Source organism: Embleya sp. NPDC025285 (assembly GCF_055558835.1).
Genome location: NZ_JBVHLU010000041.1, coordinates 1 through 57,053 on the forward strand (window position 1 = coordinate 1; position 57,053 = coordinate 57,053).

A 57,053-nucleotide genomic window follows, 5' to 3' on the forward strand; every position below is an offset into this window, starting at 1 on the left:
CAGGACGGCCTCCAGCAGCCCGTTCACCCGATCCCGGGTCGCGCGGACCACCTCCACGTGCGCCTGGAGCTCGTCCAGCAGCTCGTCCAGGCGCAACCGCGGCAGTGCCGGTCGCTCGTCCGACGCCACAACCACTCCCACGGTCGTCGATATTTGTCGAAACCCTTCTCCGGCCATCGTGTCAAAGCACGCCCCGCGCGTCTTGTCTTCGCCGGATGGACACCATCGGGATTCCGGTTGCCGACGGGCCCTCGCGGGCCCAACGGCCCTGAGGAAAGGCTCCCGACAGGGCCGGGAGACTCTGTGCGGATCCGGCGGGGGAGAGCAGGGTGAGGGCGTACCTCTCACCGAGGAGGAAACGATGGACACGCGCCCGCCGCGGGCCGCCCCTGCGCACGTCGTGGTCGGGATCGACCTCGATCCCTCGATCAACCGCAGGTCCGTGCGCTGGGCCGCCCGCGAGGCGGCCCTGCGCGGGGCCGCACTGCACCTGGTGTACGCCTGGGAGCCGGCTCTCGCGCACCGCGCGTTCTACGCGCCGATGCACACCCTCGTCGATCCCGCCGTGGAGCGTGGGCGGGTTCGCGAGTTGCTGGACGCGGCCGAGCAGGTCGCGCACCACGTCAGGCCCGACGTCAGGGTCGTTCGGCGGCCGATCGAGGGGCCGGTCGTGCCGGCTTTGCTCGGTGCGGCGGGTGAGGCCGAACTGCTGGTCCTGGGCGGTCGTCCGCGCCACGCGGATTCGCGTCCGCTCGGCCCGGTCACCCGAGGATGCCTGCGCGGCGCCCCGTGCCCGGTGGTCACCGTCGGTTCCGTGCCCGTCGAGGAGGATCGCCACCCGATACCGCTTGCGACACACACGACAGGAGCAACGCCATGACCGACACCACGCAGACCGTCGAGCAGACCAGCGCTCGGATCCCGACCGTGCGCGAGGTGATGCACGGCCCGGTCGTCTCGGTGACCACCGGGGACACCCTGTGGGCGGTGATGGACAAGATGATCGCCACCCACATGCACCACGTCGGCGTCGTCGACGGCGAGCGGGCGCTGGGGCTCATCAGCGACCGCGACCTCGCCGCCGTGTGGGCCCTGGACCCGCTGGGCCTCAAACGGCACACCGCCGGACACGCCCTCGTCGGGACCGAGACGACGTTCGTCGCCCCCGACACCGACGTGGTCACGGCCGGGGAGGAGTTGCTCAGGCACCGCCGCGACGCCCTCCTGGTGGTCGACGTCGACGGCAGCGCGCTCGGGGTCCTGACCGACCGCGATCTGTTGACCGTTCTCCTGGGGCTGCACCGCCCGATACGGTGACAGGCGCGGGCGTCTCCGACGTTCGAGAATGAAGGTACGACCGACTTCGGAGGAGGGCCGTGTCGACATCGCCCATCCGCGTGTTCCTGCTCGACGACCACGAGGTGGTCCGCAGGGGCCTCGCCGACCTGCTCGGCGGCGAACCCGACATCGAGATCGTGGGCGAGTCGGGTTCCGCCGCCGAGGCCACGCGGCGCATCCCGGCGCTGCGCCCGGACGTCGCGATCCTGGACGGGCGACTTCCCGACGGCAGCGGTATCGACGTGTGCCGCGAGGTGCGTTCCCGCTTTCCCGAGATCAACGCGCTGATCCTGACCTCCTACGACGACGAGGACGCGCTGTTCGCGGCGATCATGGCGGGCGCGGCCGGCTACGTGCTCAAGCAGGTCCGCGGACAGGACCTGATCGCGGCCGTGCGTGCGGTGGCCGCCGGCCAATCCCTGCTCGACCCCGCGGTGACCACCCGCGTTCTGGAACGCGTACGCAAGGGGCCGGCGGCCGAGCCGGGTCCGCCCGGACTCAGCGAACGCGAGCAGCAGGTGCTGGAGCACATCGCGCAGGGCCAGACGAACCGCGAGATCGCCGAAAGCCTGGGCCTGGCGGAGAAGACCGTCAAGAACTACGTATCCGCGGTGCTGAACAAGCTCGGCCTGGAGCGTCGTGTCCAGGCCGCCGTCTACGCGACCGAACTGCACCAGGGCACTGATCGGCACCAGACCTGAGGGCATGACGGGTCTGGTCGACCCGACGTACACCGGTGTCCCCCGGGCTGATCGTCGGCCCGGGGGACACCGACGGTTCAGTGCGCATGCTCCTCTCGTTCTTCCGTGGTGTCCCGGCTCGCCCGGGCGGATGCGGCGTCCTGGGGGGCGCGGGGGTGAGTGAGAAGAGCGTGGGCGACCTCCTCGACGCCGTCGACGGCGGCGCACAGCCGCACCATGATGTCGACGTGGGTGGGATGGTCGACCTCGCCGGCAAGGTGTACGACGCCGTCGCGGACCTCGACCGTGATCGTCCCGGGCTCCAGGCACAAAGCCTCGCCCAGGACGTCGTGCTCGATCTCCGCGCGAATCTCCGCGTCCGACCGCAGGAGGACGCCGAGCAGGTCACAACGACTGACGATGCCCACCAGCCGCCCGGAGTGGTCCACCACCGGCAGGCGCTTGACGTGATGACGGTCCATCAGCCGAGCCGCCCACACGGTGCCGGCCGTCGGAGCCACGGTGATCACGGGGGACGTCATCAAGCCGCGGGCGGTGGCCTCCTCGTCGGGCGGCATCGTGTCGGGCACCCGATACGGACCCGACCCGGCCCACCGCGCCTCGGCGTTCGCCACCCGCGCGTGCAGCAGATCGGCCTCCGAGACAATGCCGAGCACCCGGTGGCCGTCGTCGACCACCGGCAGCGCGCTGACCTGCCAGATCTCCAGAACACCCGCGATGTCACGGAACCGGGCGTCGGATCCGACGGTGGCGACGTCATGCGTCATCACGTCTCCGACCCTGCTGTGCGTCATGTCGTGCCTCCCGAAGTCGGTGCGCCGGCGGCGAGTTCGCCGGCGATCGTGTCGGCCCACGTCTCGATCTCGGACCGGTTCCGGAAGTCGCCGTAGCGACTCCGCGCCAGTCGGAAGAACAGACGACCGAAGAAGGAGAGATCATCACGGGCGATGGCTCCCGCGAATCGGTGGTGGCCGGGTACCTTCGCGATGGCGGAGATCTTCGCATCGCCTTCGGGTGTGGGGGCGTGACTTTCGAAGCCGCCGGCGAGTGCACGGGCGAGGCCCACGTCGAACAACCGGACCGGGCGGTCCGCGAGGTCGACGCGCTGTTCGTCGGCGAACGCGGCGGCGGTCGGCAGCCAGGACCCGCCGTGGATCGCGCTGTCGAGAACGCAGGTGTCGAATCGCGACAGGTCCTCGCCCTCGCGCAACGGGCCGATTTGGGCGTGCAGACCGCGCATGCGCAGGCGTTCACCGATCCGGTGGGCGCTCTCCCGGGTGCCGCCGTGCGCGCTTACGTATGTGACGAGGACGTTCACGGTGTCACCTCCCGGGCGGACATCCCCAGCGTGCCACCGCCGTCGCAGGCGCGTCAGGGCCGCGCTACCCGGGGCGCAGGGCCGTTCGGCCCGGGTAGTGCGGGCGCGTGAAGCGGCGTTTCGGGAACCGCACATCGACGCGTGCACACCGGGAGGGAGCCGTCGGATTCGCCCGCCGTCGCGTGACGTCGACACGTGTACACGCCGCCGACTGCCCGGCATGGCACGAAGCAGGGCGTCTTCGCGTCCGACTGTACGAAGCCCCGCGACTTCTCCGGTCGTCGATCCCGCCTGGCAGCCACCCCGTTTCTCACCGGGCCTGCGGCGTTGACCACGCCGACGAACACCGGCGCGACCGGGTAGGCGCGCGGCTGGCGCGACTTGTGCGCTGACGCCCGACGACGGGCCCGCAGGCGGATCGGTCACTGCGCAACCCACTCCCCGGCAGGTGCGCCCTTTGATCCCGGCATGATCCCGGCACCGCCCCGACGCGCCGTGCGCCTGGAGGCCCGGGAGTGCGCCGGCGGCGACAACCGGGGTTGGAGCGCACGTGGCAGGACCATCCGTCGTCCGCGATCTGTCCGGCACGTGCGTGGACGCGGGCGGGACCGGACCACCCCGGGGCGGAAGAGCCGGCCCCCCGAGTGTTCCGGGAGCACTGCCCAGGTTCGGACCGTGGGCGGCCCGGCGGATGATCCGCTGCGCGACGACGAGCGTGAGTGTCCGCTCGGGGCGGCCGGGTCTGTAACGCGGCGTGGGCCCCCGTCACCGAGGTCGGCTGCGACGCGGAACGCGGACCGCGAACCCCGCACCGCCTGACCGCAGGCGGTGCGGGGACGCCCGGAGCGGATCCAGGTCAGCTGTACACCGTCTGCCAGCGCCGGAACTGGTCCGTCCAGGGACCGACTTCCTCCAGCTGGAGGACTGCATTCCCCTGTTGACAACTTTGGCGGGTATTGACCACCAAGTCGTCAGCCCCGAACGGCCTGATCACGAAGTCCGCCTGGGCGCTGTCCATCGAGGAGGAGTGCCGCGCCCGACTGCTCCTGCACGAAGTGGGCCGGGTAGCGCCCGCGATGACTCCGGAGCCGTTCGTGTTGTTGGTCGACTACGGGCCCGACCGGCTCTCTCTCACGGGCCGTTGGACCCTGTTCGGCCCGGCGGCCCGCGACCAGCGTGGGAGGTGAGCAGACCCGGCCGATCGAGCCAACCGAAGGGCCATCATGACCACCATCGACGTCGCGTCCGATCCACAGGCCGACCACACGCCCTGGCGGGACTTTTGCCCCGGGACGTGGAACGACACCATCGACGTCCGCGACTTCATCCAGACCAACTACACGCCGTACACCGGCGAGGCGGGCTTCCTGTGCGCGGCCACGGAGCGCACCCGCGCGGTGTGGACCAAGGTCTCCGCGCTGTTCCCCGAGGAGCGCCGCATGGGCGTGCTGGACGTGGACACCGCGACGCCCTCCACGATCACCTCGCACGCCCCCGGCTGGATCGACCGCGACCGGGAGCTGATCGTCGGCCTGCAGACCGACGCCCCGCTCAAGCGGGCGATCATGCCGGGCGGCGGGCTGCGCATGGTCGAGGCCGGCCTGCGCGCATACGGCCACGAGATGGACCCGTTCGTACGCGCGGTGTTCGGCACCTACCGCAAGACCCACAACGACGCGGTCTTCGACGCCTACACCCCCGAGATCCTGCGGGCCCGCCGGGCCGGACTGATCACCGGGCTCCCGGACGCCTACGGCCGCGGCCGCATCATCGGCGACTACCGCCGCGTGGCCCTGTACGGCGTGGACCGCCTGATCCAGGCCAGGCACGCCGACCGCGGCGCCCTGGATGGTCTGCCCGCCACCGTCGAGGTGATCCGCGACCGTGAGGAACTGGCAGAGCAGACGAGGGCCTTGGGTGAACTCAAGGTGATGGCCGCGACCTACGGCTGCGACGTCGGGCGGCCGGCGGCCACCGCGCACGAGGCCGTGCAGTGGCTGTACCTGGCCTATCTGGCCGCGACCAAGGAACAGAACGGCGCCGCGATGTCGCTCGGGCGCACCTCCACGTTCCTGGACGTCTACCTGGAGCGGGATCTGCGCGAGGGCCGGATCGACGAGAGCCGCGCGCAGGAGTTGATCGACGACTTCGTGATCAAGCTGCGGATCATCCGCTTCCTGCGCACCCCCGAGTACGACGCGCTGTTCTCCGGCGACCCGACCTGGGTCACCGAAGCCCTTGGCGGCGTCGGCACCGACGGGCGGCCGCTGGTCACCCGCACCTCCTTCCGCTACCTGCGCACCCTGTACAACCTCGGACCCGCTCCGGAACCGAACCTGACCGTGCTGTGGTCGCCCCGACTGCCGCCTGGCTTCAAGCGGTACTGCGCCCAAGTCTCGATCGACACCAGCTCGATCCAGTACGAGTCCGACGACCTGATGCGCCCGCGCACCGGTGACGACACCGCGATCGCGTGCTGCGTCTCGGCGATGGCCGTCGGCAAGGACATGCAGTTCTTCGGCGCCCGGGTCAACCTCGCCAAGGCCCTGCTGTACGCGATCAACGGCGGCCGGGACGAGGTCAGCGGCGAACAGGTGGGCCCGAAAGCCCTTCCACTGACCGGGGATCGGCTCGACGCGGCGGAACTGGACGCGGCGTTCGACAACGTCCTGGACTGGTTGGCGGGCACCTACGTGAACGCGCTCAACATCATCCACCACATGCACGACAAGTACGCCTACGAGCGTCTGGAGATGGCGCTGCACGATCACCCCGTGCACCGCACCATGGCCTGCGGCATCGCCGGACTCTCCGTGGTCACCGACAGTCTCTCGGCTGTCCGGCACGCGGGCGTCGAGGTGATCCGCGACCCCGACACGCAACTGGCGGTCGACTACCGCGTCCTGGGCGAGTACCCCGCGTTCGGCAACAACGACGACCGAGCCGATGCGATCGCCGTCGACCTGGTGCGTTCGTTCCTGGCCAAACTGCGCCGGCACCCCACCTACCGCGACGCCGAACACACGCTGTCGGTGCTGACCATCACCTCCAACGTGGTCTACGGCAAACACACCGGCAACACCCCCGACGGCCGCCGCGCCGGCACGCCGTTCGCCCCCGGCGCCAACCCGATGAACGGCCGCGACCGGCACGGCATGGCCGCCTCCGCCCTGTCGGTCGCCAAACTCCCCTACGACCTGGCCCGCGACGGCATCTCGTTGACCTCGACGGTGACCCCGGAAGGACTCGGTCACGACCCGAGCGAACGCGCCGACAACCTGGTCGGCCTCCTCGATGGCTACATCGCGTCCGGCGGCTTCCACATGAACGTCAACGTGCTCGATCGGGCCACACTGGCGGACGCCATGGAGCACCCGGACCGCTACCCGGACCTGACCATCCGTGTCTCCGGCTACGCGGTGCGCTTCGTCCGCCTCACCCGCGAACAGCAACTCGACGTGATCAGCCGCACCTTCCACGAAACCCGGTGAGCACGATGCGGTCACCCCGACCCCTTGCGCGGCACAGCCGCGCGCACGGCGACGGCGAGATCGGGCGGGTGCACTCGTGGGACATGTCCACGGGCGTGGACGGTCCCGGAACCCGCTTCGTGCTCTTCCTGAACGGCTGCCCGCTGCGCTGCCTGTACTGCTCCAACCCCGACACCTGGCACCTGCGCGACGGCCAGCGGACGAGCGCCGACGAGGTGATGGACAAGATCACCGCCTGCCGCGACTTCCTCCTCGCGGCCGGCGGAGGCGTGACGATCACCGGAGGCGAACCCCTGCTCCAGGCGCCCTTCGTCGAAACGGTGCTGGGCCGCTGCCGCGAACTGGGCCTGCACACGGCACTGGACACCTCCGGCTTCCTCGGCGCCCGGGCCGGCGATCGACTGTTGTCGGTGACCGACCTGGTCCTGCTCGACATCAAGTCCTTCGACCCGGATGCCTACCGCGATCTCACCGGCCGCGAGCTCGCGCCCACCCTCGCGTTCGCCCGCCGGCTCGCCGCGGCAGAGATCCCGGTGTGGCTGCGCTTCGTCCTGGTTCCGAACGTGACCGAGGACGCAGCGATGATCGACGAGTTGGCGGCGTTCGCCGCCGGGCTGGGCAACGTCGAACGCGTCGACGTGCTGCCCTTCCACAAACTCGGTGCCGCCAAGTACGACAACCTCGGCATCGTCTTCCCGCTGCGGGACACACCGTCGCCCACGGCCGAGCTCGTCGCTCGCGTCAGTGCGCAGTTCCGAGCACACGGACTGCGGGCCCACTGAGCGGCGGTGTGACCGCGCACGACGACCTGCGTGAGCGTGACAGATACCGCGCGAACGCCGCATCGGGAGAGGAATGGCTGCGTCCGAGGTCATCATCGCCAGGATCACCGCGGACGGCGCGCTCGCCGGCACCCCCGCGAGGCGGCGGCGGGCCGCTTCGGGGCTCGGGCGACGGTACGTGCGTGGACGCCCGGCCTCGGCCGAACCCGTACCGCGCCGCTGCGACCTCCTCCCGGGCGTCGCGGCGGGCCGGGCGGCTCGGCCACCAGGGGCAGTCGGCCCTGGTGGATGCCCGGTCGCAGCGGGACGGTGGGGATGAGGCTCCACCGATCCTCGCGAATGGAGATGCGACATGGACCGGACACCGCTCGTGGTCGCGGCGACCGACGGGTCACCAGCCTCGACCGACGCCTTGATCGAGGCCGCCGACGAGACGGCCCGCCGGGACGCGGAACTGGAGATCGTCTTCGTCTGGGAGTGGCCGGCACACGAGCGGCACGCGGGGTACGGCGTCGCGTTGCGCGACCGCGTGGAACGGATCCGCCGCGACGCCGTGAGGACGGCGCGGGCCCGGCAACCCGGGATCGGGATCCGCTGCTCGGTTGTGCACGACACCCCCGTGGCAGGCCTGATGGAGGTGGCCAAGCGCGCCGATCTGCTGGTCGTGGGCAGTCGGGGGCAGGGCGGGTTCACCGGGATGCTCGCGGGATCGGTGAGCCTGGGCCTGGCCGGCCGGGCGAGCTGCCCCGTCCTGGTGGTCCGCAGCCGGGTGCCGGCCGATCTTCCGGTGCTGGTGGGTGTCGCCGGAGAGGACAGCCGGCCTGCCGTGGAACGCGCCTGTACCGAGGCCGAATCGCGCCGGGTGGGGCTGATCGCGCTGCACGCCTGGGACTTCCCGGAGATCCCGTTCTCACTCCTGGAGACGCAGGGAGCGGAGTCCCCCTATCACCGGGCCCAGGAGTTCGCGCGGCACGTGCTCGCGGCCGCGGTGTCGCCGATCCGTGAACGACACCCGCAGGTACCGGTGGAGGAACGTGTGGTGCGCGCCGGGCCCGGCGCGGCACTGGTCGAGGCATCGAGGGACGCGGGCCTGGTGGTCCTGGGGCGGCATCGGTCGCCGCACCACTTCGGCCCTCGATTGGGGCACGTACCGATCGCGTTGCTGCATCACGCGCACGCGCCACTGCTGGTCCTGCCGCCCGACTGAGCACGTCCGCTTCGCGCCGGAAACCGCCGCGTGGCCGGCACCCCGCGGTTTCCGGCCGCGGCGCGTCGGGGCGGGTCGGTCGATGGGCACGAGCAGTCCTCGGAGCGTTCGTGTGCCGCGCGCGGACGACGAGAATCGGGCAGCGCGCGAAGGCGGCGACGGACAGCAGACGGAGCCCGGCGGCAGGCCCGCGAACCGGCCCAGGCCGCGACCGGGCGCGGCCTTCGTCGCCCGCACGCGAGCGCGCCGCAGGCCCCGGGGGACGCCGAGAGCACGTCGACCGGAGCCTGCCGGGTGTCAGTTCCGCGAGGAGTCGTCCTCCGCCGAGGCGTGTGGTCCGTACAGGTCCAGCAACCGAAGCCGGCTCGCCTGGAGTCGGGCGGCGATCACCTGTGCGCACGCGAGGGTGATCGCGCGGCCGAAGTCGGGGTCGCGTTCGCATTCGGCACGGACGGCCGCGGCGTCGAATTCCAGGGCGCGGACGGTTCCGATGGCCTGCGCGCCCAGGTGCCACCGGTAGGGCGGGAACAGCCAACTCCATCCGATGAGTTCGCCGCTGCCCAGAGTCTCCACGGCTGCCGCGTGGCGGCCGGGGACGTGTACGTCCAGACAGACGGAGCCGCCTTCGACGAGCCAGAAGTTGCGGGCCGGGTGGCCTTCCTCGAACAGGCGGGAGCCCGATTCGAACGTGACCGGCCGGCCGAAGGCCAAGAGTCGGTCCAGGTGTTCTTTGGGGATGCGGCCGATCCGGCCGGTGGCGTGGAACACGGGATCCTCCTCAGCGGCCGGGCGTGCGGCGGGCGAAGTGCGCCGGGCCGGGCCTGACGTGACTGTCGTCGAAGTCGAAGGTGAGGGTGTGGGTCACGTTTTCCACGCCGTCGACGGCCCGGCACAGGCGAAGCACGATGTCGATCAGACTGCGGTTGTCGACGTTTCCGGACAGGCATACGACGGCGTCGCGCACGTCCACCTCGATCGTTCCGGGCTCGAGCCACAGCGCGGTGCGCAGCACGTCGTGCTCGATCTCGGCGCGGATCTCGGTGTCCGGGCGCAGGAAGGTACGGAGCAGGTCGCAGCGGCTGACGATGCCCACCAGGCGACCGTCGCCGTCCGTCACGGGGAGGCGCTTGACGTGGTGGCGGTCCATCAGACGCGCGCCGCGCAGCGTGCTCGACGTGGGGTCCACGCTCACCACGGGAGTGGTCATCAGGTCGCGCGCGGTGTGTCCCTCGCCCTTGGTGTGGCGGTTCGTCAGCCGGCGCAGGCCGGGCAGGAGGTGGGCGTCCTGGGCCTGCTCCACCTGGGCGCGCAGCAGGTCGGCCTCCGAGACGATGCCCAGGATTCGCCGCTCGTCGTCGACGACCGGCACGGCGCTGATCCGGTGGGTGTCCAGTACTGCGACGATGTCCTGGAACTCGGCGTCGGGACCGACGGCGAAGACCTCGCGGGTCATGACGTCCTCGATCTTCCGGTGCAACATGCGAACCCCCTGGCTGATGTGCGACGAATCGCCGAGGCGTCGACGACGTCTTCGGTCGGACACCACGAGCGTCTCGCCGATTCGGGCGGTATGACAGGGCCGCGTTGCCCGGCGGGCAGGGGCCGTTCGACCCGGTCCGGCAGAGGTACGTCGCCGGGGCGTGCCCTACGCCCCCGGAAGGCTCGGTGACCATCGGCGCCGCCGCCCGGCTCTACTGGCTGCTCACGCACGCTCGCCAGGCGAGCCGGGGCCGCTTCGTCCGCGACGTGACGGCTTCCGGAACCGCCTGGCGTTCTCCTATCGGTCGATCCAGGGCAGCGGCTCCCAGACCGTCTACTACGGACTGTTCGCCCTCCTCCTCGGCATCCCGGTCTACGTCTACCTCGAGCGCGACCGCGGCGAATACGGTGAGCAGGCGACGCGCTCCGCATCCGCGTCCCCCGGGGCCGGCGGCGCGCTCGCGTGCGGGCGGCGAAGGCCGCGCCCGGTTTCCCGAGCGGCCCGCCACCTCGGAGACCTCCCCGAAGTCCCCTGGTCACGCGGCCTGACCGCCTCGACGGACGCGACGCGGTGCACTCGTCGACGAACCCGGACCACGCTCGTCCTGACCGGCATCGGAGGGCAACCGGCCCGCGTTTTTCGACTGGTGGGACTCCACCACGCCATCGCGTGCCGCTTGGTGACTCCGCCCGCGCCTCGAAGCGGCGAATCCCAAGTCGCCGTCGTCCTGGATCCACCCCTGGAACCCGCGCGAGCGGACCGTCTGGGATGCCGGTATCCCATTCCGGGAAGCCCAGCATTCCCATTCGGCCCTGGTCGTCCCGGGACCACCGACCCTGTCCGGCCCGCGTCGACGCCCCGAGAATGATCATCGGGTCGACCCGACCGGGCGAGCGCGTCCGTCACCTCGGAGGCACGCCTTGGCAGCCGGGATCACCACTGAAGCCGTCGCCGGGGCACGCCTCCTCCGTACCACCGGAGCGACTTGGTCGCCGAGGGTCTGACCAACCGACAGATCGCCGAACGCACACACGTCGCCGAGAAGACCGTCAAGAACTACGTGTCCACCCTGCTGGACAAGAGCTCGGTTTTGAACGCCGTGTCCAGGCCGCGATCTTCGCGGGAACGCTGTCGCACCGAACGTCCGCATGACAGGGTTCCGCGCGCACTCGTTGCCGCAGCCCTGTCACGGTCGAGCCGCGGCGAGGACGCGGGCATTGTTCAGTTCGCTTGCGCGGGCTCGCTTGTCATGTGCCGGCGCCAGGGCTCGACCGGCGCCGCGCTCGCCGTCGGTGAGGACCAGGACGTCGTCGGGTGTGACCGTCACGCCCAGGATCGCCGGCAAGATTCGGATGCAGCATGATCTCTTCCGCGATCCGTTCGGCGAGCCGGTCCACCACGGCTGCGACCGGGCCCGACAGGCCGATCCCCAGAGTGGTGTCGGCCCCCTCGACGGCGAAGACGACCAGCTTCCCGGGTAGGCGGTCCAATTCACGGGCGAGTTCGAAGGCGTCGCCCAGTCCGAGCCCGTGCGAACTCGTCGCGCCGCCCGTCCGCGGCAGTTGCTCACTCTCCAGCTCCAAGCGATGTACCCGACCCGGGTGCCCGGGGTGCGCGTGTGCGGCATCCACCACGATGGCGAAGTCGGCGCCTTCGCAGAGCGTGATCAGTCGGCCCGGATCGCCGTCGCACACAGAAAGAGTGGTTTCGCTCGGGAGTGGCCATTCCTCGGCTCGTTGCCCGAGCCGGGCCACGACGGCCCAACCCACACCGTCGTCGTGGCGGAACTCGTTCCCGACGCCGATGACGGCGATTCGCATGACGCGTTGCATGGACTCGGCGCTTCCCGTCGATCGGGCTCGCCAGTCGTACCAGCTCCGTCCGAGGTCCGTACGGGGAACAGACAGGGCCATCCGGCCCCAACTTGGGCGAGTCGGGCCATGGTCGACAGCGGGTCCACGCCCATACTGGCCGCGACGGCATCATCGGCGGCACCTGGAGGCCGGCATGGCGGATGACGGCGGTACCGCTGCGGTGATCGACAAGGACGGTTTGGACGCGCTGATCAGGGTCTTGGCCGGGCGAGGCCGCACAGTCGTGGGACCGACAGTCAGCGACGGAGCGATCGTCCTGGCCGAGATTGGCGATGGTGCGGAACTTCCCTATGGCTGGGGGGTCGAACTGGAGGCCGGCGTATACCGGCTGCGTGCCCGCGAGGACGGTGCCGCGTTCGCACACAGCGCCGGCCCGCAGTCCTGGAAGAATTTCCTGCACCCGCCACGTGAGCGGCAGTGGACCGCGGACCGCGGCGCCGACGGCGAGTTGGTGATGAAAGAGGCCCGCCCGTCGCCAATGTCGTACGCATTCCTCGGCGTACGCCCCTGCGATCTGCGGGCCATCGCGCTCCAAGACCGGATCCTGACAGGTGGGAAGTACACCGACGCGGCCTATAGAGGGCGCCGCGAGCGCGCCTTTCTGGTGGCGGTCGAGTGCACCGAACCGGGTGCCACCTGCTTCTGCGTGTCCATGGGAACTGGACCGGCCGCTGGGCCCGGCTATGACTTGGCGCTGACGGAGGTTCTCGACACCGACGGTCACCGCTTCCTCGTGCGAGCCGGGAGCGAGGAGGGCGAGTCGGTCCTGGCCGAACTCCCGCGTCGCCCCGCCGACGCGGTCACCCGAACCGCAGCCCGCGAGGGTGTCGCCGCCGCGGGGGAGAGGATGGGCCGCAGCATGCCGTTGGTGGACCTGAGGATGTTGATGCGCGAAACCCTCACGGCCGAGCGCTGGGACGACGTCGCGTCACGATGCCTGACCTGCGGCAACTGCACGATGGTCTGCCCGACCTGCTTCTGTACCACCACCGAGGACGTCACGGACCTGACCGGTGACCACGCCGAGCGATGGCGGCACTGGGAATCCTGCTTCGACCTCGACTTTTCCCACCTGCAGTCCGGCCCGGTCCGTGACTCCCCGCGCAGCCGGTACCGGCAGTGGGCCACCCACAAACTCGGCACCTGGTACGACCAGTTCGGCAGCTCCGGCTGCGTCGGCTGCGGGCGGTGCATCGTGTGGTGCCCGGTGGGCATCGACATCACCGAGGAGGCCCACGCGCTGAACATGGAACGGTCGGCCACCCGTCGGGAGCGAGGGGAAGGCCCGCAGTGACCGTTGTTCGCCACGGCTTTCTCGGTGCCTTGCCATCCGGGCACCGTCAGCGACTGGTCGCACTCGCCCACGACATCTCATTCCCGAGCGGTACCCGCATCTTCGAGGAAGACGGCGTCGCCGACCGGTTCTGGATCATCCATTCGGGGCTCGTCGTGCTCGACGTCCACGTGCCGGGGCGGCGTGCGGCCATCGTGGAGACCCTGGCCGAAGGTGATCTGCTCGGCTGGTCCTGGCTCTTCGAGCCATACCGTTGGCACCTCGGCGCACAAGCCCGTGGCACCGTGGCGGCGTCCGAGTTCGACGCGGAGCGCGTTCGCGCCGCTTGCGAGGACGACCCCGCGTTCGGCTCGGCGTTGACCAACTGCGTTGCGCAGGTGATCGCACGGCGGCTGAAGTCCACCCGCACCCGGCTACTCGACCTGTACGGACCCGGCAACGCCGACGAGGCGAGATGACTCCTTTCGCACCATCGACCGGGTACCCGGCGGCGGTTCCCGTCCCCTATCGGGTAGTGCACCGCGAAGCCGAGACGTCCGACACCGCCACGATCGTCCTGGAGCCGGTCCACTCGCCTCTGCCACCTTTCAGTCCAGGGCAGTTCGCCATGGTCTACGCGTTCGGCGTCGGCGACATCCCGCTGTCGGTGTGCGGGATCGAGGGACACCGGCTGACCCACACCGTCCGTACGGTCGGGGCGATCTCCGGCACGCTGCACGGCCTACGCCCCGGTGACACGGTCGGGGTGCGCGGCCCGTTCGGTACCGGCTGGGAGCTGTCCGCGGCAGCCGGACTCGACCTGCTCGTCGTGGCGGGAGGAATCGGTCTGGCCCCGCTGCGCCCGCTGGTACGCGACGCGGTTGCCGCGCCCGAACGGTATGGGCGGCTGAACGTTCTCATCGGAGCGCGCACGCGCCGTGATCTGGTCTACGGCGAAGAGGTTCGAGGTCTGCGGTCGACCGCCCGCGTCCTGACCACGGTCGACCGCCCGGATCCCCTGTGGCAGGGCGAGGTCGGCGTCGTCACGACCCTGCTCGACCGGGCCGCCTTCGATGCGCGGAAGGCGGCGGCCTTCATCTGCGGTCCCGAGCCGATGATCCGGGCCACCGCCGCCGACTTGCTGCACCGGGGAGTCCCTCCGGACCGGATCAAGGTCTCCCTGGAACGCAATATGCAATGCGCGACGGGCCACTGCGGGCACTGTCAGCTCGGCCCCCTCCTGCTGTGCCGAGACGGCCCTGTTCTGGCCTGGAGTCGAGCCCGCCCCCTTCTCATGGTCAGGGAGTTGTGACATGAAGGGGAGCAACCGTCCGAAACTTGCCGTCTGGAAGTTCGCCTCCTGTGACGGCTGCCAACTCACCCTGCTGGACTGCGAGGACGAACTCCTCGGTATCGCGCAGAAGTTGGAGATCGTCCACTTCCTGGAAGCGTCCAGCGCGACCGCGCCGGGCCCGTACGACCTGTCGTTGGTCGAGGGTTCGGTGACCACTCGGCAGGACATCGATCGAATCCTGCACATTCGGACCGTTTCCCGACGCCTGGTGACCATCGGTGCCTGCGCTACCGCCGGCGGAGTCCAGGCGTTGCGCAACTACGCCGATGTCGCCGAGTTCCAAGCCGTCGTCTACGCCCGACCGGACTACATCGAGACACTCGCCTCGTCCACGCCGATCAGCGCCCATGTCCCCGTCGACTTCGAACTGCGCGGCTGTCCCATCGACCGGGGCCAACTCGTGGAGGTCATCACGGCCTATCTGGCCGGGCGCAAGCCGAACGTGCCCGCGCACAGCGTCTGCTTCGAGTGCAAGCAACGAGGCACGGTCTGCGTGACGGTGGCCCACGGCACGCCCTGTCTCGGCCCGGTGACCCACGCCGGCTGCGGTGCTCTCTGCCCCGCGTACGGACGAGGCTGCTACGGCTGCTTCGGTCCCTCCGACTCGACCAACTTCCCCGCGTTCATCCCACTGCTGCGCCGCGACGGCATGGACACCCTCGACGTGGTGCGGGTGCTGCGCACCTTCAACACCGCTGCCGAGGAGTTCGACGCGGCCTCCCGGAAGGAACTGGAATCGTGACCCACCGCGGTTCCAGGGTGCTGCACGTCGGATCGCTCGCCCGGGTCGAGGGCGAAGGCGCCCTGTACCTGCGGATGGACGGCGGCGAGGTGGCCGAGGCCCGGCTGGCGATTTACGAACCGCCGCGCTTCTTCGAGGCGTTTCTGCGCGGACGCTCGTATACCGAACCCCCGGACATCACCTCCCGGGTGTGCGGGATCTGCCCGGTCGCCTACCAGATCAGCGCCTGCCGCGCGGTCGAAGACGCGTGCGGCGTCGTGCCGGACGGACAGTTGGCCGCACTGCGGCGACTGCTCTATTGCGGCGAGTGGATCGAGAGCCAGACCCTGCACATCCACCTCCTCCACGCGCCCGACTTCTTCGGCTGCGACAGCGCCATCGACCTGGCCCGTACCCACCGCGCCGACGTGGAACGTGGCCTTCGGCTCAAGCAGGCCGGCAACGCCATTCTGGAACTGCTGGGGGGGCGAGCGATCCATCCGATCAACGTCCGTCTCGGTGGCTTCCATCGCACCCCAACCGCGATCGAACTGCGGCCACTCGCCGAGCAGTTGCGCCGAGCCCGCGACGACGCGCAGGAGACGGTGCGCTGGGTGGCAGGCTTCGATTTCCCCGACTCCGGGTGCGACAACGACCTGCTCGCATTGGCCGAACCCGGCACCTACGCCATCGAGTCCGGCACCCCCACCGTTATGGCCGCGCCGTCCACCGCCGGCCTTCCCTCCGAATCCGACCGGGCGCTGCCCACCCGCACCTTCGCAATTCACGAGTTCGGCGATCACGTCGTCGAGAGCCAGGTGCCCCACTCCACAGCCCTCCATTCCCTGCTGGACGGCCGACGCCATCTCACCGGCACACTCGCCCGTTATGCCATCAGCGGACGCTGGCTCTCCCCGATCGCCCTCCAGGCCGCTCACGACGCCGGACTCGGCGACCCCCGGCAGGGAACCGTGTGCCGAAATCCCTTCCGCAGCATCATCGTCCGAGCGGTCGAGGTGCTGTACGCGATCGACGAGGCGCTGCGCATCATCGACGGCTACGAACCCCCGCGACGCCCCTGGGTCGACGTGCCCTCACGAGCCGGCACCGGGCATGGGGCGACCGAGGCTCCACGCGGCCTGCTGTACCACCGCTACACCCTCGACGGCGAGGGGACCGTCACCGACGCCGTCCTCATTCCGCCGACCGCACAGAACCAGGGCGCGATCGAGGAGGACCTGCGCCGCCTCGTGCAGCGGCGTCTGGGAGACGGCGAGGTCACGGACGCCGAGCTGACCGCCCTGTGCGAACGGGCGATCCGCAATCACGACCCCTGTATTTCATGCTCGGCCCATTTCCTCGATCTCACCGTCGAGCACTGATCGATCGGCTGCGTCGACCGGGACAGCACAGACGGGTGGCCGGAGGTCGAGGTGTAGACGACCCCGCGACGCGGACGATTTTGCGATGAGGGAATCGCGGCGGCCCACGAGGTGTGTCACTCGGCCTGCTCGCCCGGGCCACTCGGCCCTACGGCAGCCACCCGCGCGGCGTGAGGCTGGGGGCGCAAGCGTTACCGCTCACGTTTGGAAAGGCGGACGCCCTCATGAAGGCCCTGACCTACCACGGCGCCGGAACCCACCGGTGGGAGGACGTGCCCACCCCCACCGTCCGCGACCCCCAGGACGCGGTGATCCGCGTGGACGCCGTTACCATCTGCGGCACCGACCTGCACATCCTCAAAGGTGACGTGCCCGAGGTCGAACCGGGCCGCGTCCTTGGCCACGAGGCAATCGGCACCATCACCGAAATCGGCCCCGGTGTAAGAGGCTTCGTCCGCGGCGACCGTGTGCTGATCTCGTGTATCTCCTCGTGCGGGCGCTGCCGCAACTGCCGCGCCGGCGCCTACGGACAGTGCGCCGGCGGCGGGGGCTGGGTGCTGGGCCACCTCATCGACGGCACCCAGGCCGAATACGTCCGGGTGCCCTTCGCGGACACCTCCCTGCACAAGCTCCCGGAGGTCGTCGGCGACGAGGAGGCCCTGATGCTCGCCGACATCCTGCCCACGTCCTACGAGGTGGGCGTCCGCAACGGACACGTTTGCCCCGGTGACACCGTTGTCGTCGTGGGAGCCGGGCCCATCGGCCTCGCCGCCATCACCACCGCGCGCCTCTTCTCCCCCTCACGCGTCGTCGCCGTCGACCCCTCGCCCGCACGCCGTGACGCCGCGAAGCGGTTCGGTGCCGACGTCGTCCTGGACCTCCCCGAGGCCGACCCCGACGTGCTCGCCTCGCTCACCAGGGACGGACAGGCGGCGCACGTGGCCATCGAGGCCGTCGGCGTGCCCGAGTCCTTCGAACTGTGCACCCGCCTGGTCCGCGCCGGCGGACACGTCGCCAACGTAGGCGTGCACGGGAAACCGGCCACCCTGCACCTCGAGGACCTGTGGATCCGCAACCTCACCATCACCACCGGCCTGGTCGACACCATCAGCACACCGCTGCTCCTGGACCTGCTCGCCGAGGGCCGGCTCGGCACGGAGGGGATGATCACCCACCGGTTCGACCTCGACGAGATGCTCACCGCCTACGACACCTTCGCCCGCGCGGGGGAGACCGGCGCGCTCAAGGTCGCCCTCTTCCGCCGGTGAGCCACCCCTGCCCCAACCGCGTTCCACGAGATCCGAGGAGGATCCCGCGATGACCGTACGAGTGGGAATCAACGGCTTCGGCCGCATCGGCCGCAACTACCTGCGGGCCGTCCTGGGCCGCGCCGACGATGGCACCACCCCCGTCGAGGTGGTCACGATCAACGACATCGCCCCCGCCGCCACGCTCGCCCACCTGCTCCAGTACGACTCCACCTACGGCGTTCTGGCCCGCTCGGTCGAGGCCGACGGCGACACGATCGTCGTCGACGGCGTCCCCATCGCCGTCACCGCCCACCGCGATCCCGCCGCGCTCGCGTGGGACAAGTACGGCGTCGACATCGTGATCGAGGCCACCGGCCGCTTCCGCACCCGCGAGGACGCCGGCGCGCACCTGAAGTCCGGCGCCGGCAAGGTGCTGCTCTCCGCCCCGGGCCGCGGCGTCGACGCCACCATCGTGATGGGCGTCAACGAGGGCGACTACGACCCGAGCACCGACCACGTCGTCTCCGCCGCCTCCTGCACCACCAACTGCGTCGTGCCGATGGTCAAGGTCCTGCACGACGCGTTCGGCATCGAACGCGGCCTGATGACCACCATCCACGGCTACACCAACGACCAATCCCTGCTCGACGCTCCCCACAAGGACCTGCGCCGGGCCCGTTCCGCCGCGCTGAGCATGATTCCCACCAGTACCGGCGCGGCCCGCTCGGTCGGTCTGGTCCTGCCCGAACTGGCCGGCGCCCTGGACGGTATCTCGGTTCGCGTCCCCGTCGAGGACGGCTCGCTCACCGACCTGACCCTGATCCTGCGCCGGGAGACCGACGCCGCGGGCGTCAACGCGGCCTTCGAGGCGGCTGCCGCGGGTCCGCTGCGCGGCATCCTGCGCGTCAGCCACGCGCCGATCGTCTCCCGCGACGTGATCGGCGACCCGTACTCGTGCGTCGTCGACGCCGAACTCACCCAGGTCAACGGCGACCTGGTCAAGGTTTTCGGCTGGTACGACAACGAATGGGGCTACACCAACCGCCTGCTCGACCTGACCGAGTACGTCGCCCGCCGTCTCTGAGCCGTCACATCATCCGAACCCCGCAGGAAGGCCGGACATGACCACCGCGTACGTGTACGACTTCACCGAAGGCTCCCGCGAACAGGCCGGGTTGCTCGGCGGCAAGGGCGCCAACCTCGCCGAGATGACCCGCCTCGGGCTCCCGGTCCCGCCCGGCTTCACCGTGGGCACGAACGCGTGCCGCGCCTTCCTGCGCACCGGGAACGTCCCGGAAGGACTGGACGGCGAGATCGCCGCCCACCTGAACCGCCTGGAACAGCTCACCGGGCGCTGCCTGGGCCAGGCCGACGACCCGCTGCTGGTGTCGGTACGCTCGGGCGCCCGCTTCTCCATGCCCGGCATGATGGACACGATTCTCGACGTCGGACTCAACGACGCGTCCGTGATCGGCCTCGCCAAGACCACCGGCCGCGAACGCTTCGCCTGGGACTCCTATCGGCGCCTGGTGCAGATGTACGGCGCCACCGTGCTCGGCATCGACGCCGCCCGCTTCGAAGCCGTGCTGACCCGGCGCAGGCGACAGGTCGGGGCCGGCGACGACCTGGGTCTGGACGCGCGCCAACTCGCGGAAACGGTCCGCGAGTTCCAGGCGATCATCCACACCGCGACGGGCCGGGAGTTCCCGCAGGACCCGCGCGAGCAACTGCGGCGCGCGGTGGTGGCCGTGTTCGAGTCGTGGAACGGCGAACGCGCCGCGGTCTACCGCCGGCGCGAGCACATCGCGGACGACCTCGGCACCGCGGTGAACATCCAGGTCATGGTCTTCGGCAACCTGGGGCCCGACTCGGGCTCGGGCGTCGCCTTCACCCGGGACCCGGGCACCGGTCGGCCCGGCGTCTACGGCGACTACCTCCCCGACGCCCAAGGCGAGGACGTGGTCTCGGGCGTGCGGGACGCCCTCGCGCTCGACGAACTCGAGCACCTGGACCCGGACTCGCACGCCCGACTGCGCGCCCACCTGCGCCTGCTGGAAGCGCACTACCGGGACCTGTGCGACGTCGAGTTCACCATCGAACGCGGCCGACTGTGGGTGTTGCAGACCAGGGTCGGCAAGCGCACCCCCGAGGCGGCCTTCCGGATTGCCTGCGCCCTCGTGGACGAGGGGATGATCACCTGGCCCGAGGCCCTGTCGCGGGTGAACGCCGAACAACTCGACCACCTCACCTTCCCCCGCTTCGACGCGGATCCCGACACCCCGATCCTGGCGCACGGCGTACCGGCCTCGCCCGGAGCCGCGGTCGGCGCCGTCGTCTTCGACGTCGCCCAGGCGGTCCGCCGAGCCGAGGCCGGCGAGCACGTGGTGCTGGTCCGACACGAGACCAGCCCCGACGACCTGCCCGGCATGATCGCCGCCGAGGCCGTCCTCACCGGCCGCGGCGGCAAGACCAGCCACGCGGCAGTTGTCGCCCGCGGCATGGGCAAGGTGTGCGTGTGCGGGGTGGCGGAACTCGACATCGACCCCGAGCACCACCGGTTCACCACCGCCGACGGCATCGTGATCGAGGAGGGCACCGTGGTCTCCGTCGACGGCACCGCCGGCACCGTGCACCTCGGCGCACTGCCGTTGGTCGCCTCCCCGGTCACCCGCTACCTCGAGACCGGCACCCGAACGCCCGGCATCGTCGACGCCGTCGCCCGCTGCCTGGAACAGGCCGACGAGATCCGTCGAATGGACGTCCTGGCCAACGCGGACACGCCCGAGGACGCGGCCCGCGCCCGACGCCACGGAGCGCGCGGCATCGGACTCTGCCGCACCGAGCACATGTTTCTGGGTGCCCGTCGCCGGCTGGTCGAGGACATGATCCTCGCCCGCACCGACGCCGAACGCGACGCCGCCCTGGCGGCGCTGCTCCCGCTCCAACGCGAGGACTTCACCCGAATCCTGGCCGCGATGGACGGACTGCCGGTCACCATCCGCCTGATCGACCCACCCCTGCACGAATTCCTGCCCGACCACACCGAATCGGCCGTCCGGATCGCTCGCGCACAGGCCCTGGGACAGCCGCCGAATCCCCGCGACCTGCGCCTGCACGAAGCCGGCGAGCTGCTCCACGAGGAGAACCCGATGCTGGGCCTGCGCGGCGTACGCCTCGCGCTCGCGGTACCCGGCCTGATCGCCACCCAGGTCCGCGCGGTCGCCGAGGCCGTCGTCGCCCGCGTGCGCGCCGGCGGCGACCCGCGCGCGGAGATCATGATCCCGCTCGTGGCCACCGAGGCGGAACTGCGCATCGTTCGCACCGAGGTCGAACGCGTGCTCGCCGAGGTCCGCGCCCGCACGGGCATGGACGTGAACTGCCCGATCGGCACCATGATCGAACTGCCCAGAGCCGCACTGACCGCGGGCGAGATCGCCCGCTCGGCGGACTTCTTCTCGTTCGGCACCAACGACCTGACCCAGACCACGTGGGGCCTGTCCCGCGACGACGCCGAGGCGTCGTTCCTCGCCGCCTACCTGGAACAGGGCATCCTCTCCGTCTCCCCGTTCGAGACCATCGACCGCGACGGGGTCGGACGACTGGTCCGAATCGGCGTCGACCAGGGCCGTGCGACCACACCGAACCTGCGCATCGGCGTGTGCGGAGAACACGCGGGCGACCCCGACTCGATCCACTTCTTCCACGACTGCGGCGTCGACTACGTCTCCTGCTCGCCCTACCGCCTCCCCGGCGCCCGCCTGGAAGCCGCCCGGGCCGCGATTGCCGCCCGCCCCAACCGGGCCGAGCCCGCACACACCGAACCCCAGCCCGACTGAGCAGCACCGAGGACCGTCCGCGTCGGTAGGACGGCCCCGTCGAGAAGGAGGATCCAATGGACAACGAGACGGCCGGAACCCGCCTTCCCGACATGGTCGACATCCCCCGCAACATCCGCACCCGACGCGAACAACTGGGCCTGACCCGGGCGGACGTCTGCGCCCGGGCAGGGCTGCCCCTGAAGTGGCTGGTGGAACTCGAGGCCGGAGACGCCCCCTTGACCCGGGCCGCCCTCGGCGGCCTGGCGGCGGTGCTGGAGACCAGTGTCACCGCGCTCGTGTCCGGGACCGTGGGTACGCCGCCGACCACCCGGGAGGAACCGAGCAGCCCGGATGCCCGCAAGCTGATCCCGATGAGTGAAAACGAGTGCTACGCCCGGATCACGACCCACGAGGTCGGTCGTCTCGCCGGCGGCGTGGATCACACGCCGTGGGTACTTCCCGTCAACTATGTGCCCGACGGCAGGGATATCGTCTTCTCCACCCGACCCGGCTCACCACTCGCCCACGTTCGCGGAACGGTGGCCTTCGAAGTGGACGACGTGGACCGGTACGCCCGACTGGGCTGGAGCGTCCTGCTGATCGGTGTGGTCGAGCCCGTCACCGACCCCGTCGACATCGCCAGGCTCACCGAAGCCGGAGGCGATACCTGGCCCACCCGGCACAACGAACTGTGGTTCCGTATTCGTCCCGGCCGGGTGACCGGCCGCCGGCTGCGCCCACGCACAGGTCGGCGGTAACCACCTCCAGGGCGCAGTGACAATCCGTCGTCGCTTCGTGGTGGTGACTGCTTCCGCCGAACGTCCGAACGCCCGAACCCGATTGCCGGGTTCGGGCGTTCGACGGTGCGCGAGATCAGGCGTCCGGCGCGGGGACGAACACCACCGGGGTGTTGCTGTGACGCAGGCAGTACACGCCGGTGGGGCCCGGGATCGTGGGGCACTCGATGCCGCTGGTGCCCAGCACGAGCAGCCGGGCACTTCGCGCGTGGGCGACCAAGACCTCGCCGGCCGTGCCGCGCAGCGGGGTCGCCACGATCCGCTCGGGCGGGATCGGGGCGCGCACCAGGCTTGCCAGGGCGTGCTCCAGCCGCTCGCGGGCCACCGACAGCGGGGCGTCGGGCCGGTCCAGGGTCGGGCGCTCGGGATCGGCGTCCGTCCAGGCCGCGACCACGTCCAGGACCGCCCCGAGTTCGGCGGCCTCGCGAGCGGCCCAGCGCAAGGCGACGGCAGATCCGAAGGAGCCATCCAAGCCCACCACGATCCGGCCCCGCAGCCGGTTCCCGGTGGTTTCGTCGGCGGGGACGGCGCCCTGCCGAGGGGACACGCCGTTGGTTTCCCGGTCGAAGCGGGTGCCGAGCGATTCCATGTCTGACTCCTTCGTGTGGTCGTGGTCGCCATCGAGTGCCGAACGCCGAAGGTTTCGGCAGGGCCGATCAGGTGTCGCGTGTCGGGGGGAGTATCGGTTCCAGTCGGAAGAGCACCGGCCCGTGGTCCCTGGGGCCGTGCGCGGGCTTGCGTCCGGCGAGTGCCGAGACCAGATCGCGAGCCGTCACCAAGCCGACCATCGTGTCGTCGTCGGTGACCGCGAGCGCGTCGACCGCGTGGTCGGTCATCACGCCGGCCACCTCGGCGAGTCGAGCGGTGATCGGCACGTGCGGCTGGGAACCGCCGGGCAGGAGGTCGCCCACGTAGCGCTCGGCCAGCGAGATCGCCGGGAGCGCACATGCCACCGCCAGTTCGTCCCGCTCCAGCAGCCCCACACAGCGCCCGTCCTCGTTCACGACGGGAAGGTGGTGGAACCCGGTGCGCTGGATGAGCTCCCAGGCCATCAACAGGGATTCGTCACTCGCGACGGTGAGCAACGCCGTGCTCATCACGTCGGCCACGCTTCGCTCACCCACGGACGCGTTCGCGTGCGTGGTGGAGCTGCCACCCGGGGCGGTTTCGCTGCTCGTCCTCATCGCACTCGCCTCCTGTGTGTCCGGGGTCCGCGATCGCGCGGTGCGCCCTGTCTCCACCATCGGACCTTCCCGGCCCCGGACACAGGGCCGGTGGGGGTGGTGGGCCGGGCCGAAGGTCCCGGGCCCCGGGTCTGGGCGGCCCTGTGCCCGCCGGTGGAGCGCGAGCACGCTGAGAGTGAGGGGTCGATCGGATCTCGCGGTACCGGCCCCGCAGCCCGAGCCGTCGGCACGCGACGATTGGAAAGCTCATGAGCACCGGAACCCACCTTCCCGGCCTCGGGGTCCTGGTCGGCTACGACGGTTCACCCGGCGCAGAACGCGCGCTGGCCTGGGGCGCCCACGCCGCCGCCGAGGCGAAAACGCCGCTGTATCTGGCGATGGCCATTCCCGTCGCCGCTCTCGGTCGGCACGGTCACTCGGAGGAGGTTCGTGAAGGCGCCCGCGCCCTGCTGGAGCGGGCGGCGGACCGCAGCCGCGCCGCCCACCCGCACCTGGCGGTCGAGACATCGCTGGTCGAGGGGCCGGCGGCGGACGCGATCCTGGAGGCGAGCCGACGGGCCGAGCTGATCGTGGTCGGCAGCCGAGGCCTCGGCGGCTTCGCCGGGCTGCTGCTCGGATCGGTGTCGCTGCGCGTGTGCGCGCACACGACCTGCCCCGTGGTGGTCGTACCCGAGGCGGCCGACGAGGTGGACACCCCGAGCGTCGTCGTGGGCATCGCCGATCGCAGCGACGCGCCCGCGGTCGAGTTCGCCGTCGAGCGGGCTCGCCGCATCGGCGGCAGGGTGGTCCCCGTTCACGTGTGGACACTCGCGATGGCCGGCTACTGTCCCGGTGTGGTCGCGCCGCTGCTCGGGGACCCGCTGGACATGGCGGCAACCCACGATCACCTCCTGGCCGAAATCCTGGACCCGATCCGGGCACGGACACCGGATGTCACGATCGAGGCGATCGTCACGACCGGTGCCCCCGCCTACGCCCTGATCGCTGTCTCCGCGCACGCGGATCTCCTGGTGGTCGCCGCCCACCGGGCGCACGGACCCTTCCCGATGCGCCTGGGCCCCACCACTCACGCGGTGCTCCACCACGCGTCCTGTCCGGTGGCCGTCGTGCCGATACCCGTCGCAGGCCCATGAACGCCGCGGCGCCGCGACCGCGGCGCAGGCACCAAGGACTACGGCGATGGTTCCGAGCACTCGTCGGGCGTGAGCCGATGTACCGGCACTGTGAGGTCGTGCACGTGCGTTCGATGCTCTTGCTGACGCTCCTGACGCTGTTCGTGGTACCGCTGGCGATCGTGATGGCCGTCGACGCGAGCGCGACCTCCGGGGAGGCGACGCGGAATCGCCAACTCGCCGAAGAACGACGGGTTCCCGCCGTGCTGACCGCCAAGCCGCCCCAGGTGGCCGCGCCCGGCGCCGAGACGGTGGCGGCGAATGTGCGATGGGTCGCGGCCGACGGCGTCCCGCAAACCGGTACCGCGCGGGTGCCCCTGGGCACATCCGAGGGCGACACCACCCACATCTGGCTCGACGCCGCGGGTCGCCCCACAGACCCGCCGCTGACCCACACCGCGATCGTCGTCGACGAGATCGTCGCGGGGACGATGGCGTTCGGTGGGGCGTTCATGGTGATGGCGGGGGCCTTCGGCGTGGAGTGGTTGCTGATCTCCCGCCGTCGTGCGCTCGCGTGGGAGCGGGAGTGGGCAGTGGTGGAGCCGACCTGGAGCGGCCGCATCGAGCATTGAACCCGCGCGAACCACGTGCTCGATGCCCCGGCGACCGGGAGCGCGAACCAGAGAACCGAACAGCAGGGCCCACGCCACATCACGCACCGTCATCCATGGCGGCGCGGCGCGACGACTGGAGGGGACCATGCAATCCGGACAGGACGACAGGTCGATCGCGGCGAGGGATCACGCGGGCGATCGGAACCACGACTCCCACCTGTGGCAGCGGCCGGCCCTGCTGACCTTTCTGGGCGGGGCGGAGACCGTGACCGGAAGCAAGTTCATGGTCGAGAGCCACACCCGCGTCCTGCTCGACTGCGGCCTGTTCCAAGGACTCGCGGACCTGCGGCGGCGCAACTGGCGCCCACTGCCGGGCGACGCGAGCCGGGTGCGCGCGGTCGTGCTCACGCACGCCCACCTGGACCACTGCGGATATCTGCCCAGGCTGGTCAAGGAAGGATTCACCGGACCGGTGTACTGCACCCCCGACACCGCACGGCTCGTCGAGATCGTCCTACGCGACAGCGCGCGCCTGCTCCGGGAACAGGCGGACCACGCGAACACCCACGGGTGGTCCAGGCACCGTCCCGCAGAGCCGCTGTACGAGGACAAGGACGTGAACCGCGCACTGGCTCAGCTGACCCCGGTGTCCATCGGCGACGAGACCGCCGTGGCGGCCGGCACCGTCCTGCGCCTTCAGCACGCCGGACACATCCTCGGCTCGGCGTGGGCCCACCTGACACTGGAGGACGGACACACCGTTGCCACCAGCGGTGACCTCGGCCGGCCGGTCCACCCGCTGCTGCGCCCGCCGGACCCGTTCACCGGAGCCGACGTGCTGCTGTTGGAGTCGACATACGGTAATCGGCGGCACCACGACGATGTCGGCCGCAAGCGATTCGCCGCCGCCCTGACACGCACGCTGCATCGCGGTGGAACGGTGGTCATCCCGGCGTTCGCCTTGGATCGAACGGAGGTCGTTCTGCGCGAACTGGCCGACCTGCGCAGTGCGGGCCGATTGCCTGCCGGAGTGCCGATCTACGTGGACAGCCCGATGGCACTGGCCACGTTGCGGATCTACCAGGACGCCTTCGCCCGAGCAGCCCCGGAACTGCGCGCCGACGCGTTGACCGGGAACGCCGCGATCTGGGACCCGACCCCGTTCACACTCGTGCGGTCGCTGTCCGAGTCCATCGCGATCCAGGGCTCCCGCGTGCCCTCGGTCATCGTCTCGGCGTCGGGAATGGCCACCGGGGGTCGTGTCGTGCACCATCTGCGCGAGTTGCTGCCCGATCCCCGCAACACCGTGATGGTCGTCGGGTTCGCCGCCCAAGGCACTCGGGCACGCGATCTGGTCGAAGGCGCGCGTACCCTGAAGATGTTCGGCACCTACGTGCCGGTACGCGCGGAAGTGGTGGACATCCCCGGCCTCTCCGCGCACGCCGACGCCGACGAGATCCTCGACTGGCTGCGGGATGCGCCGGCCCCGAACACGACCTATCTCGTACACGGCGAACCGGAAGGCGCGCAGGCGTTGCGGGACCGTCTCGACGCGGAACTGGGCTGGACCGCCGTCGTGCCCCGGTCGGGAGAACGGGTATTGATCCGATGAATAGACCCGCACGGCCGCCGCAGGACCCGTGGACCCTGGCTTTTCAGGGCTTCGACGCCGAAGACGAGGGCCGGCGCGAGGCCCTGTGCGCGGTCGGCAACGGCTACCTGGTGACCAGGGGCGCGGCACCCGAGTCCCGGGCAGACGGAGTCCACTACCCCGGCACCTACCTGGCAGGCCGGTACGATCGCGCCGTCTCGACGATCGACGGCCATCGGGTGGAACACGAGGATCTGATCAATTGCCCGAACTGGCTGCCGCTCACCTTCCGAGCCGTCGACGCGCCGGGGTGGTTCGGCGAGGATCCCGAGACCCGGATCGTGTCACAGCGGATCGAACTCGACCTGCGCCGGGGAGTGCTCACCCGCGACGCCCTGATCGCCGACGCGGCCGACCGGCGCACACGCCTGTTCCAACGACGGATCGCGAGCCTCGCCGACCCGCACATCGCGGCGCTGGAGACGGTGCTGACCCCGGAGAACTGGTCCGGCCCACTGCACATCCTCTCGGCACTGGACGGCACCGTCACCAATACCGGAGTGGCCCGCTACCGGAGTCTGGTCGGCCGTCACTTGGTCCCGACGGGTCAAGGACAGGACGGGGAAACGCTGTGGCTGAGTGTGCGAGCGGCCGGTTCGCCGCTCCACATCGCCGTCGCATCGCGCACCCGCCTGCTCCTGGACGGTGCGGTTGCCGCGATCGAGCCCGTGTCCGAGACTCACCCGGGCCGACCCACGCAGGTCTTCACCGTCGACGCCGTCGCGGGGCGAGCGGTGACCGTCGAAAAGACGGTCGCCTTCCACACCTCCAGAGACCCGGCCGTCGACGACCCGAGGCCCGCTGCCGTCCGCGGCGTCGCGCCGGCGGGACCTTTCGACGCCCTGCTCCACGCCCACGCCGAGCGCTGGGCGCAACTGTGGCGCCGGTTCCGCACCGAGACCGAATTCACCGACCGCGCGGGCGAGACGAACACCCTCCATCTGCACCTGTTCCACACCGCGCAGACCTACTCCGAACACACGGTGGACCTGGACGCCGGAATGCCGGCCCGAGGCTGGCACGGCGAGGGATATCGCGGCCACATCTTCTGGGACGAGTTGTTCGTACTCCGAACGCTGAACCTGCGCACCCCCGAGATCAGCCGCGCCGTACTGCGCTACCGGCACCGGCGCCTGGACGCGGCCAGACAAGCCGCCCGGGACATCGGTCAGCGCGGGGCGATGTATCCCTGGCAGAGCGCCTGTGACGGCACCGAGCAAGCCCCGGGCACCCACCTCAACCCGATGTCCGGACGTTGGCTCCCGGACCGCACACATCTGCAACGCCACGTCGGCCTGGCCGTTGCCTACAACACCTGGCAGTACTACCAGGCCACCGGAGACCTCGATTTCCTGAACACGGCCGGCGCGGAGATGATGCTGGAGATCGCCCGCTTCTGGGCCGACATCGCGCACTACGACCCCACCTTGGAGCGATACCGAATCCGGGGCGTGATGGGCCCCGACGAGTACCACGACGCGTACCCGTGGGCCGACCATCCCGGCATCGACGACAACACCTACACGAACGTCCTCGCCTCCTGGGTGCTCGCGCGCGCGCTCGACGCGCTCGACGCGCTACCCGGATACCGGCGCGAGGAGTTGACCGAGCGACTCGACGTGAACTCCCTCGAACTCGACCGCTGGCGCAGTATCGCCCGTCGACTCCACGTCCCCTTCCACGACGGCGTGCCGAGCCAGTTCGCCGGATACGAGCGCCTCGCCGAGCTGGACTGGGAGCACTACCGGCGTCGATACCCGAACAACCGCCGCCTCGATCGCATCCTCGAGGCCGAAGGCGACAGCATCAACCACTACAAGGCATCCAAACAAGCCGACGTCCTGATGCTCTACTACCTCTTCCCGGCACAGGAAATCCGCGACCTGCTGCGCCGCCTCGGCTACCCGGCCAGTCACGAGTTGGCGCAGCGCTCCATTGCCTACTACCGAGCGCGGACGGTACACGGATCGACGCTCAGTTCAGTGGTGCACGCGTGGGTGCTGGCCCGAACGGATCGCCGGCGATCCTGGCTCTTCTTCCGCGACGCCCTCGGCGGCGACGTTCTCGACGTGCAGGGCGGCACCACCGCGGAAGGCATCCACCTCGGTGCGATGGCAGGCACGGTGGACGTGCTACAGCGCTGCTACACCGGACTCGACACGCGCGGGGACGTGCTGTGGCTCGATCCACGCCTTCCCACCCGACTCGCCCGCCTGGAGGTCGAGTTGCGCTACCGGAGACACTGGGGCGTGGTGGTGACCATCACTCGACGGGAGGTCACCGTGAGCCTGCGCCCGGGGCAGCACGGGTCGATTCCGATCGGCTTCCGCGGCTCGGTGGTCGAGATCCCGCCCGGGGGCAGTCACACCTTCACTCTTTGAGAATCAAGTCTCCGCGATCAGCCGTTGGGCCCGTCCGGCCCATCCGGCCGATTTCCACCGCGAGCCTTGCCCTCGCGGGCTGCGCTCGGCCACCCGGTCAAGGCCGCCAGGCGCTCGCGGTACTCCTGGGTGTCGATCTCGCCTCGGGCATACCGCAGAGCCAACACCTCGGTCGCCGACGAGCCGCGCGACTCCGAGGCCGTGTGGCCGAGCGAGGATCCCCGCGCCAACAGCCACACCACAGCGACGATCACCGCGATCAAGAGCAGCATCAGGACCGACCCCCACACCCACATCCAGCCGTTGTCCTCGTCCATGTGCCCGCTGTAACGCGCGGGCATCGCCGCCAGGGCCGGAACCAATTCCATCGTCCTCACCTTCCTCGGACGTCGTACCGAGTTCCCTCTTTTCATGGTGCATCGGGGACCCGACGGGCACCGGAGCACTTCGGCCTACCGACCCGGGCCGAACGACCCTCCCGGCCGATGTCGCCGGTCCGGACAGTGGAGAGTGAACGCACTCCGGAGAGGCCGGCGCCGGATGCGCGTGCCGCGGACGGGGACACCAACGGGGGACCGACCGACGGAGGGTGATGTGAACTCCGCGAGGACGCCCGTGACAGCGAGGGATCGGTGCTCGCCGACGTCGGCGGTGATTCCCAGGATCCGCGACGTCATGAGCGCGCCGGTCGTGCATGTCGCTCTGACGGACACGCCGCGCACGGCACGAGAGCTGTTGCTCGCGCTGGGCCTTCGCCACCTCGCGGTCGTCGATCCGGGCACCGGAGCGGTGGTAGGCATGCTGAGCGATCGTGAACTCGCCGAACCGCGGGCACCGCGCCACCTGGGATGCCGCCCGCGCACGGTCGCCGAACTCGTCCGGCGCTGCGCGCCGATCGTCCGCCCCGAGGTCGACACACTCACCGCCGTCGAATGCATGCTCGACGCCGATGCCGACGCACTGATCGTCGCCGATCGGAGCCGAGTGCCGCTCGGAATCGTCACCGGCCACGATATGGCGCGGGTTCTGGCCCGGATCCATCACGATCCCATGGCCGGATGACGGCCGCGTACGTTCGGTGCGTCATCGTGGGCTGGCGTCGGGCATCCGGGCCGTCGCCGCCGCGCCCCCCCACGGAGTTTCGTCCCGACAGCCACGGGGCTACGGTTGAGGTGACGAACGATATCGACAGGATGCCGACACTCGTGTCGCCCCGGAGGGCGGCCGTGCCGGTCGGGCAGGTAGGTCTTCCGTGTTGACCGTGGCAGTGAGCGATACGACTCCCGCACGTTTGTGCCTCTGCCCCCACGCGGGCGGCAATAGTCACGAGGTGGACGGCGTGTGGTGGCCTCGGTCGAGGGCGACGATCGAGGAGCTCGCCGCGTTGTTCACGGGGATGGAACGTGTGGGTTCGTATTCGCGCGCGACGCTCGATCGGAGCCTGTGGTCCGGCACGCCCCGACCTTTGCGGATCGCCGGGCTGGGCCGCGTGGTGCGGTGGGGCGGATTCGTGGCCGGACAGGACCCGCACCGGATCGAACTCTTCTCGCTGATCGCCCCCTTCAGGGAACTTCTCGTGGTGCCGCCGCAGGTATCACCCCGGGTCGCGGCCCTACTCATGGACCCGAGCGAGTGGCCCGACAGGTCCCGTTCGCCCAGCGAGCTCTTGGGCGCGGCTCTGGCGAGGGTGAGCGGGACGGCGATGGTACGGATCCCGGCGGCCCTCGGATCGGGTGAGGGCGGACGCCGATCGCGTCCCCGGCCCGCGGCTGCGCTACGGTCCGTGACCCGTGCGAGCAGGTCGCCACTGGTCGCTCACAGTGTCGAGACGGCGGCGGGGCCGTAGTAGGCGTCGCGCATGATGGCGGTCATGTCCTCGAGCATGGCCATCCGCGGGTTCGCCGGGGCGCATTGGTCCTCGTAGGCGTTGAGCGCCTGCTCGGGCAACGCGTCCAGGAATGCCCGCTCGTCGACGCCCAGGGCCCGGAAGGACGGTTCGATGCCGACTCGATCCCTGAGCCGCTCGACCGCGGTGGCCAGGGAGCGGACTCCTTCGGCAGGGGTGTCGGCGGGGAGGCCGAGCGTGCGGGCGATGTCCTGGAAGCGCTCGGGCGCTTGGTAGTGCTCGTACTTGGGCCAGCCGGCGAGTTTGCCGGGCGCACTGCCGTTGTAGCGGATCACCCGGGGCAGCAGGACGGCGTTCGTGCGCCCGTGGGCGATGTGGAAGGTGGCGCCCAGGGTGTGGGACATGGCGTGCACGATGCCGAGGAAGGCGTTGCCGAAGGCCATCCCCGCGATGGTGCCCGCGTTGTGCATCTTCTCGCGCGCTTCGGGACTGGCTTGCCGGTCGGTGACGGCGGCTTCGAGATTGTCGAAGACCAGCCGGATGGCGTGCAGGGCGAGGCCGTCGGTGAAGTCGTTGGCGTAGACCGAGACGTACGCCTCGATCGCGTGGGTGAGGGTGTCCATGCCGCTGTCCGCGGCCAGGGCGGGCGGCAGTTCCGCGGCCAGCAGCGGGTCGACGATGGCCACGCTCGGGGTGAGGGCGTAGTCGGCCAGCGGGTACTTCTTGCCGGTCGCGGAGTCGGTGATCACGGCGAACGGGGTGACCTCGGCGCCGGTGCCGGACGTGGTCGGTACGCACACCAGTCGGGCCTGTTCGCCCAGCACGGGGAAGCGGAAGGCGCGCTTGCGGATGTCGAGGAACTTCTGCCGCATGTCGGAGAAGTCGACGTCGGGCTGTTCGTACAGCAGCCACATGACCTTGGCGGCGTCCATGGGCGAGCCGCCGCCCAGGGCGACGATGGTATCCGGGCGAAAGGTCCGCATGAGGTCCGCGCCGCGCCGTACCGATTCGATGCTCGGCTCGGGCAGCACGTCGTCGATGATCTGTATCGTGACCGGGAGTTCGCGGGAGTGCAGCACCCGGCGGATGCGGTCGACGTAGCCCAGGCGGGTCATGGTCGCGTCGGTGACGATGGTCACCCGATGCACGTGCGGCATCTCGGCCAGGTAGCGGATCGCGTGCGGTTCGAAGTAGATCTTGGGCGGGATCTTGAACCACTGCATGTTGTTGCGGCGGGTGCTCACCCGTTTGACGTTCAACAGGTTGACCGCCGAGACGTTGTTGGACGTCGAAGTGCCGCCCCAGGATCCACAGCCCAAGGTCAGCGAGGGCAACAGGCCCGTGTAGATACCGCCGATGGCTCCCTGGGACGAGGGCGCGTTGACGATGATGCGGGCCGTTTTCATGTGCCGCCCGTAGTCCTCGGCCACGGCGGGATCGCTCGTGTGGATGACGGCGCTGTGGCCCATGCCGTGGAAGGCGACCATGTCGGCGGCGAGCGCGAACCCCTGCTCGCGCGAGTCCGCGCGCAGAACGGCCAGGACGGGGCACAACTTCTCGCGGGTGAGGGGCTCTTGCGGGCCCACTCGGTCGGCGTGGGCCAGGATTACGGTGGTGTCCGCGGACACCGTGAACCCCGCCTGGGCGGCGATCCACATCGGGCTCCGGCCCACGGCCTCGGGATTGACGCGTGGTTCGCGACCGGGCCCCGCACCGGCGCCGAAGAGGTAGGTCTCCAGCTTGTGCTTCTCGTCCTCGGTGGCCAAATGGGCGCCCAGGGAGGCGAATTCGGACAAGGCGGCATCGTGGATGTCGGCGTGCAGGATGACGGCCTGTTCGGAGGCGCAGATCATGCCGTTGTCGAACGACTTGGACAGCACGACGTCGTTGACCGCCCGGCGCAGGTCCACGTCGCGGTCGACGTAGGCGGGTACGTTGCCCGCACCCACGCCCAGGGCCGGTTTGCCCGCCGAGTACGCCGCCTTGACCATGCCTTCGCCGCCGGTTGCCAGGATCAGTGCGACGCCGGGGTGACGCATGAGCGCGGTGGTCGCCTCGATCGAGGGGCTCTCGATCCACTGCACGCAGTGCTCGGGCGCGCCGGCGGCGATGGCCGCGTCGCGCACCACCCGTGCCGCCGAGGCGCTGCACCGCTGGGCCGAGGGGTGGAAGGCGAAGACGACCGGGTTGCGGCTCTTGAGGGCGATCAACGCCTTGAAGACGACCGTTGCGGTGGGATTGGTGACCGGCGTGACCGCGCACACGACGCCGACCGGCTCGGCGACCTCGGTCATGCCGGTGATCTCGTCGCGAGCCACGATGCCGACCGTCTTGAGACTCCGCATGCTGTCGGTGGTGTATTCGCAGGCGAACATGTTCTTCGCCGCCTTGTCCTCGAAGACGCCTCGGCCGGTCTCGTCGACCGCTTCGCGGGCCAGTCGGGTGTGCTGGTCCAAGGCGGCGACGGACGCCTTCTTGACGATGTGGTCGACCTGCTCCTGGGTGAACGCGTCGTAGGTGGCGAGTGCGTTGGCGGCATCGGCGACGAGGGTGTCCACCGCCGTGTCGATGTCGGAGGGACCCGTGTCCGCGGTCGGGACGAGTAAGACGGTCTCGGAGCGGCTGCTCATGGCTGGTTCTCCTGTGTGGTGGTGGGCGATCGACGGAGCCGGGGAGCATCCGGCGGCCGGGTGTCGGGCGGGAGGCCGTGCCGGGACCCGGGAGGGATTCGGCGACGCGTCCCGATGCGGGTGGCGCGGACTCCAGGTCGGGCCCCGGCGTGGGTCAGCGGCGACCAGGCGGGTCGTTCGGCCAGGTCCAGTCGCGGACTTCGGGCGTGTCCTCGCCGTTTTCGAGGATCCAGTGCGTGGTGTCGGGCGCGTGCGTCGGCCATGGCCTGACGTACCGTCGCGGCGTGCGAACCCAGGCCGGGGACGCGGTCGATCACGTCGATCACGCGTTGGTGGCGGTCCATGTCGTTGGTGCAGTTGCGTCGACCGTGGTCAGGTCCGGACTGCCGGGAATCGCCATCGTCATCGGTCTTCCTCTCGTGCGTCGTCCGAACTTCGCTCGCTCCCACGCTCGCGCCGACCACGCGCGGCGTGAAGGGCCGAACGGCCCTATGACAGTGGGCCGTCGCGAGCTGCCGTCGGTGACCCAGAGGCTGAATTCCCTGCTTTGCGGGGGATGTGAATGGGCCCTGTACGCCGGCAGTCCGAGGCGAACCGACCGGGCGACGCACCGGACGGCTCCGTCGTTGGAGCCACGCACGGATGGACGTCGAGTCCTGTTTCGCTTCGTGCGGCGGTCGGGTCGAGGGCACCCGCGAGACTGCCGCACGGGTGCGGAGTGGTTCGGCCGGGGTGGGTCTCTCGGCTTGCCCGACAGGGCCGTTCGGCCCGGGTCGAAGTGGACGGAGAGCGCGCAGGCTGGGAGAGGGGCCGGGTTCGATGGAGCCCGTGACGACGACTGCGTCAACCCATGAGACTTCCGGAGCGGCACCATGGTCACCAGGACCAACCCGAACCTCGGCGTTCTGATCGGCTACGACACTTCGCCCGGCAGTGAGCGTGCGCTCGACTGGGCCGCCCGCAACGCCGCCGACGTCAAGACACCGCTGCACATCGTGTCGGTCGTGCCCCCCGTGGGCCTGGGATACGCGCGATCGGCCGTCGCCCGGCCCGGGACCGCGCGTTCGGCGTCGAACCTGGCCGCAGCGCGATTGCGGGACACCTATCCGTACCTGACGGTCGACACCGCACTCGGAGAGGGTTCGCCGGCGGATGTGCTCCTGTCGGAGGCGCGCGACCATGCCGACCTGATCGTGGTCGGCAGCCGTGGCCACGGGGGTTTCGTCGGCCCGATCCTGGGGTCGGTCTCGCTGAGGGTGTGTGCGCACGCACCGTGCCCGGTCGTCGTCGTTCCCGCGCACGAGACGGCGGAGGTTCACAAGGACGTTGCGGTCGGCGTCGCCGGCGACGGCGATACCGCCGCGATCGAATACGCCGTCGAACAGGCTCGCCGCACCGGTGGGGACGTCTTGGCCGTGAGCGTGTGGAGCGCACCGTTCATCGGATCCGCCCTGGCCGGGGCGATGCGCGGGGTCGGTGGTGCGGAGAAGTCGGCCGACGAACAGCGGCACATGCTCGAAGACATCCTTCGGCCGGTGCGCGCGCGGGCGCGCGACGTGGTGATCGAATCGGTGGTTCGGGGCGGAACGACGCCGTACGCGCTCGTGCGTGCCGCCGCCTGCGCCGGACTGCTGGTCGTCTCGGCCCGTCGGGGTCGCCGTGCCGTGCGGATGCGACTCGGGCCGACGACACACGCGGTACTGCGGCAGGCCCGCTGTCCCGTCGCGGTCGTCCCCCGCGTGCACGAGAGTCGAGGGTGAGAAGAAGTCTCCGGTGAGCCCTGGGGACGTGTCTTGAGAGAGCCGTGTGAAGCGGAACGGCAGGGCGGTTGGCACGAACGCGGTTGGCACGAACGGCCGTCGGCCCGGCGCCGGGAAAGCCGTGCGGCCCATGTCCCGGGGCCGATGGCCGGGTGCCGCACCCTGTGCGCGCCCGGTTCCCCGGCGTGGGTAGGCGTCCGGTCCTCCGCCCTTCGCTACCGGGCCAGGCCCTATCGCCGGTTCGACCCGAGGGGTGGTGCCGTATCCCTGCCGGTTCCGTTCACAGTCGTTGCGTCGTCACCGGCTTCGGCCGTCCCGAGTGTCTCCGAAACGGGGCGGCGGGGGGTGGGGGTTCCGGGCGGCCCGTACCCCATCCGCAACACCATCTGGACGTAGCCGGGACCGGTCTGCGGATCGCGAACGTTCGCGCGAGTGTCGGGCCATTCGACGGCCTGGTGGAGGACCGATACACGCAGTCCGTGGACCGTTGCCACCAGCCATGCCCGCTCCATGGCCTGGCCCGCGCGCAGCCAGTCCTGCGGACGATCGAAATGGGTGGTCAGGGTCGCCACCTGAGGTAGCGCCTCGAAGCGCTGCGTCGTGGTGGGAGACGAGGGCGGGTGCCCGGTGAAGGCGCGGACCGGTACCCGGGCGTCGTGGTCCTGGGGGCCCAGGGCCTCCTGGGGGATGCCGTCGGCCGCAGGCTCCTCCAAGCGCAGCCACGCGCGCGTCTCCGCCTGCCGGGCGAGATCCGCGGCCGTTCGGCGTTCGGCTTCGGCCGTCAGATTCAGGACGCGGCGCGCGTCGGCCTCCTCCAAAACGGCCAGGACCACGTCCTCCGCGTCGGCGGCGGCGATGAGTTCACCGAGAACCCGCTCCGGGACGTCACGGTTGGCGAACGGTAGGCGACTGGAGTGACGTCGGGCGATCGCCGAGTACAGGTCCGGGCCGTAGGGAAGCGGGGTGCGGGCGAATCGACCCAGGTCGAGCACGGCAGTCGGTGACGGATCGGCATCATCGTGGGGGAGGAGCGTCACCAGCGGTTCCCGACCCAGTTGAGCAGCGGCGACGCGCAGGTTGAACACAGCCGCGCCGATGGAGATGTGCATGGCTCTGCCATTGGGGTCGGTGAGCGGGATCGCTCGCGTGCCGTCCGCGTACACCGCGATTCCGCAGCCGTCGATCGTGGGTCGGAAGAACCACGGTTGGCTGTTGTGAAGCGAGGGTGCCGCACCGGCCGCGGCGGCCAGATACCGCAGGTCGGCGGGGTTCAGGGATGCGTTGGTCATGGCGATTTCTCCCTACGGCCCATCAAGGCGTCCGAATGCGGAAAAGCGGATCCGGCGCGTCCTGGTTGTACCCGTCGGGCTCCGCCTTCAGGGGCGCAGACCGCGGCGGCCCGTCACGCGTGGACGCGCGATCGCTCATCCGGGGCCTCCTGTCGTCGAACACGTGACCCGCTCGGGACGACGCCGGATGTGACCAGTCTCGGGCTTCCGACGTCGGAACCGCAGGGCCGGATGCCCCGGGAGGACCAGGGCCGTGGGTCCCAGTCCCACATCCGGCTTCACCGGTCGCCGATCGGTCGGTCACGTGCCGCGAACCACCGGTCGGCGCGGGCAGCCGCGAATCCGAGGACTGCGCCGGCAAGGGGGATCAGGAGGTCCCCCACAGGCAAGGCGTGGGTTCCGAGGAGGTCCCGGAGCGTCGGTACGTACACGCCGGCCAGACCCAAGGCGGCGGACGCGAGGACGGTGATCGGCAGAAACGGGTTGGCACGGGTGAGCAATCGGGTCCTCAGGCCTGTGACGACGCCGAGTTGGGCACCGAGCAGGGTCAGGAAGAGCACGCTCTGCCACGCATGTCCGGCGTGGTCGCTCCACGCCCCGGCGGCAAGGCTGACGGCAGTCACGCACAGGCCCAGCCGCGCGACCCGCTGCCACAGGCCGTCACCGAGGATGCTCTGCTCGGCTGGGCGGGGCGCGCGCCGCATAGTGCCCGATGCTGCGGGCTCGGCCCCCAGAGCGACCCCGGTGAGTCCATGGGTGAGCAGGTTGATCCACAGAATCTGCGCGGCGACCAGCGGCACGGGCAGGCCCAGAAGGGGACCGAGCATCATCACGGCGATCTCGGCGGCGCCACCGGAGAGTCCGTAGACGAGAAAGCGGCGGATGTTGTCGTAGACGCGCCTGCCTTCCTCCACCGCGGCGACGACGGTCGCGATCTCGTCGTCGGCCAGCACCAGGTCGGCTGCCTGGCGAGCCACCTCCGTGCCCCGGCCCCCCATCGCCACCCCGATGTCGGCACGGCGCAGGGCAGGTCCGTCGTTGACGCCGTCGCCGGTCATCGCCGTGATGTGGCCTCGGGCACGCCACGCCTGGATGATCGCCGGTTTCTGCTCGGGAGTGGTTCTCGCGAACACTCGCACGGCGGTCGGATCCCGCTCGGGATCCGCGCGCAGGTCGGCGCCGGTCAGGACCGTACTGTCCCCGTCGCGCAGGATGCCCAGGCGCGTGGCAACGCTTCGTGCGGTTGACGGGTGGTCGCCGGTGATCATCACGGTAGTGATGCCGGCCTCGTGGCATGCGGCGATGGTGCCACGAGCGGACTCCCGAGGCGGATCGCTGATGCCGATCAGGCCGAGCAGGGACATGTCCTGCTCCGCGTCCTCGACAGGGTGGGGCAGGGCATCCAGACGCCGTGTGGCGACGGCCAGGACTCGGTAGCCGTCCGCGGCCAGAAGATCGGCCTCGTAGCGCACCAGGTGCAGGAAGTCGGCGTCGGAGGCAAGGAAACGCGAACGCAGGACGACCTCGGGGGCTCCCTTGAGTACGGCCCGCAACCGGCCGTCGCGATCGCGGTGCACCGTGGTCATGCGTTTGCGGTCGCTGTCGAAGGGGGCCTCGGCCACCCGGGGATGCTCCTCGCGCAGTGTGGTGCCGGCGATCCCGACCTTGCCGGCAGCGGCCAGCAGGGCCGCCTCCGTGGGGTCTCCCAGAGCCGACCACCCAGGGTCGGGGCCCGGCGGTACCAGAGTGGCGTCGTTGCACAGCGAGGCCGCGGTGAGCAGTTCGTTCACCCATGTGGCGCAGTGCCCGTCCACCGGTTGTCCGTCGACCAGTACTTCGCCCTCGGGCGTGTAGCCCGTGCCGGTGAGCGTGGCCGTGCCCTCGGGGGTCCACAGTCGTTCGGCGACCATGCGGCCCTCGGTCAGGGTGCCGGTCTTGTCCGTGGCGAACATCGTGACCGAGCCGAGCGTCTCGACGGCGGGCAGGTTGCGGACGATGGCATGCCGCGCCGCCATCCGCCGCGCGCCCAGGGCCAAGCCGAGGGTGACCACCGCGGGCAGCGATTCCGGGACAGCGGCGACCGCGAGGCTGATCGCGGTGACGGCCATCGACTCGGTCGGTTCACCGCGCAGCAGACCCAGGGCGAACACCACCAGACACAGGCCGACGACCACCGCGGCGAGCACACGTCCCAGATGAGCGAGTCTGTGCTGCAGCGGGGTCGGGCCGGGGCGGTCCTGCATCAGCGCTGCGATCCGCCCCAGGGCGCCGGCCGCGCCGGTGGCCGTGACCTCGGCGAGAGCGCGGCCACGCATGACCACTGTCCCACCCTGAAGCAGATTGTCGGCGGTTGTCTCACCCGTCGGATCGAGAGCGGTCTTGTCCACCGGTACCGATTCGCCCGTCAGGGATGCCTCGTCGACGAGAAGGCCGGATGCCTCGTACAGGACGGCGTCGGCGGGAACGATGTCCCCCTCGTCCAGCAGGACGATGTCACCGGGCACCAGATTCGCCGAGGCCACCTCGCTCTCCGACCCCTCGCGCAACACTCGCACGGCCGGTACGGACAGGTCCGACAGGGCGGTGACGGCCCGGTCGGCGCGGATCTCCTGGACGACGCCGACCAGGGTGTTGACGGTGACCACGAAGAGGATGACCGCCGTGTCCGCGAGATCCCCGGTCAGCGTGGTCAATAGGGCGGCGGCCAGAAGCACCAGAATCAACGGGTCGCGCAGTTGGGTCACCACGCGAATCCACACCGGTGTCCGCCGTGCCGGTGGCACGATGTTCGGGCCGTATTCGGCAAACCTCTCGGTCACCTGCTCCCGGGTCAACCCATACACGACAACGGGTCGTTCCGCGAGTGGAGCCGAGGACGCCGGAGGCACCCGGGGCGTGTCTGACACGGTAATTCGTCACCAATCAGTCGGATCGCCTGCGGTCCGAGGACGCGCAGGAGTGCTGGACGACAGCCTGGCCGCTCCCCGGAGCGACGGTGTGGCGCGGCCGGGCGGATCATGGTGTGCGCGAAAAGGGTCGACCCGGGTTCCTGTACCACGCGGTCGGACACTCTTGCGTGAACGTCAGTTTGCCTCGTCGTCACTCTCGCGCGGCACGACGACGACGGGACAACGGGCGTGGTGCACCAGCCCGTGGCCGACCGAGCCGAGCAACATGCCCTTGAAGCCGCCCAGTCCGCGGGTGCCGACCACCACGCACAGGGCGTGCTCGGACGCCTGGACCAGGGTGTGCACGGGGTGGCCGAGGACGACCTCGCGTCGTACTGGCACTTCGGGGTACTTCTCAGACCAACCGGCGAGCGTTTCCGCAAGACGGATCCGGCCCTCTTCGACCTCCTCCGCGTTTGTCACGGCGCCCACCACGGGGCTTGCGAAGAATGGACGAACCTGGACGGCCAGTACGGTCGCGCCGCGCAGCGAGGCCTCCTCGAACGCGAAGGCGACGGCCCTTTCGGACACGCGTGATCCGTCGACTCCCACGACGACCGTCCAGGGATCGTCTTCGACGTGTTCCGGATCGCGGACGATCACGACCGGGCAGGTCGCGTGCGCGACCACAGGAACGGCGATGCTTCCGGTGGTCAGCAACTCCTTGATCGACGACAACCGGCGCGATCCCAGGACGACCATGGCGGCGCTCGCAGCCTGCTTCCGCATGACGGCGCCGGGTTCTCCGTCGACCAGCAGTTCGGTGATGTCGAGTCCCGGATGGGCGCTCAGCGCGAATCTGCGCGCCTCTTCCAGCGTTTGCTGCCCGGAACGTCGAAAGATCCCACTCCAGGTCTCCCACGGCTTACTCATGTCCGGGTCGTGCTCGGCGCCGGGGGGCCAGTCCAAAGCGTGCACCAGGCGTAGCCGAAGTCCGCGGCGTTCGGCCTCGCCGGCTGCCCACAGGACCGCGATTCGGGCGGCGTCGGTGTTCTCGACCCCGACGATCACGGGCGCCGATTCTTCGAAGGTGGTCACCACGCACTCCCTTCCGGGCGAGCCGGCTCGGCGCCGGCTCTTTGGACCGACTCTGCTCGCGCCGCCCGGCGTCGAGCAGGGCCGTTCGGCCCGGTCGGTTCGGCAAAGGACCCTTCGCCGAACGACCCGGGGCGCCACACCGCGACGACCGCGACCGCCGGCACGAGACGACACATAGCACCCGACCCCTGCGAACCGAGCGCTTCACGGCCGCTCGGCCCGCCACGGGCGGACGACTGCGGGCAAGTGGCGAGGATCGATTGCCGGCGAGAGGGTGGAGAAGTCTTCTCGTTTCCGACCCGGGAGGTCGTGAAACCTGCTTCGGAACCGCCATGAGGTCGCTTCGCCCGATGAGAGCACCCGTCGGTGAGGCCCCGGCTCCCATCCGGCGCATCGAAAAGGACACGTTCATGTTCCACCACCGCGTCGAATCCCAGATGACCGCCGATGTGGTCACCGTCCACTCCGACACCCCGTTCAAGGAGATCGTCCGAGTCCTGCGTGAACACCGGATCGCCGCAGTCCCCGTCCTGGAGGGAGACGAGGTCGTCGGCGTCGTCTCGGAGTCAGATCTGTTGCACAAGGAGGCCGATCGGGAGAGCGCCCCGCACTTTCCCTTCCGGGTGATCGTCCGCCGTACCGAGCGGGTGGCGCGAAACAAGGCCCGGGCGGCGACCGCGGGGTCGCTGATGACCTCTCCCGCCGTCGTCGTGGAACCGGACGCGTCCCTTTCGGATGCCGCCCGGCTGATGGAACGCCACCACGTCACGCACCTGCCGGTGGTGGACGGGTCGGGCCGACTGCGCGGCATCGTCGGCCGCAGCGACCTGTTGCGGATATTCCTGCGCGCCGACACACGCATCCATGACGAGATCCGCGACGGCGTGGTCCGGGACACGATGTGCGTGGATCCGAACACCGTCGGCGTCGGCGTGACCGACGGGATCGTCGACCTATCCGGCCAACTGGAACGCAAGTCGCTCATCGCCATCCTGGTCCGCCTGTGCCGAGGCGTCGAGGGTGTCGTGGATGTTCGCGAACACCTCACCTACGCCCGGGACGACATGCTCATACGTCCTCCCATGGTGCCTCCGCTCAACGGCCCCGAACCCCACCGGGCCTGACCGACCGTGTCGGGACAGGCCCGGTCGCAGGAGGCCGTCGGACACGTCGGAGCCCGTGATGTCGGGGGCCATTCGGCCCTGTTCCATGTGTGTGCGCGGCGCAGACTGGGTGTGGCAGATGGAAGCCGTCGAACCGGAGGTGAGCCCGATGGTTGCCGCAAAGCACTGGACCGTCGACATCCACCTGAGCGAAAAGAGTGGCCCGGACGACTTCGAAGGCGGCGAATCGGTACGTACGTTCGCCGAGGCACGGTTGCACACGCGGGACGACACATCGGTTCGCGGTTGGGGACACGCCCGCAAGAACCCCAAGGACCGGGATGTGCCGGAGATCGGCGACCACCTGGCCGCCGCCCGGGCACTGTCCGATTTGGCACACCGCCTGCTCGACCTGGCCGCCCGCGACATCGAGGCGGTCACCGGGTCGCCTGCGGCCGTGCACGATTGAGCACCCTCCCGTGACGACACCGCCGACGGGCGTGGCATCCGGGCAGGCGATGTCGGCGTCGGTATCCTCCGGGGAACGTCGTCACGACAGGGAGGACGCTACGACCGAGAATCCGACGACGAGGGAGCCGGTGGCGTGGATGCACCGGAGAGCCGACACCGTAGGTGATTTCTTCACGAGTGGTAGCGCGGGTGACCGGCTTACGGTACGTGTGTGCGTCACACAGTTGTGCACACCGTGCTCGGCATCATGAAGCCCTCCTCACGAAGGAGGCCCATGCCGCAGCCTGCCGCCATTCTCGGGGCGATCGGTCGACGCCTGGCAAGGGCGGCGCCCGGAGCGGTGGCGCTGCGAGGGTACGAGCCGAAATACCTGCGTGACGACTTGTTGGCCGGTGTGACGGTCGCGGCCTATCTCGTGCCGCAAGTCATGGCCTATGCCACCGTCGCGGGCCTCCCGCCCGTCGCAGGCCTCTGGGCCATTCTGCCCGCGATTGTGATGTACGCCCTCCTCGGGTCGTCGCCCTTGCTGTCGGTCGGTCCGGAGTCGACCACCGCACTGATGACCGCGACGGTGGTGGGTCCCCTGGCCGCAAGCGACGCCGGGCGCTACGCGGTCCTTTCCGCCACCCTCGCCATTCTGGTCGGGATCCTTGCCCTCGTGGCGTGGCTGGTGCGGTTCGGCTTCGTCGCCGACCTGCTTTCGCGTCCGGTGCTGATCGGATACCTGACGGGACTGGCAGTGATCATGATGGTGGATCAGTTGCCTGTACTCACCGGTGTCCCCGTGGAGGGCGACGGGGTCGGTCCCAAGTGGCGTTCGTTCGTGACGAACTTGTCCGTTGTGCACTGGGAGACGGTCGGCATGAGCGCGGCAACGCTGGCCTTCCTCTTCGGCGTGGCGCACTTTGCCCCCCGATTCCCGGCCCCGTTGCCTGCTGTTGCGCTGGGCACCGCGCTGGTTGTCGCCTTTCGCCTGACGGATCACGGGATCGACGTCGTCGGCGATGTACCGACCGGGTTACCCGACGTCTTCACACCCGGCTTCGGCCAGACACGTGACTTGCTGGCGCCTGCGGCCGGCATCCTGCTCGTCGGGTACACCGACGTGATGCTCACCGCGCGCGCGTTCGCCTCAACCGGTGGCAAACCCCGCCTGGATCCGAATCAGGAGCTGCTCGCCATGGGCGCGGCCAACCTCGGTTCCGGTGTGTTCCAAGGTTTTCCGGTGAGCAGTAGCGCCAGCCGCACCGCGCTGGCCAAGTCGGCCGGTGCCCGGACGCAGCTGTACGCGCTCACCGCCGGGGCGGTGGTCGTCGCCGTGCTGCTCTTTCTCGGGCCCCTCCTGACGAACATGCCGACAGCGGCTCTCGGTGCACTGGTCGTCTTCGCCGCTGTCCGGATGATCGACGTGGCGGGATTCCGGCGCCTGATGTCCTTCCGACGGCGCGAGTTCCTCCTGGCGTCGGCCTGTCTGGTGGGCGTCTTGGCGCTGGGCATTCTCTACGGCGTCCTGGTGGCCGTCGGCCTGTCCGTTGCCGAGTTGCTGAGCCGCGTGGCACGACCGCACGACGCCGTCCAGGGAATCGTGCCGGGCATGGCGGGCATGCACGACGTCGACGACTATCCCGGAGCCCGAACCATCCCCGGTCTGGTGGTATATCGATACGACTCGCCGCTGTTCTTCGCGAACGCGGAGGACTTTCGGCGCCGCGCGCTGGCCGCGGTGGCCGAGGAGACACACCCGGTGTCGTGGTTCGTGCTGAACACCGAGGCGATCGTCGAGGTCGACATCACCGCCCTGGACTCCCTCGAGTCCGTGCGGGAGGAACTGGACAAACGCGGTGTGATCGTTGCCCTGGCACGGGTGAAACAGGACCTGCGCACGCAGTTGGACGCCTACGGCCTCACCGCATCGATCGGTGCGGATCGTTTGTTCCCCACACTGCCCACCGCCGTCGACGCCTATGACCAATGGTGCCGCGAGCACGACGGCGGGCGGCAAGGGTAGGCCTCGAGGCTTCGAAAGGGGAATCCACGTGCGACAGGAGAGTTCCGTTTCCGGAGGAATCAGACATGGTCGGTGAGTGCGATCACCAAGTCGGCGAAGTCCTCCGGTGTCTCGGCGTCGGCGTAATCGATTTCGTCGAAGCGCCCGCCTGCCCGTTCGCTCAGCGCCTCCAGGAAGCCCAGGAAGTCGAGCGAGTCCATGTCGAGTTGCTCGCGCAACGACCTGTCGGGTGTCAATGCGGACACGTCCGCTCCCGGGACCGCCGCCTGGGCCGACTCCCGAACGAGTGCCAGCGCTTCCATTCGGTTCACAACGCCTCCGGGTGCTTCAACAAGCGGTCGACCGCGGTCAGGAATCGGGAGCCGGTCGCCCCGTCCGTCGCCCGATGGTCCGCGGAGAGCGACGCGGTCACGGTCGGGTGCACACCGAGGAGACCATCGACCGCGACGGGTCGTTCGGTGACCCTGCCGAAACCGACGAGTGCGACCTGAGGTGGGTAGATGACCCCGAAAACGGCCTCCGCGCCCTGCTCGCCGAGATTGGTGACCGTGATCGTGGGATCGGCACTCTGCGTGCTGCGCAGGCGCCCGGCGCGAGCGCGCTCGACGACCTCGCGCAGTGCGGCCATCAGTTCGGGAAGCGGCATCCGGTCGGCCTCCTCCAAGGCCGGGGCGACCAGGCCCCCACCGCGCAGGGAAATCGCTACTCCCAACCGTACCGTCGGGCCGGGCACGAACCTGTCGTCGATCCAGAACCCGTTGAGTTCCGGCACGCGACCTGCCGCGACAGCAGTTGCCTTGAGCAGCAGCGCGGCCGGCACCACATGCTCGGCCACCGGTCGGCCGCGGTTGTAGGCGCGCACCCAATCGACGGCCCCGGCCAGGTCGATGGTCGTGGACAGGTAGTAGTGCGGGATCTCTCGTTTGGCGCGGCTCATGAGCGCGGCGATCGCCGTCCGCATGGTCCCCGGCCGGCCACGTACGGGCGTGGCGGGCGCCGCGGCCGTCGCACGCCCCACGCTCACGGGAGAGTCCTTCTCCCGTGCCGCCGCGCGTACATCGTCCGCCTTGATCGTGCCATGCCTGCCACTGCCGTTGACGGCGCGCAGATCCACTTCCAGTTCCCGTGCAAGCCTGCGTGCCAACGGCGACGCCGCCGGACGTTCGTGCGCGGCAGTGCCCTCTCGCGCGTAGTCGGCAGCCTCCCGGACGTCCGCACGGGTCACCCGCCCACCCGGACCGGAACCGTGCAGCGCGGCCAGGGGTACCCCGAGTTCGTCGGCCATGTGCCGTACGAGCGGTGACGTACCGATCGGTGAGGTGCCACGAGAGAGGGGTGACTCCGCTTCGGCTGCCGTGCGCCGATCGTGTTCGGGGGGCGGCGACCCGCCGGGCTTCGACGGCTCGCCGGCCGGCAGGGACGCCACGGCCGGGGTGCTCGGCTCAGGAGACGGTTCCCCGGACGTCTCGATCACAGCCAGTGGAGTTCCGACCGGCACGGTTCGACCCGGCTCCACGAGCAGGCGCGTGATGGTTCCCGCGTCGAAGCACTCGACCTCGATGGCGGACTTCGCGGTTTCGACGACCGCGACGACGTCGCCGCGGGCCACCCGATCGCCTTCGTGGACCAGCCACTCCGTGAGCGTGCCCTCGTCCATGTCCGCGCCCAGGGACGGCATCGTGAACTCCGGCATTCAGCTCACCGCCCGGTGCACGGCCGCGACGACGTCCTCCACCTGGGGGATCGCGGCCTGTTCGAGCTGGTGGGCGTACGGAATGGGAACCTCCGCCGTGCAGACGCGTTCGATCGGGGCGTCGAGTTCGTAGAACGCAGACTCGGCGATCCGCGCCGCCACTTCGGCGGCGAGCCCGCCGCTGCGCCAGCACTCCTCGACCACGACCGCACGGTGCGTGCGGGCGACTGTGGCCAGGATCTCCGTAGTGTCGAGCGGACGCAGGGTGCGCAGGTCGAGTACGTCGGCGCTGATGCCCTCCGCGGCCAATGTCTGCGCGGCCGCCATGGTCCGGGGCAGACAGCCCCCGTAGGTGATGAGCGAGACGTCGGTACCGGATCGGCGCAGCCGTGCGGAATCGATGTCAACGGCAGTCCGATCGGGATCGAGGGCGTCCGCGAGGTTGTACAGACCGGTGTGCTCGAAGACGACCACCGGGTCTTGGCAGGCCAGCGCGGCGGCCAACATGTGACGTGCGTCCTCCACGGTCGCGGGCGCGATCGCGCGCAGCCCCGGGATGTGCGCGTACCACACCTCCAGGCTGTGCGAGTGCTGCGCACCGAGTTGGCGTCCGGCACCGGTTGTGGTGCGGATGACCAGCGGTACCCGGATCTGCCCGCCGGACATGTGCTGGATCGCGGCGGCCGTATTGAGGATCTGGTCCATCGCCAGCAGACTGAAATTCACGGTCATGATCTCGACGATCGGCCGCATCCCGGCGATGGCCGCGCCGATGCCCGCTCCCACGAACGCCGACTCGGACAGTGGCGTGTCGCGGACGCGGTCGGGACCGAACTCCTCCAGCAAGCCCAGGCTCACGCCGAAACAGCCGCCATACGCGGCCACGTCCTCACCCATCAGGAATACCCGGTCGTCGCTGCGCATGGCTTCACGCATGGCCTCGCGCATCGCCTCGCGGTACGTGGTCCTGGCCTCCTCGTCGGGCTCGGATCCGTTCTCCCGCGACGCGGGCGCGGCCTTGACCTCGCGCTTGTTCCCGGTCGCCCCCTTCGAGTGCTTTCCGGCCCGCTTCGGTACGGCACCCGTCGGTTTTCGGCCCGTCATGTCCTCACCTCCGGCGGGGTGGTGACAAAGCGCAGAAGATCGTCGACCGGTTCCTCGGGTGCTTCCTCGGCGGCTCGCACCGCGTCGGACACTTCCTGAGCGACCCGATCCTCCAGGTCGTCGAGGTCGGTGTCCTCATGCGCCCCGGCTGGCCGCAACCCTGCGGCCAGCATGGGAATGGGGTCGCGGGTCTTCCACCACTCGACCTCTTCCTTCTCGCGGTAGCGGTCCGGGTCGTACATCGAGTGCGCCCGAAACCGGTAGGTGCGGGCCTCCAGGAAGTGTGGGCCCGCGCCCCCGCGGATGGACGCCACCGCCCGTCGCGTCGCGGCTTCCACCGCCACTACGTCCATGCCGTCCACAGCCCACGCGGCCATGCCGTAGGAGGCGGCGCGCATGGCGAGGTCGGTCTGGGCGTGTTCGCGGGCCAGGGCAGTGCCCATCGCGTAGCGGTTGTTCTCGCAGACCAGGAGCAGCGGCAGGCCCCACAGGGCCGCGAGGTTGGCGGTCTCGTGGAATTCGCCTTCGGCGAAGGCCCCGTCCCCGAAGAAACAGCAGGTGATGCCTTCCTCGCCGCGCATCTTGGCGGCCAGAGCCAAGCCGGCCGCCAGAGGCAAGCCCGCACCGACGATGGCGTTGCCTCCGTAGAACCGCCGCTCGGCATCGAAAAGGTGCATCGAGCCGCCTCTGCCACGGCTGCATCCGGTGATCCTGCCGAACATCTCGGCCATCACGGCCTGCGCCGGAACACCCTTGGCCAACGCCTGGCCGTGTTCGCGGTAGGTCGCCACGACCGCGTCGTCGGGCGCCAACCCGGCGTTCACCCCCACCGCGACGGCTTCCTCACCGATGTACAGGTGCACGAAGCCGCGGATCCTGGCCGAACTGTAGAGCTCGACACAGCGCTCCTCGAAGCGGCGGATGAGCAGCATCCGGTACAGCAGGTCCCGAAGGTGTTCGCGATCGTTCATCACGGCCTCGCCAAGGTCGAGACGTCGCCCTCGGGCAGGCCGAGTTCGCGGGCCCGCAACAGCCGCCGGACGACCTTGCCGCTGTTGGTCTTGGGAAGATCCTGGTCGAACTCGATCTCTCGGGGGGCGACCGCCGGGCCGAGCCGGGCGCGTGTGAAGGCGAGCAGTTCGCGTCGCAGCCCGTCGGTGGGCGCGAAACCGGGGCGAAGGGATACGAACGCTTTGACGATGGCTCCGGCCAGCGGGTCCGGGCGGCCGACGACGCCGCTCTCCGCGACGGCGGGGTGCTCCAGCAGCGCGCTCTCCACTTCGAACGGCCCGATCAGATGGCCCGCGGATTTGATGACGTCGTCGGCCCGACCGACGAACCAGAACCAGCCGTCGGGATCCTGCCGGGCCAAGTCGCCGGTCAGGTACCAACCGTCGGCGAAGCATCCGTCGTACCGGTCGGGTTCGTGCAGGTAGCCGCGGAACATCGAGGGCCACCCGACGTGCAACGCCAACTCTCCTTCGATATCCGGCTGGTCGAGCACGATGACCTTCCCGTCCGTGACCTCGGCGCGGCCGTCCGAGCCGCGTCTGAGGACTGCCGCGGTCACTCCGGGCACGGGCCTGCCCATGGAGCCGGGTCGAATGTCGCACGCGGCGAAGTTGGCGATCATGATGCAGCCGGTCTCGGTCTGCCACCACGTGTCGTGAATGGGTTGCCCGAGCACGTCCCGTCCCCACAGGACCGCCTCGGGGTTGAGCGGTTCGCCCACACTCGCCACGAAACGAAGCGCGGACAGGTCGGTCCCCAGGGGGAGATCGCCGGGCCGCTGCCGTGGCGTCGTGCGCATCAGCATCCGAATGGCGGTCGGAGCCGTGTACCAGACGGTCACGTTGTGGTCGGTGAGGATGCGGTACCAGCGGCGGACGTCGAAATCCCCTTCGTCCACGACCACTGTCACTCCGCAGGTGAGCGGCGCGATGATGCCGTACGACATCCCGGTCACCCACCCCGGGTCGGCCGTGCACCAGTACACGTCCCCCGGGTGCAGGTCCAGCGCCGTCAGTGCCGTCGCGTGGTGGGCGACGACCGCCTCGTGGACATGGACGGCGCCTTTGGGAGTGCCGGTGGTTCCGCTGGTGAAGTGGAGCAGGGCCATGTCCTCGGGGCCGGTCGGAGCTACTGCGCCACCTGCGTGGGCGGCTCCCGTCAGCAGGTCGTAGGAGAAGACGCCGTGTGCCTGCGGGACGTCGGGCCCGACGATGAGCACGTATTCCAACCGCGGCAGTTCATGGCGCCGAGCGGCGACCTTGCGCTGGTACAGCGCCGTCGTCGTCACCAGCACGCGAGCGTCGCCGAGCCGCAGGCGTTCGCACACCGGGTCCGGACCGAAGGCGGAGAAGAGCGGACACAGGACACTTCCGTTGCGCAGCGCACCGAGCACCGTCGCGAATAGTTCGGGGCAGCGATCGAGGAGTGTGAACACTCTCTCGCCTCGCCCGACCGCGAGCTTCGTCAGCACATCGGCGAACCGGGCCGAAGCATCGCACAGCTTCGCGTACGTCCAGGTGCGGACTCTTCCGTCGCGCGCGACGACACGGATCGCCTCGTGGTCTCCCCTTCCCATCGCCACATGTCGATCCACTGCCTCGTAGGCGATGTTCAGATCCCCCGACGGCCGGCCGCCCAACTCCGCGCGCGCCGTCCCCCAGTCGAACCGCCGTACCGCGGCCGAGTAGTCGGGCATGTTCGGCACGACCGGGAAGAGGCCGGCCTTCGGGCTGATCGGCGCCGTCATGACCGCGCCCGAACCGGAGCACCGACCAATTGTCGGCAGCGACCGATCCGCCGCCCGTCGGGATACCGGCGCAGATCGCTTTTCGTCCCCGAGCGCTGGGCTGCTCGCGCAGTACGCATGGCTCACTTCCGAAGAGTCGTGCCCTTTACTCCACCCTGCGACGCGGAGGCGGCCGACGCCAGCGGGCGAGTCATAGGCAGCGGCGCACCGGCGGTTCCCGGAGGTGGGCCCGATGACGGGTTTCGTGTTCGAACGCGCGGACGTAGGCAGTTCACAGGGCCGAACGACCCTGTGCGCGAAGCGGTCATGAGCGGCATCCTGAGTTTGGCGGATCGCGGGAGCCCCGCCACCGCCGTGGACCACGGAAGCCACAAGGGAGCGGCGTCATGAAGGCACAGGTAGGCGACTGGGTGGTAGTCGAGTCTCCGCACGTGGGTGAACCCCGACGTGTCGGCTTGGTGATCCGGGTGGATCACACGGACGGTACGCCGCCCTACATGGTGCGCTGGACCGAGGACGATCATGAGTCATTGTTCTTCCCCGGCCCCGAAACGCACGTCGAGAAGCCCGAGGCGATGCTTCGGCCGGTGACGCGTCGATGACATAGGGTTCGACGAGCCTCTGCCGACGTGGCTCAGGCTCTACGGCGTCGCCGGCCCGTCCGACACGCCGGCGGCCCATCGGCGCAGGATCAGGCCCCGGGGCTCCGACCGCGGTGGCCGAGGCACGGGAGCAGGCGGTCGGCGCGTGGCCTGACCCCGGAAATTGCCCGGAGCTGTGGCGGAGCAGCTCGGTATACCCGAAACGGGACGACGACCGACTGTCACACCCGGGATGGGAGAGGCGACATGCACCACCGAACGGTTGCGGAATGTATGACCAGAGAGGTTGTCCGCGCGCGGCCGGACATGCCGTTCAGGGAGATCGTTCAACTGTTGACGGACAACGACGTCACCGCAGTGCCTGTGGTCGACGAGTTGGGCCGTCCCATGGGTGTGGTGTCCGAAGTCGATCTGTTGCGCAAGTCCACCGCCCGGGCCGATCTGTCCGGCGTGAGCCCGATTCCGGATCTGGAGGCCTGGGAGCGGGCCAAGGCAGAAGGGATTCGGGCCGAGGAACTGATGTCGGCTCCCGCGGTGTGCGCGCGTCCGGACTGGACCGTGGTCGAGGCGGCTCGCCTGATGGCAGTCCAGAACATCAAGCGGTTGCCCGTCGTGGACGAGGCGGACAGGCTTCAGGGCATCGTCAGCCGTGCTGACCTGCTGCGCATCTTCCTGCGAGGTGACGACGCCATCCGGGAGGAGATCGAACAGGAGGTGCTGCGGCACACACTGCGCCTCGAGCCCTCGCAGGTGACGGTCGAGGTCGACGAGGGTCAAGTCACCCTCGGTGGATCCGTCGAGTTCAAGAGCCTGATCCCGGTCATCGAGCGGCTGTGCCGGAGCATCGACGGTGTGGTCTCCGTCGTCGAGCACATCGCCTACCGCACCGACGATGGACCAGGTTTCGCCGGCGGCACGTGAGACACACCGGCATCGGGCGGAACCGGGGCCGTCGGGGCTTGCGCCGATCGGGCCGCTCCGAAGGTGTGACCCGCGCGTATCTCGTTCGAAGGCCGGCGGACACCGGCACTTTCGGCCCATGCGCGACTCGCCGAGCTGGGCCACAGTGGAAGGACGAGCGCGCGGTTGTGCCGCGAGGATGCCCAAAAAGCCCGGCACGTGCCACACCCGACGGGTGTATCGGTATCGCCGGACCGGCGACCGATGGACGCCGCAGCCGCCGGAGGGCCGTGGTTCGGCTGGTGCCCCGGAAGGGAGTCGCAAGTGACGAACGACCCTGGCGATGGATGGCAGTTCTGGATCGACCGCGGCGGTACCTTCACCGACATCGTGGCTCGACACCCCGATGGTCGACTGTCGACGCACAAGCTCCTGTCGGAGAATCCCGACCGCTATCGCGACGCCGCGGTCGAGGGCGTGCGTACGTTGCTCGGACTGTCGCCGGAACAGGAGGTTCCGGGCGGCCTGGTGGACTCCGTGCGCATGGGTACCACGGTGGCGACCAATGCCTTGCTCGAGCGCACCGGTGAGCGGACCTTGCTGGTGATCACGCGCGGTTTCGGGGACGCACTGCGGATCGGATATCAGAACCGCCCCCGCATCTTCGACCGACGGATCATCCTGCCCCGGCCGCTGTACGAGCGGGTCGTCGAGGTCGACGAGCGCATCACGGCCGACGGCACGGTGTTGCGCCCGCCAAATCTCGACCTTCTGGCCGTTGAGCTGCGTCGTGCGTACGACGATGGCCTTCGTGCCGTTGCCGTCGTGTGTTTGCACAGCCATCTGCACCCGGCGCACGAAGAGGCGATCGGAGACCTCGCGGAGCGCATCGGATTCCCGCAGATATCGCTGTCCAGCGAGGTCAGCCCGCTGATGAAGGTTGTGCCGCGTGGGGACACCGCCGTCGTCGACGCCTATTTGTCTCCGGTGCTGCGTCGGTATGTGCGAGAGGTGGCGGACCGACTGCGCGGCGTCCGCCTGATGTTCATGCAATCCAACGGTGGCCTTGCCGAAGCCGGGCATTTTCGGGGCAAGGACGCGATCCTGTCCGGCCCCGCCGGTGGCATCGTCGGCATGGCGCGGATGTCGCAACTGGCCGGCTTCGACAAGGTCATCGGCTTCGACATGGGGGGCACCTCGACCGACGTGTCGCACTTCGCGGGCGAGTACGAGAGAGTGTTCGCCACGCAGGTGGCGGGTGTACGCCTGCAGGCCCCCATGCTGGACATCCACACCGTCGCGGCCGGGGGCGGTTCGATCCTGCACTTCGACGGCAGTCGCTATCGAGTCGGTCCGGATTCGGCGGGCGCAGCTCCGGGCCCGGCCTGCTACCGGGGCGGTGGACCGCTGACTGTCACCGACGCCAACGTGATGCTCGGTCGTATCCAGCCCGCCTACTTCCCGCATGTGTTCGGGTCGGGCGGCGACCGGTCGTTGGACCGCGCCGTCGTGCGCCAACGGTTCACCGAAGTGGCCGAGGACATCCGGGCGCACACCGGTGACCGACGCTCGCCCGAGCGGGTCGCCGAGGGGTACCTGCAGATTGCAGTGGCCAACATCGCGGAAGCCGTCAAGCGCATCTCCGTGGAAAAGGGACGCGACATCACCGAATACGTGCTCACCACATTCGGCGGTGCCGGCGGGCAGCACGCCTGCGCGGTGGCCGACTCCCTCGGCATCCGCACGGTCCTGGTACCACCCATGGCCGGGGTGCTCTCCGCGCTCGGCATCGGCTTGGCGGACACCACGGCCGTGCGCGAGCAGTCTGTGGAGGTTCCTCTGGAGGAAGCGATGGCGCGAGTGCGTCCGGTCGTCGATGAACTCGAAGCGGCGGTTCGCGCCGAACTCCTCGACGAGGGCATCCCGGCCGACCGGATCCGAGTGTCGCGGCGCGCGCGGTTGCGATACGACGGCACCGACACCGCCCTGCCCGTCGAACTGGCCGATGTGGCCGCCATGACCGAGATGTTCCAGGCGCGCCACCGCGCGGCGTACTCATTCCTCATGGAGCGTGCGATCGTCGTCGAAGCGCTCCTGGTCGAAGCGATCGGCGCCACTCAGCCACCCGACCTCGGCCGCCTCGGCGAGACGATCTCGAGCGACGAGGCCGAGGATCCCGATACCGTTTCCCTGTTCACGGACGGGGCGTGGCGTGACGTTCCCCTCCATCGACGGGAACGGATGGGCTCCGGCGACAGTGTGACCGGTCCGGCGATCATCACCGAGGCCAACGCCACCACCGTCGTGGAGCCGAACTGGCAAGCAACCATGACCACCAACGGCCACTTGGTCGTCGAGTGTGTGGGCGCCCGGGCCACGGCCGGCTTCGGAACCGGCGCCGATCCGGTCCTGCTGGAGATCTTCAACAACCTCTTCATGTCGATTGCCCGGCAGATGGGAGCGCGACTGGAATCGACCGCCCAGTCCGTCAACATCAAGGAACGGCTCGACTTCTCGTGCGCACTGTTCGACCCGGACGGCAATCTCATCGCCAACGCCCCGCACATCCCCGTGCACCTGGGATCGATGGGCACCACGGTCAAGGAGGTGATCCGCCGCCGGGCCGGAGCGATGAAGCCCGGTGACACATACGCCGTCAACGATCCCTATCACGGTGGCACCCATTTGCCCGACATCACCGTGGTGACCCCGGTCTTCGAAGAGCGAAAAGACCCCGCGGACGCCGCCGTCAGGAAGATCCTGTTCTTCCTCGCCTCCCGCGGCCACCATGCGGAGATCGGGGGAACGACTCCCGGCTCCATGCCCGCGAACAGCCGCGAAATCCACGAAGAGGGCGTCCTCTTCGACAATTGGCTACTGGTCGAGAACGGCAGACTTCGCGAGGCCGAGACCCGGCAACATCTTGTGGAGGCCGCTTATCCGTCCCGGAATCCGGCCACCAACCTCGCCGACCTGCGCGCCCAGATCTCCGCCAACCACAAAGGCGTCGAAGAAGTCGGCAAGATGATCGACCACTTCGGTCGCGACGTGGTCCAGGCCTATATGCGCCATGTCCAGGACAACGCCGAGGAGGCGGTTCGCCGAGTCGTCGACACCCTCGACGACGGCGAGTACCACTACGAGATGGATTCCGGCGCGTTCATTCGTGTGAGAGTCTCGGTGGATCGCGAACAGCGCACCGCGACAGTCGACTTCACCGGAACCTCGGGGCAGCTCGACACGAACTTCAACGCACCGACCTCGGTGGCGACCGCTGTCGTCCTGTACGTCTTCCGGACGCTCGTCGCCGATGACATCCCGCTCAACGACGGCTGCCTGCGTCCGTTGCGGATCGTCATTCCGACCGGCTCGATGCTGGCGGCGTCCTACCCGGTCGCGGTCGTCGCGGGCAACGTCGAAACGTCCCAGGCGATCACCGGCGCGCTCTACGCCGCCATGGGCGTCCAGGCCGAGGGATCGGGAACGATGAACAACGTTACGTTCGGCAACAGGCAGTACCAGTACTACGAGACGATCGCGTCCGGGTCCGGGGCCGGGGCGGGGTTCGACGGCGCGTCCGTCGTGCAGACCCACATGACCAACTCACGGCTGACCGATCCCGAGATCCTCGAATGGCGCTTCCCGGTGCTGCTCGAGGAATTCGCCATTCGGCACGACAGCGGTGGTGCGGGACAGTGGCGCGGCGGCGACGGCGCCGTACGCAGGATCCGCTTCCGCGAGGCGATGACCGTGAGCACCTTGTCGGGCCATCGTCGGGTGCCGCCGTACGGCATGGCCGGCGGGGCGCCGGGCGCTCTGGGTACCAACCACGTCGAACGAGCGGACGGAAGCACCGTGCCGATGGCCGGCTGCGATTTCGTCGATGTGCGGCCCGACGACGTCCTCGTGATCGAAACACCCGGCGGGGGTGGATACGGGCCCGGTCGAATGGGGGAACCTCCTCCGACGCCCTCTGCGGTCAACGCTCGCGTCGTCGTGGATCGGTCGTGATGAGCGAGGTCACCATCCGGCTGACGTCCGACGCGGAAAGGATTCCGACGAGCCGGATGCCGTCGACGACCAGTATCCGGTGCTCGGGCCCCGGCTCCAGCCGGAGCAGCAGGTCGGACAGCGGATCGTCCGGAGCGGCGACGGCCACCCGAGACATCGGCAGCATGATCCGACCCACGGTGACCGAGTCCCGATCGGTTTCCGGCACGTGTTGTGCGGCACGCAGCGTCAGCAATCCGACCGGGGTCTCGGCGTCGTCGGTCACCGGGAACGCCGAGTGCCGGTACCGCGTGCCGCGCAAGAACTCGGCAACCGTGAGTCGCTCGGATATCGTGACAGGCTCCCGCGACATGGCGTTGCGCACCGGAATCCCGGAGAGAGTCTCCCGTAGCTGGGCTTGGCGTCCCTCCGCCGTCGAGGCCGCGATGAGGAACCAGCCGATCAGCGCCAGCCACAGTCCACCGAACGTATCGCCGTATACGGCCAGGAACAGGCCAAGGAAGATCAGGACCCAGCCGAGTCCCCGGCCCGCCGCGGCAGCTCCGGTCGTCGCGCGCAGTCGGTTGCCCGTGCGCCACCACAACAGCGCACGCAGCAGTCGGCCGCCGTCGAGCGGTGCGGCGGGAATGGAGTTGAACAACGCCAGCAGGACGTTGACAACCGCGAGCCAGGCCAACGCCTCGACCAGCGGATTCGCGCCGGAGACCGTGTTGAGCAGCCACGCGGCGAGGCCGAAGAACACGCCCAGAATGAGGCTGACCAGCGGACCGACGCCCGCGATCCGCAACTCGACGGCAGGCGTGGATGCCTCCCCTTTGAGTCGGGACACGCCGCCGAGCAGCCACAGAACGATGTCCTCCACCTCGATCCCGTTCCGCCGGGCGACCACGGCGTGCGCCAACTCGTGGGCCAACAAGGACGCAAAAAACGCCAGGGCGGTGATCACACCGACCGCCCAGTAGACAACCTGCGGGTGCCCGGGGAGGGCATCGGGGAGACGGGTACGCGCGAGCCCGACCGTGATCGCCGCGAAGATGACCACTACGCTCCAGTGCACCCCGATCCGGACCCCGGCGAGCCGCCCCAGTGGGAATGTCGCCCGCACGGTGTTCTCCTTCGTCGTACGCGGCTCGAACAGGACGCACTGTCTTCGGAGACGGGGTC

At 69.7% G+C, this 57,053-nt stretch carries 47 protein-coding genes and 2 pseudogenes; 30 read left to right on the forward strand and 19 right to left on the reverse strand.

Features of this window, described 5'->3' with window-relative positions:
* The first annotated feature begins 361 nt into the window (after window positions 1–361).
* Genes ACZ4FV_RS26150 through ACZ4FV_RS26160 form a run of 3 tightly spaced genes read left to right on the forward strand, consistent with a single transcriptional unit; the run spans window position 362 to window position 2,039 of the window.
* Window positions 362–880, forward strand: coding sequence for a universal stress protein (locus ACZ4FV_RS26150; protein ID WP_395873615.1), 519 nt, complete (start codon window positions 362–364; stop codon window positions 878–880).
* On the forward strand, window positions 877–1,317 hold the full coding sequence (locus tag ACZ4FV_RS26155; protein ID WP_395873614.1) for an HPP family protein: 441 nt from the start codon (window positions 877–879) through the stop codon (window positions 1,315–1,317). Before ACZ4FV_RS26150 ends, ACZ4FV_RS26155 begins: the two co-directional genes overlap by 4 nt.
* 59 nt (window positions 1,318–1,376) lie before the next feature.
* The gene (locus tag ACZ4FV_RS26160) at window positions 1,377–2,039 is read left to right on the forward strand and encodes a response regulator (RefSeq protein WP_465323366.1); all 663 of its coding nucleotides are present in this window, start codon (window positions 1,377–1,379) and stop codon (window positions 2,037–2,039) included.
* A gap of 77 nt (window positions 2,040–2,116) precedes the next feature.
* Here the strand turns inward: ACZ4FV_RS26160 and ACZ4FV_RS26165 are convergent, their stop codons facing one another.
* Together ACZ4FV_RS26165 and ACZ4FV_RS26170 are read right to left on the reverse strand one after the other, a co-directional pair.
* On the reverse strand, window positions 2,117–2,833 hold the full coding sequence (locus tag ACZ4FV_RS26165; RefSeq protein WP_465323367.1) for a CBS domain-containing protein: 717 nt from the start codon (window positions 2,831–2,833) through the stop codon (window positions 2,117–2,119).
* On the reverse strand, window positions 2,830–3,357 hold the full coding sequence (locus tag ACZ4FV_RS26170) for a flavodoxin domain-containing protein (protein WP_465323368.1): 528 nt from the start codon (window positions 3,355–3,357) through the stop codon (window positions 2,830–2,832). Before ACZ4FV_RS26170 ends, ACZ4FV_RS26165 begins: the two co-directional genes overlap by 4 nt.
* Window positions 3,358–4,313: 956 nt before the next feature.
* Here ACZ4FV_RS26170 and ACZ4FV_RS26175 point away from each other — a divergent pair.
* From ACZ4FV_RS26175 to ACZ4FV_RS26190, 4 genes are all read left to right on the forward strand, one after another.
* The gene (locus ACZ4FV_RS26175) at window positions 4,314–4,544 is read left to right on the forward strand and encodes a hypothetical protein (RefSeq protein WP_465323369.1); all 231 of its coding nucleotides are present in this window, start codon (window positions 4,314–4,316) and stop codon (window positions 4,542–4,544) included.
* A gap of 36 nt (window positions 4,545–4,580) precedes the next feature.
* Window positions 4,581–6,848, forward strand: a complete 2,268-nt coding sequence (gene pflB / locus ACZ4FV_RS26180) for a formate C-acetyltransferase (RefSeq protein ID WP_465323371.1) — start codon at window positions 4,581–4,583, stop codon at window positions 6,846–6,848.
* Between the two features lie 5 nt (window positions 6,849–6,853).
* Window positions 6,854–7,630: a pyruvate formate-lyase-activating protein gene (gene pflA, locus ACZ4FV_RS26185; RefSeq protein WP_465323409.1), complete on the forward strand. Its 777-nt coding sequence runs from the start codon at window positions 6,854–6,856 to the stop codon at window positions 7,628–7,630.
* A gap of 352 nt (window positions 7,631–7,982) precedes the next feature.
* On the forward strand, window positions 7,983–8,837 hold the full coding sequence (locus tag ACZ4FV_RS26190; protein ID WP_465323372.1) for a universal stress protein: 855 nt from the start codon (window positions 7,983–7,985) through the stop codon (window positions 8,835–8,837).
* A 297-nt stretch (window positions 8,838–9,134) separates the two neighbouring features.
* Here ACZ4FV_RS26190 and ACZ4FV_RS26195 read toward each other — a convergent pair whose 3' ends face one another.
* Together ACZ4FV_RS26195 and ACZ4FV_RS26200 are read right to left on the reverse strand one after the other, a co-directional pair.
* Window positions 9,135–9,605, reverse strand: a complete 471-nt coding sequence (locus ACZ4FV_RS26195; protein ID WP_465323373.1) for a Crp/Fnr family transcriptional regulator — start codon at window positions 9,603–9,605, stop codon at window positions 9,135–9,137.
* Window positions 9,606–9,615: 10 nt separating this feature from the next.
* Complete coding sequence (locus ACZ4FV_RS26200) at window positions 9,616–10,317, reverse strand: CBS domain-containing protein (protein ID WP_465323374.1); 702 nt, start codon at window positions 10,315–10,317, stop codon at window positions 9,616–9,618.
* A gap of 982 nt (window positions 10,318–11,299) precedes the next feature.
* On the opposite strand from ACZ4FV_RS26200, the pseudogene ACZ4FV_RS26205 reads away from it, so the two are divergent.
* A pseudogene (locus ACZ4FV_RS26205) lies at window positions 11,300–11,469 on the forward strand (response regulator transcription factor); the annotation flags it as partial.
* A 95-nt stretch (window positions 11,470–11,564) separates the two neighbouring features.
* On the opposite strand, the gene ACZ4FV_RS26210 reads toward ACZ4FV_RS26205, so the two are convergent.
* Window positions 11,565–12,137, reverse strand: coding sequence for a hydrogenase maturation protease (locus tag ACZ4FV_RS26210; protein WP_395873607.1), 573 nt, complete (start codon window positions 12,135–12,137; stop codon window positions 11,565–11,567).
* A gap of 187 nt (window positions 12,138–12,324) precedes the next feature.
* On the opposite strand from ACZ4FV_RS26210, the gene ACZ4FV_RS26215 reads away from it, so the two are divergent.
* The 9 genes from ACZ4FV_RS26215 to ACZ4FV_RS26255 all read left to right on the forward strand — a co-directional run bounded on the left by ACZ4FV_RS26215 (window position 12,325) and on the right by ACZ4FV_RS26255 (window position 22,747).
* Window positions 12,325–13,485, forward strand: coding sequence for a 4Fe-4S dicluster domain-containing protein (locus ACZ4FV_RS26215; protein WP_395873606.1), 1,161 nt, complete (start codon window positions 12,325–12,327; stop codon window positions 13,483–13,485).
* The gene (locus tag ACZ4FV_RS26220; protein WP_395873605.1) at window positions 13,482–13,943 is read left to right on the forward strand and encodes a Crp/Fnr family transcriptional regulator; all 462 of its coding nucleotides are present in this window, start codon (window positions 13,482–13,484) and stop codon (window positions 13,941–13,943) included. Before ACZ4FV_RS26215 ends, ACZ4FV_RS26220 begins: the two co-directional genes overlap by 4 nt.
* A complete protein-coding gene (locus tag ACZ4FV_RS26225) occupies window positions 13,940–14,776 on the forward strand; it encodes an FAD/NAD(P)-binding protein (RefSeq protein WP_465323375.1) in 837 nt (278 codons plus the stop codon). The genes ACZ4FV_RS26220 and ACZ4FV_RS26225 overlap by 4 nt, the downstream gene beginning before the upstream one ends.
* Window position 14,777: 1 nt before the next feature.
* The gene (locus ACZ4FV_RS26230; protein WP_395873603.1) at window positions 14,778–15,560 is read left to right on the forward strand and encodes an NADH-quinone oxidoreductase subunit B family protein; all 783 of its coding nucleotides are present in this window, start codon (window positions 14,778–14,780) and stop codon (window positions 15,558–15,560) included.
* The gene (locus tag ACZ4FV_RS26235; RefSeq protein WP_465323376.1) at window positions 15,557–16,921 is read left to right on the forward strand and encodes a Ni/Fe hydrogenase subunit alpha; all 1,365 of its coding nucleotides are present in this window, start codon (window positions 15,557–15,559) and stop codon (window positions 16,919–16,921) included. The genes ACZ4FV_RS26230 and ACZ4FV_RS26235 overlap by 4 nt, the downstream gene beginning before the upstream one ends.
* 224 nt (window positions 16,922–17,145) lie before the next feature.
* Entirely contained in the window at window positions 17,146–18,189 is a 1,044-nt protein-coding gene (locus tag ACZ4FV_RS26240; RefSeq protein ID WP_465323378.1) for a zinc-dependent alcohol dehydrogenase family protein, read from the forward strand.
* A 49-nt stretch (window positions 18,190–18,238) separates the two neighbouring features.
* On the forward strand, window positions 18,239–19,255 hold the full coding sequence (gap, locus tag ACZ4FV_RS26245; protein WP_465323379.1) for a type I glyceraldehyde-3-phosphate dehydrogenase: 1,017 nt from the start codon (window positions 18,239–18,241) through the stop codon (window positions 19,253–19,255).
* A 37-nt stretch (window positions 19,256–19,292) separates the two neighbouring features.
* The gene (ppdK, locus tag ACZ4FV_RS26250) at window positions 19,293–22,007 is read left to right on the forward strand and encodes a pyruvate, phosphate dikinase (RefSeq protein WP_465323380.1); all 2,715 of its coding nucleotides are present in this window, start codon (window positions 19,293–19,295) and stop codon (window positions 22,005–22,007) included.
* Window positions 22,008–22,063: 56 nt separating this feature from the next.
* Entirely contained in the window at window positions 22,064–22,747 is a 684-nt protein-coding gene (locus ACZ4FV_RS26255; RefSeq protein WP_465323381.1) for a helix-turn-helix domain-containing protein, read from the forward strand.
* A 115-nt stretch (window positions 22,748–22,862) separates the two neighbouring features.
* Here the strand turns inward: ACZ4FV_RS26255 and ACZ4FV_RS26260 are convergent, their stop codons facing one another.
* Window positions 22,863–23,375, reverse strand: a complete 513-nt coding sequence (locus tag ACZ4FV_RS26260; protein WP_465323382.1) for a universal stress protein — start codon at window positions 23,373–23,375, stop codon at window positions 22,863–22,865.
* Between the two features lie 67 nt (window positions 23,376–23,442).
* On the reverse strand, window positions 23,443–23,970 hold the full coding sequence (locus tag ACZ4FV_RS26265) for an HPP family protein (RefSeq protein ID WP_395873596.1): 528 nt from the start codon (window positions 23,968–23,970) through the stop codon (window positions 23,443–23,445).
* A 248-nt stretch (window positions 23,971–24,218) separates the two neighbouring features.
* Between ACZ4FV_RS26265 and ACZ4FV_RS26270 the strand changes: the two genes are divergently transcribed.
* The 4 genes from ACZ4FV_RS26270 to ACZ4FV_RS26285 all read left to right on the forward strand — a co-directional run bounded on the left by ACZ4FV_RS26270 (window position 24,219) and on the right by ACZ4FV_RS26285 (window position 29,728).
* The gene (locus ACZ4FV_RS26270; protein WP_465323383.1) at window positions 24,219–25,103 is read left to right on the forward strand and encodes a universal stress protein; all 885 of its coding nucleotides are present in this window, start codon (window positions 24,219–24,221) and stop codon (window positions 25,101–25,103) included.
* On the forward strand, window positions 25,100–25,714 hold the full coding sequence (locus tag ACZ4FV_RS26275; protein WP_465323384.1) for an Rv1733c family protein: 615 nt from the start codon (window positions 25,100–25,102) through the stop codon (window positions 25,712–25,714). Before ACZ4FV_RS26270 ends, ACZ4FV_RS26275 begins: the two co-directional genes overlap by 4 nt.
* A 127-nt stretch (window positions 25,715–25,841) precedes the next feature.
* Window positions 25,842–27,308 (forward strand): MBL fold metallo-hydrolase RNA specificity domain-containing protein, encoded by a 1,467-nt coding sequence (locus tag ACZ4FV_RS26280; protein ID WP_465323385.1) that lies wholly within the window; start codon window positions 25,842–25,844, stop codon window positions 27,306–27,308.
* Entirely contained in the window at window positions 27,305–29,728 is a 2,424-nt protein-coding gene (locus ACZ4FV_RS26285; protein ID WP_465323386.1) for a glycoside hydrolase family 65 protein, read from the forward strand. Before ACZ4FV_RS26280 ends, ACZ4FV_RS26285 begins: the two co-directional genes overlap by 4 nt.
* Before the next feature lie 17 nt (window positions 29,729–29,745).
* On the opposite strand, the gene ACZ4FV_RS26290 is transcribed toward ACZ4FV_RS26285, so the two are convergent.
* On the reverse strand, window positions 29,746–30,096 hold the full coding sequence (locus tag ACZ4FV_RS26290; RefSeq protein ID WP_465323387.1) for an SHOCT domain-containing protein: 351 nt from the start codon (window positions 30,094–30,096) through the stop codon (window positions 29,746–29,748).
* A 307-nt stretch (window positions 30,097–30,403) separates the two neighbouring features.
* On the opposite strand from ACZ4FV_RS26290, the gene ACZ4FV_RS26295 reads away from it, so the two are divergent.
* The gene (locus tag ACZ4FV_RS26295) at window positions 30,404–30,790 is read left to right on the forward strand and encodes a CBS domain-containing protein (protein WP_465323388.1); all 387 of its coding nucleotides are present in this window, start codon (window positions 30,404–30,406) and stop codon (window positions 30,788–30,790) included.
* 205 nt (window positions 30,791–30,995) lie between these two features.
* Window positions 30,996–31,574, forward strand: a complete 579-nt coding sequence (locus ACZ4FV_RS26300; RefSeq protein WP_465323410.1) for a DUF5994 family protein — start codon at window positions 30,996–30,998, stop codon at window positions 31,572–31,574.
* On the opposite strand, the gene adhE is transcribed toward ACZ4FV_RS26300, so the two are convergent.
* Both adhE and ACZ4FV_RS26310 read right to left on the reverse strand, forming a co-directional pair.
* Complete coding sequence (adhE, locus tag ACZ4FV_RS26305) at window positions 31,544–34,204, reverse strand: bifunctional acetaldehyde-CoA/alcohol dehydrogenase (RefSeq protein ID WP_465323389.1); 2,661 nt, start codon at window positions 34,202–34,204, stop codon at window positions 31,544–31,546. The genes ACZ4FV_RS26300 and adhE overlap by 31 nt on opposite strands.
* A gap of 154 nt (window positions 34,205–34,358) precedes the next feature.
* A pseudogene (locus tag ACZ4FV_RS26310) lies at window positions 34,359–34,554 on the reverse strand (phosphoketolase family protein); the annotation flags it as partial.
* Between the two features lie 522 nt (window positions 34,555–35,076).
* Here ACZ4FV_RS26310 and ACZ4FV_RS26315 point away from each other — a divergent pair.
* Entirely contained in the window at window positions 35,077–35,964 is an 888-nt protein-coding gene (locus tag ACZ4FV_RS26315; protein ID WP_465323390.1) for a universal stress protein, read from the forward strand.
* Between the two features lie 230 nt (window positions 35,965–36,194).
* Here the strand turns inward: ACZ4FV_RS26315 and ACZ4FV_RS26320 are convergent, their stop codons facing one another.
* From ACZ4FV_RS26320 to ACZ4FV_RS26330, 3 genes are all read right to left on the reverse strand, one after another.
* Window positions 36,195–37,253, reverse strand: a complete 1,059-nt coding sequence (locus ACZ4FV_RS26320) for an Acg family FMN-binding oxidoreductase (RefSeq protein WP_465323391.1) — start codon at window positions 37,251–37,253, stop codon at window positions 36,195–36,197.
* 278 nt (window positions 37,254–37,531) lie between these two features.
* A complete protein-coding gene (locus ACZ4FV_RS26325) occupies window positions 37,532–40,159 on the reverse strand; it encodes a cation-translocating P-type ATPase (RefSeq protein ID WP_465323392.1) in 2,628 nt (875 codons plus the stop codon).
* A 177-nt stretch (window positions 40,160–40,336) separates the two neighbouring features.
* A complete protein-coding gene (locus ACZ4FV_RS26330; protein ID WP_465323393.1) occupies window positions 40,337–41,239 on the reverse strand; it encodes a universal stress protein in 903 nt (300 codons plus the stop codon).
* A gap of 410 nt (window positions 41,240–41,649) precedes the next feature.
* On the opposite strand from ACZ4FV_RS26330, the gene ACZ4FV_RS26335 reads away from it, so the two are divergent.
* From ACZ4FV_RS26335 to ACZ4FV_RS26345, 3 genes are all read left to right on the forward strand, one after another.
* A complete protein-coding gene (locus ACZ4FV_RS26335) occupies window positions 41,650–42,363 on the forward strand; it encodes a CBS domain-containing protein (RefSeq protein WP_395873583.1) in 714 nt (237 codons plus the stop codon).
* A 148-nt stretch (window positions 42,364–42,511) separates the two neighbouring features.
* Window positions 42,512–42,811: a DUF1876 domain-containing protein gene (locus ACZ4FV_RS26340; protein ID WP_395873582.1), complete on the forward strand. Its 300-nt coding sequence runs from the start codon at window positions 42,512–42,514 to the stop codon at window positions 42,809–42,811.
* 276 nt (window positions 42,812–43,087) lie between these two features.
* Window positions 43,088–44,821 carry a SulP family inorganic anion transporter gene (locus ACZ4FV_RS26345; protein WP_465323394.1) on the forward strand — a complete coding sequence of 578 codons (1,734 nt, stop codon included), beginning with the start codon at window positions 43,088–43,090 and terminating at the stop codon, window positions 44,819–44,821.
* Window positions 44,822–44,880: 59 nt separating this feature from the next.
* Here ACZ4FV_RS26345 and ACZ4FV_RS26350 read toward each other — a convergent pair whose 3' ends face one another.
* Genes ACZ4FV_RS26350 through acsA form a run of 5 tightly spaced genes read right to left on the reverse strand, consistent with a single transcriptional unit; the run spans window position 44,881 to window position 50,376 of the window.
* Window positions 44,881–45,123, reverse strand: a complete 243-nt coding sequence (locus tag ACZ4FV_RS26350; RefSeq protein WP_395873621.1) for an acyl carrier protein — start codon at window positions 45,121–45,123, stop codon at window positions 44,881–44,883.
* 5 nt (window positions 45,124–45,128) lie between these two features.
* Window positions 45,129–46,514: a dihydrolipoamide acetyltransferase family protein gene (locus ACZ4FV_RS26355; protein WP_395873580.1), complete on the reverse strand. Its 1,386-nt coding sequence runs from the start codon at window positions 46,512–46,514 to the stop codon at window positions 45,129–45,131.
* A complete protein-coding gene (locus tag ACZ4FV_RS26360; RefSeq protein WP_465323395.1) occupies window positions 46,515–47,618 on the reverse strand; it encodes an alpha-ketoacid dehydrogenase subunit beta in 1,104 nt (367 codons plus the stop codon).
* Window positions 47,615–48,589 carry a pyruvate dehydrogenase (acetyl-transferring) E1 component subunit alpha gene (gene pdhA, locus ACZ4FV_RS26365; protein WP_395873578.1) on the reverse strand — a complete coding sequence of 325 codons (975 nt, stop codon included), beginning with the start codon at window positions 48,587–48,589 and terminating at the stop codon, window positions 47,615–47,617. The genes ACZ4FV_RS26360 and pdhA overlap by 4 nt, the downstream gene beginning before the upstream one ends.
* Entirely contained in the window at window positions 48,589–50,376 is a 1,788-nt protein-coding gene (acsA, locus tag ACZ4FV_RS26370; protein WP_465323396.1) for an acetate--CoA ligase, read from the reverse strand. Before acsA ends, pdhA begins: the two co-directional genes overlap by 1 nt.
* Window positions 50,377–50,762: 386 nt before the next feature.
* Here acsA and ACZ4FV_RS26375 point away from each other — a divergent pair, with 386 nt between their 5' ends.
* The 3 genes from ACZ4FV_RS26375 (at window position 50,763) to ACZ4FV_RS26385 (ending at window position 55,889) form a co-directional block, all read left to right on the forward strand.
* Window positions 50,763–50,978, forward strand: coding sequence for a DUF1918 domain-containing protein (locus ACZ4FV_RS26375; RefSeq protein ID WP_395873576.1), 216 nt, complete (start codon window positions 50,763–50,765; stop codon window positions 50,976–50,978).
* Window positions 50,979–51,224: 246 nt separating this feature from the next.
* Window positions 51,225–51,899 carry a CBS domain-containing protein gene (locus ACZ4FV_RS26380; RefSeq protein WP_395873575.1) on the forward strand — a complete coding sequence of 225 codons (675 nt, stop codon included), beginning with the start codon at window positions 51,225–51,227 and terminating at the stop codon, window positions 51,897–51,899.
* 303 nt (window positions 51,900–52,202) lie between these two features.
* Window positions 52,203–55,889 (forward strand): hydantoinase B/oxoprolinase family protein, encoded by a 3,687-nt coding sequence (locus ACZ4FV_RS26385; protein ID WP_465323397.1) that lies wholly within the window; start codon window positions 52,203–52,205, stop codon window positions 55,887–55,889.
* Here the strand turns inward: ACZ4FV_RS26385 and ACZ4FV_RS26390 are convergent.
* Window positions 55,858–56,994 carry a site-2 protease family protein gene (locus tag ACZ4FV_RS26390; RefSeq protein WP_395873573.1) on the reverse strand — a complete coding sequence of 379 codons (1,137 nt, stop codon included), beginning with the start codon at window positions 56,992–56,994 and terminating at the stop codon, window positions 55,858–55,860. The genes ACZ4FV_RS26385 and ACZ4FV_RS26390 overlap by 32 nt on opposite strands.
* Window positions 56,995–57,053: the final 59 nt, after the last annotated feature.

What these genes read in the sequence shown, in the direction of transcription:
- ACZ4FV_RS26150 (WP_395873615.1), top strand. Translation starts at nt 362, where the DNA reads ATGGACACGCGCCCGCCGCGGGCCGCCCCTGCGCACGTCGTGGTCGGG.
- ACZ4FV_RS26155 (WP_395873614.1), top strand. Translation starts at nt 877, where the DNA reads ATGACCGACACCACGCAGACCGTCGAGCAGACCAGCGCTCGGATCCCG.
- ACZ4FV_RS26165 (WP_465323367.1), bottom strand. Translation starts at nt 2,833, where the DNA reads ATGACGCACAGCAGGGTCGGAGACGTGATGACGCATGACGTCGCCACC.
- pflB (WP_465323371.1), top strand. Translation starts at nt 4,581, where the DNA reads ATGACCACCATCGACGTCGCGTCCGATCCACAGGCCGACCACACGCCC.
- pflA (WP_465323409.1), top strand. Translation starts at nt 6,854, where the DNA reads ATGCGGTCACCCCGACCCCTTGCGCGGCACAGCCGCGCGCACGGCGAC.
- ACZ4FV_RS26190 (WP_465323372.1), top strand. Translation starts at nt 7,983, where the DNA reads ATGGACCGGACACCGCTCGTGGTCGCGGCGACCGACGGGTCACCAGCC.
- ACZ4FV_RS26200 (WP_465323374.1), bottom strand. Translation starts at nt 10,317, where the DNA reads ATGTTGCACCGGAAGATCGAGGACGTCATGACCCGCGAGGTCTTCGCC.
- ACZ4FV_RS26210 (WP_395873607.1), bottom strand. Translation starts at nt 12,137, where the DNA reads ATGCGAATCGCCGTCATCGGCGTCGGGAACGAGTTCCGCCACGACGAC.
- ACZ4FV_RS26215 (WP_395873606.1), top strand. Translation starts at nt 12,325, where the DNA reads ATGGCGGATGACGGCGGTACCGCTGCGGTGATCGACAAGGACGGTTTG.
- ACZ4FV_RS26225 (WP_465323375.1), top strand. Translation starts at nt 13,940, where the DNA reads ATGACTCCTTTCGCACCATCGACCGGGTACCCGGCGGCGGTTCCCGTC.
- ACZ4FV_RS26230 (WP_395873603.1), top strand. Translation starts at nt 14,778, where the DNA reads ATGAAGGGGAGCAACCGTCCGAAACTTGCCGTCTGGAAGTTCGCCTCC.
- ACZ4FV_RS26240 (WP_465323378.1), top strand. Translation starts at nt 17,146, where the DNA reads ATGAAGGCCCTGACCTACCACGGCGCCGGAACCCACCGGTGGGAGGAC.
- gap (WP_465323379.1), top strand. Translation starts at nt 18,239, where the DNA reads ATGACCGTACGAGTGGGAATCAACGGCTTCGGCCGCATCGGCCGCAAC.
- ppdK (WP_465323380.1), top strand. Translation starts at nt 19,293, where the DNA reads ATGACCACCGCGTACGTGTACGACTTCACCGAAGGCTCCCGCGAACAG.
- ACZ4FV_RS26255 (WP_465323381.1), top strand. Translation starts at nt 22,064, where the DNA reads ATGGACAACGAGACGGCCGGAACCCGCCTTCCCGACATGGTCGACATC.
- ACZ4FV_RS26260 (WP_465323382.1), bottom strand. Translation starts at nt 23,375, where the DNA reads ATGGAATCGCTCGGCACCCGCTTCGACCGGGAAACCAACGGCGTGTCC.
- ACZ4FV_RS26265 (WP_395873596.1), bottom strand. Translation starts at nt 23,970, where the DNA reads ATGAGGACGAGCAGCGAAACCGCCCCGGGTGGCAGCTCCACCACGCAC.
- ACZ4FV_RS26270 (WP_465323383.1), top strand. Translation starts at nt 24,219, where the DNA reads ATGAGCACCGGAACCCACCTTCCCGGCCTCGGGGTCCTGGTCGGCTAC.
- ACZ4FV_RS26275 (WP_465323384.1), top strand. Translation starts at nt 25,100, where the DNA reads ATGAACGCCGCGGCGCCGCGACCGCGGCGCAGGCACCAAGGACTACGG.
- ACZ4FV_RS26280 (WP_465323385.1), top strand. Translation starts at nt 25,842, where the DNA reads ATGCAATCCGGACAGGACGACAGGTCGATCGCGGCGAGGGATCACGCG.
- ACZ4FV_RS26285 (WP_465323386.1), top strand. Translation starts at nt 27,305, where the DNA reads ATGAATAGACCCGCACGGCCGCCGCAGGACCCGTGGACCCTGGCTTTT.
- ACZ4FV_RS26290 (WP_465323387.1), bottom strand. Translation starts at nt 30,096, where the DNA reads ATGGAATTGGTTCCGGCCCTGGCGGCGATGCCCGCGCGTTACAGCGGG.
- ACZ4FV_RS26295 (WP_465323388.1), top strand. Translation starts at nt 30,404, where the DNA reads ATGAGCGCGCCGGTCGTGCATGTCGCTCTGACGGACACGCCGCGCACG.
- adhE (WP_465323389.1), bottom strand. Translation starts at nt 34,204, where the DNA reads ATGAGCAGCCGCTCCGAGACCGTCTTACTCGTCCCGACCGCGGACACG.
- ACZ4FV_RS26315 (WP_465323390.1), top strand. Translation starts at nt 35,077, where the DNA reads ATGGTCACCAGGACCAACCCGAACCTCGGCGTTCTGATCGGCTACGAC.
- ACZ4FV_RS26320 (WP_465323391.1), bottom strand. Translation starts at nt 37,253, where the DNA reads ATGACCAACGCATCCCTGAACCCCGCCGACCTGCGGTATCTGGCCGCC.
- ACZ4FV_RS26335 (WP_395873583.1), top strand. Translation starts at nt 41,650, where the DNA reads ATGTTCCACCACCGCGTCGAATCCCAGATGACCGCCGATGTGGTCACC.
- ACZ4FV_RS26340 (WP_395873582.1), top strand. Translation starts at nt 42,512, where the DNA reads ATGGTTGCCGCAAAGCACTGGACCGTCGACATCCACCTGAGCGAAAAG.
- ACZ4FV_RS26345 (WP_465323394.1), top strand. Translation starts at nt 43,088, where the DNA reads ATGCCGCAGCCTGCCGCCATTCTCGGGGCGATCGGTCGACGCCTGGCA.
- ACZ4FV_RS26350 (WP_395873621.1), bottom strand. Translation starts at nt 45,123, where the DNA reads ATGGAAGCGCTGGCACTCGTTCGGGAGTCGGCCCAGGCGGCGGTCCCG.
- ACZ4FV_RS26355 (WP_395873580.1), bottom strand. Translation starts at nt 46,514, where the DNA reads ATGCCGGAGTTCACGATGCCGTCCCTGGGCGCGGACATGGACGAGGGC.
- ACZ4FV_RS26360 (WP_465323395.1), bottom strand. Translation starts at nt 47,618, where the DNA reads ATGACGGGCCGAAAACCGACGGGTGCCGTACCGAAGCGGGCCGGAAAG.
- pdhA (WP_395873578.1), bottom strand. Translation starts at nt 48,589, where the DNA reads ATGAACGATCGCGAACACCTTCGGGACCTGCTGTACCGGATGCTGCTC.
- acsA (WP_465323396.1), bottom strand. Translation starts at nt 50,376, where the DNA reads ATGACGGCGCCGATCAGCCCGAAGGCCGGCCTCTTCCCGGTCGTGCCG.
- ACZ4FV_RS26375 (WP_395873576.1), top strand. Translation starts at nt 50,763, where the DNA reads ATGAAGGCACAGGTAGGCGACTGGGTGGTAGTCGAGTCTCCGCACGTG.
- ACZ4FV_RS26380 (WP_395873575.1), top strand. Translation starts at nt 51,225, where the DNA reads ATGCACCACCGAACGGTTGCGGAATGTATGACCAGAGAGGTTGTCCGC.